The sequence below is a fragment of the Stenotrophomonas sp. TWI1183 genome (assembly GCF_039673115.1).
Classification (GTDB): Bacteria; Pseudomonadota; Gammaproteobacteria; order Xanthomonadales; family Xanthomonadaceae; genus Stenotrophomonas; species Stenotrophomonas maltophilia_AA.
In genome coordinates this window covers 1-54,068 of the sequence record NZ_JBDJKZ010000003.1, presented here as the reverse complement: position 1 = coordinate 54,068, position 54,068 = coordinate 1, and the positions used below count along the sequence as shown (strand labels likewise).

At 66.0% G+C, this 54,068-nt stretch carries 58 protein-coding genes, 1 other RNA gene and 1 pseudogene (1 of these 60 running past the window's edge); 22 read left to right on the top strand and 38 right to left on the bottom strand.

What is annotated here, in order from left to right:
* The 3 genes from ABE434_RS04275 to ABE434_RS04265 form a co-directional block, all read left to right on the top strand.
* Window positions 1–74, top strand: the 3' end of a protein-coding gene (locus ABE434_RS04275) for a hypothetical protein (RefSeq protein WP_121042052.1). It extends 280 nt beyond the left edge of the window; the window shows 74 of its 354 coding nt (coding positions 281–354); its start codon lies beyond the left edge, outside the window; its stop codon occupies window positions 72–74.
* Window positions 75–180: 106 nt separating this feature from the next.
* Window positions 181–583: a transfer-messenger RNA gene (ssrA, locus tag ABE434_RS04270) on the top strand.
* Between the two features lie 163 nt (window positions 584–746).
* Complete coding sequence (locus tag ABE434_RS04265) at window positions 747–1,904, top strand: integrase arm-type DNA-binding domain-containing protein (protein WP_346477946.1); 1,158 nt, start codon at window positions 747–749, stop codon at window positions 1,902–1,904.
* Window positions 1,905–2,935: 1,031 nt separating this feature from the next.
* Here ABE434_RS04265 and ABE434_RS04260 read toward each other — a convergent pair.
* A complete protein-coding gene (locus tag ABE434_RS04260; protein WP_346477945.1) occupies window positions 2,936–3,241 on the bottom strand; it encodes a hypothetical protein in 306 nt (101 codons plus the stop codon).
* Between the two features lie 1,119 nt (window positions 3,242–4,360).
* Here ABE434_RS04260 and ABE434_RS04255 point away from each other — a divergent pair.
* Window positions 4,361–5,026: pseudogene (locus ABE434_RS04255) on the top strand (SOS response-associated peptidase).
* A 410-nt stretch (window positions 5,027–5,436) separates the two neighbouring features.
* Here the strand turns inward: ABE434_RS04255 and ABE434_RS04250 are convergent.
* On the bottom strand, window positions 5,437–5,679 hold the full coding sequence (locus ABE434_RS04250; protein WP_346477944.1) for a hypothetical protein: 243 nt from the start codon (window positions 5,677–5,679) through the stop codon (window positions 5,437–5,439).
* Between the two features lie 269 nt (window positions 5,680–5,948).
* On the opposite strand from ABE434_RS04250, the gene ABE434_RS04245 reads away from it, so the two are divergent.
* Window positions 5,949–6,365: a hypothetical protein gene (locus ABE434_RS04245; RefSeq protein ID WP_346477943.1), complete on the top strand. Its 417-nt coding sequence runs from the start codon at window positions 5,949–5,951 to the stop codon at window positions 6,363–6,365.
* Here the strand turns inward: ABE434_RS04245 and ABE434_RS04240 are convergent.
* Window positions 6,335–7,072, bottom strand: coding sequence for a hypothetical protein (locus ABE434_RS04240; RefSeq protein WP_346477942.1), 738 nt, complete (start codon window positions 7,070–7,072; stop codon window positions 6,335–6,337). The genes ABE434_RS04245 and ABE434_RS04240 overlap by 31 nt on opposite strands.
* A gap of 114 nt (window positions 7,073–7,186) precedes the next feature.
* Between ABE434_RS04240 and ABE434_RS04235 the strand changes: the two genes are divergently transcribed.
* Window positions 7,187–7,396: a hypothetical protein gene (locus ABE434_RS04235; RefSeq protein WP_346477941.1), complete on the top strand. Its 210-nt coding sequence runs from the start codon at window positions 7,187–7,189 to the stop codon at window positions 7,394–7,396.
* Window positions 7,393–7,668, top strand: a complete 276-nt coding sequence (locus tag ABE434_RS04230) for an AlpA family phage regulatory protein (protein WP_346477940.1) — start codon at window positions 7,393–7,395, stop codon at window positions 7,666–7,668. The genes ABE434_RS04235 and ABE434_RS04230 overlap by 4 nt, the downstream gene beginning before the upstream one ends.
* A 129-nt stretch (window positions 7,669–7,797) precedes the next feature.
* On the opposite strand, the gene ABE434_RS04225 is transcribed toward ABE434_RS04230, so the two are convergent.
* From ABE434_RS04225 to ABE434_RS04210, 4 genes are all read right to left on the bottom strand, one after another.
* The gene (locus ABE434_RS04225) at window positions 7,798–8,640 is read right to left on the bottom strand and encodes an alpha/beta hydrolase-fold protein (RefSeq protein WP_346477939.1); all 843 of its coding nucleotides are present in this window, start codon (window positions 8,638–8,640) and stop codon (window positions 7,798–7,800) included.
* 97 nt (window positions 8,641–8,737) lie between these two features.
* Window positions 8,738–9,049: a hypothetical protein gene (locus tag ABE434_RS04220; RefSeq protein WP_179459177.1), complete on the bottom strand. Its 312-nt coding sequence runs from the start codon at window positions 9,047–9,049 to the stop codon at window positions 8,738–8,740.
* Between the two features lie 55 nt (window positions 9,050–9,104).
* The gene (locus ABE434_RS04215) at window positions 9,105–9,656 is read right to left on the bottom strand and encodes a TetR/AcrR family transcriptional regulator (RefSeq protein ID WP_346477938.1); all 552 of its coding nucleotides are present in this window, start codon (window positions 9,654–9,656) and stop codon (window positions 9,105–9,107) included.
* 4 nt (window positions 9,657–9,660) lie between these two features.
* A complete protein-coding gene (locus ABE434_RS04210; RefSeq protein ID WP_346477937.1) occupies window positions 9,661–11,166 on the bottom strand; it encodes an MFS transporter in 1,506 nt (501 codons plus the stop codon).
* 213 nt (window positions 11,167–11,379) lie between these two features.
* Here ABE434_RS04210 and ABE434_RS04205 point away from each other — a divergent pair, with 213 nt between their 5' ends.
* Entirely contained in the window at window positions 11,380–11,652 is a 273-nt protein-coding gene (locus ABE434_RS04205) for a hypothetical protein (RefSeq protein ID WP_346477936.1), read from the top strand.
* A 4-nt stretch (window positions 11,653–11,656) separates the two neighbouring features.
* Here the strand turns inward: ABE434_RS04205 and ABE434_RS04200 are convergent, their stop codons facing one another.
* Window positions 11,657–11,992: a hypothetical protein gene (locus ABE434_RS04200; RefSeq protein ID WP_194243709.1), complete on the bottom strand. Its 336-nt coding sequence runs from the start codon at window positions 11,990–11,992 to the stop codon at window positions 11,657–11,659.
* Window positions 11,993–12,119: 127 nt separating this feature from the next.
* Here ABE434_RS04200 and ABE434_RS04195 point away from each other — a divergent pair, with 127 nt between their 5' ends.
* Together ABE434_RS04195 and ABE434_RS04190 are read left to right on the top strand one after the other, a co-directional pair.
* Window positions 12,120–12,530: a g-type lysozyme inhibitor gene (locus tag ABE434_RS04195; RefSeq protein ID WP_346477935.1), complete on the top strand. Its 411-nt coding sequence runs from the start codon at window positions 12,120–12,122 to the stop codon at window positions 12,528–12,530.
* A 55-nt stretch (window positions 12,531–12,585) separates the two neighbouring features.
* Window positions 12,586–13,254, top strand: a complete 669-nt coding sequence (locus ABE434_RS04190; protein WP_346477934.1) for a hypothetical protein — start codon at window positions 12,586–12,588, stop codon at window positions 13,252–13,254.
* Here ABE434_RS04190 and ABE434_RS04185 read toward each other — a convergent pair.
* Complete coding sequence (locus ABE434_RS04185; RefSeq protein ID WP_346477933.1) at window positions 13,235–13,804, bottom strand: GNAT family protein; 570 nt, start codon at window positions 13,802–13,804, stop codon at window positions 13,235–13,237. The genes ABE434_RS04190 and ABE434_RS04185 overlap by 20 nt on opposite strands.
* A 121-nt stretch (window positions 13,805–13,925) precedes the next feature.
* Here ABE434_RS04185 and ABE434_RS04180 point away from each other — a divergent pair, with 121 nt between their 5' ends.
* Complete coding sequence (locus ABE434_RS04180; protein ID WP_346477932.1) at window positions 13,926–14,162, top strand: hypothetical protein; 237 nt, start codon at window positions 13,926–13,928, stop codon at window positions 14,160–14,162.
* A 133-nt stretch (window positions 14,163–14,295) separates the two neighbouring features.
* On the top strand, window positions 14,296–15,171 hold the full coding sequence (locus tag ABE434_RS04175; RefSeq protein ID WP_346477931.1) for an endonuclease/exonuclease/phosphatase family protein: 876 nt from the start codon (window positions 14,296–14,298) through the stop codon (window positions 15,169–15,171).
* A 90-nt stretch (window positions 15,172–15,261) separates the two neighbouring features.
* On the opposite strand, the gene ABE434_RS04170 is transcribed toward ABE434_RS04175, so the two are convergent.
* The 5 genes from ABE434_RS04170 to ABE434_RS04150 all read right to left on the bottom strand — a co-directional run bounded on the left by ABE434_RS04170 (window position 15,262) and on the right by ABE434_RS04150 (window position 22,806).
* Window positions 15,262–16,692 carry an efflux transporter outer membrane subunit gene (locus ABE434_RS04170; protein WP_346477930.1) on the bottom strand — a complete coding sequence of 477 codons (1,431 nt, stop codon included), beginning with the start codon at window positions 16,690–16,692 and terminating at the stop codon, window positions 15,262–15,264.
* Entirely contained in the window at window positions 16,686–17,423 is a 738-nt protein-coding gene (locus ABE434_RS04165) for an SDR family oxidoreductase (RefSeq protein ID WP_346477929.1), read from the bottom strand. Before ABE434_RS04165 ends, ABE434_RS04170 begins: the two co-directional genes overlap by 7 nt.
* A gap of 25 nt (window positions 17,424–17,448) precedes the next feature.
* Window positions 17,449–20,619, bottom strand: a complete 3,171-nt coding sequence (locus tag ABE434_RS04160; RefSeq protein ID WP_346477928.1) for a multidrug efflux RND transporter permease subunit — start codon at window positions 20,617–20,619, stop codon at window positions 17,449–17,451.
* A gap of 106 nt (window positions 20,620–20,725) precedes the next feature.
* Complete coding sequence (locus tag ABE434_RS04155; protein ID WP_346477927.1) at window positions 20,726–21,940, bottom strand: efflux RND transporter periplasmic adaptor subunit; 1,215 nt, start codon at window positions 21,938–21,940, stop codon at window positions 20,726–20,728.
* A 92-nt stretch (window positions 21,941–22,032) separates the two neighbouring features.
* On the bottom strand, window positions 22,033–22,806 hold the full coding sequence (locus tag ABE434_RS04150; protein WP_346477926.1) for an SDR family oxidoreductase: 774 nt from the start codon (window positions 22,804–22,806) through the stop codon (window positions 22,033–22,035).
* Window positions 22,807–23,173: 367 nt separating this feature from the next.
* Here ABE434_RS04150 and ABE434_RS04145 point away from each other — a divergent pair, with 367 nt between their 5' ends.
* The gene (locus tag ABE434_RS04145) at window positions 23,174–24,196 is read left to right on the top strand and encodes a LysR family transcriptional regulator (RefSeq protein WP_346477925.1); all 1,023 of its coding nucleotides are present in this window, start codon (window positions 23,174–23,176) and stop codon (window positions 24,194–24,196) included.
* 217 nt (window positions 24,197–24,413) lie between these two features.
* Here the strand turns inward: ABE434_RS04145 and ABE434_RS04140 are convergent, their stop codons facing one another.
* Together ABE434_RS04140 and ABE434_RS04135 are read right to left on the bottom strand one after the other, a co-directional pair.
* Window positions 24,414–25,109 (bottom strand): OmpA family protein, encoded by a 696-nt coding sequence (locus ABE434_RS04140; protein ID WP_176989714.1) that lies wholly within the window; start codon window positions 25,107–25,109, stop codon window positions 24,414–24,416.
* Between the two features lie 151 nt (window positions 25,110–25,260).
* Window positions 25,261–26,676, bottom strand: a complete 1,416-nt coding sequence (locus ABE434_RS04135) for a deoxyribodipyrimidine photo-lyase (RefSeq protein WP_346477924.1) — start codon at window positions 26,674–26,676, stop codon at window positions 25,261–25,263.
* A gap of 168 nt (window positions 26,677–26,844) precedes the next feature.
* Here ABE434_RS04135 and ABE434_RS04130 point away from each other — a divergent pair, with 168 nt between their 5' ends.
* The 3 genes from ABE434_RS04130 to ABE434_RS04120 are packed head-to-tail and all read left to right on the top strand — an operon-like array spanning window position 26,845 to window position 28,366.
* Window positions 26,845–27,474, top strand: coding sequence for a superoxide dismutase (locus ABE434_RS04130; protein WP_346477923.1), 630 nt, complete (start codon window positions 26,845–26,847; stop codon window positions 27,472–27,474).
* Window positions 27,474–28,028, top strand: a complete 555-nt coding sequence (locus tag ABE434_RS04125) for a flavin reductase family protein (protein WP_346477922.1) — start codon at window positions 27,474–27,476, stop codon at window positions 28,026–28,028. The genes ABE434_RS04130 and ABE434_RS04125 overlap by 1 nt, the downstream gene beginning before the upstream one ends.
* Before the next feature lie 11 nt (window positions 28,029–28,039).
* Window positions 28,040–28,366 (top strand): tetratricopeptide repeat protein, encoded by a 327-nt coding sequence (locus ABE434_RS04120; RefSeq protein WP_346477921.1) that lies wholly within the window; start codon window positions 28,040–28,042, stop codon window positions 28,364–28,366.
* 13 nt (window positions 28,367–28,379) lie between these two features.
* Here the strand turns inward: ABE434_RS04120 and ABE434_RS04115 are convergent, their stop codons facing one another.
* The 5 genes from ABE434_RS04115 to ABE434_RS04095 form a co-directional block, all read right to left on the bottom strand.
* Window positions 28,380–28,619, bottom strand: coding sequence for a hypothetical protein (locus tag ABE434_RS04115; RefSeq protein WP_346477920.1), 240 nt, complete (start codon window positions 28,617–28,619; stop codon window positions 28,380–28,382).
* A 127-nt stretch (window positions 28,620–28,746) separates the two neighbouring features.
* Entirely contained in the window at window positions 28,747–29,382 is a 636-nt protein-coding gene (locus ABE434_RS04110) for an inorganic diphosphatase (protein ID WP_346477919.1), read from the bottom strand.
* Window positions 29,383–29,431: 49 nt separating this feature from the next.
* Window positions 29,432–30,781 carry a metallophosphoesterase family protein gene (locus tag ABE434_RS04105; protein WP_346478078.1) on the bottom strand — a complete coding sequence of 450 codons (1,350 nt, stop codon included), beginning with the start codon at window positions 30,779–30,781 and terminating at the stop codon, window positions 29,432–29,434.
* A gap of 32 nt (window positions 30,782–30,813) precedes the next feature.
* Entirely contained in the window at window positions 30,814–31,932 is a 1,119-nt protein-coding gene (locus ABE434_RS04100) for a phytase (RefSeq protein ID WP_346477918.1), read from the bottom strand.
* A complete protein-coding gene (locus tag ABE434_RS04095) occupies window positions 31,932–34,502 on the bottom strand; it encodes a TonB-dependent receptor (RefSeq protein WP_346477917.1) in 2,571 nt (856 codons plus the stop codon). Before ABE434_RS04095 ends, ABE434_RS04100 begins: the two co-directional genes overlap by 1 nt.
* A 162-nt stretch (window positions 34,503–34,664) precedes the next feature.
* Here ABE434_RS04095 and upp point away from each other — a divergent pair, with 162 nt between their 5' ends.
* On the top strand, window positions 34,665–35,300 hold the full coding sequence (gene upp / locus ABE434_RS04090) for a uracil phosphoribosyltransferase (protein ID WP_346477916.1): 636 nt from the start codon (window positions 34,665–34,667) through the stop codon (window positions 35,298–35,300).
* Between the two features lie 126 nt (window positions 35,301–35,426).
* On the opposite strand, the gene ABE434_RS04085 is transcribed toward upp, so the two are convergent.
* From ABE434_RS04085 to rsmD, 6 genes are all read right to left on the bottom strand, one after another.
* Entirely contained in the window at window positions 35,427–36,314 is an 888-nt protein-coding gene (locus tag ABE434_RS04085; RefSeq protein ID WP_346477915.1) for an MBL fold metallo-hydrolase, read from the bottom strand.
* A 96-nt stretch (window positions 36,315–36,410) separates the two neighbouring features.
* On the bottom strand, window positions 36,411–38,147 hold the full coding sequence (gene ggt, locus ABE434_RS04080) for a gamma-glutamyltransferase (protein ID WP_346477914.1): 1,737 nt from the start codon (window positions 38,145–38,147) through the stop codon (window positions 36,411–36,413).
* Window positions 38,144–38,428: a YfhL family 4Fe-4S dicluster ferredoxin gene (locus tag ABE434_RS04075; RefSeq protein WP_019183239.1), complete on the bottom strand. Its 285-nt coding sequence runs from the start codon at window positions 38,426–38,428 to the stop codon at window positions 38,144–38,146. Before ABE434_RS04075 ends, ggt begins: the two co-directional genes overlap by 4 nt.
* A gap of 125 nt (window positions 38,429–38,553) precedes the next feature.
* Window positions 38,554–39,045, bottom strand: coding sequence for a hypothetical protein (locus ABE434_RS04070; RefSeq protein WP_070427135.1), 492 nt, complete (start codon window positions 39,043–39,045; stop codon window positions 38,554–38,556).
* A gap of 47 nt (window positions 39,046–39,092) precedes the next feature.
* Window positions 39,093–39,602, bottom strand: coding sequence for a pantetheine-phosphate adenylyltransferase (gene coaD / locus ABE434_RS04065; protein WP_019183241.1), 510 nt, complete (start codon window positions 39,600–39,602; stop codon window positions 39,093–39,095).
* A 7-nt stretch (window positions 39,603–39,609) separates the two neighbouring features.
* Complete coding sequence (gene rsmD / locus ABE434_RS04060; RefSeq protein WP_346477913.1) at window positions 39,610–40,212, bottom strand: 16S rRNA (guanine(966)-N(2))-methyltransferase RsmD; 603 nt, start codon at window positions 40,210–40,212, stop codon at window positions 39,610–39,612.
* A gap of 286 nt (window positions 40,213–40,498) precedes the next feature.
* On the opposite strand from rsmD, the gene htpG reads away from it, so the two are divergent.
* The gene (gene htpG, locus ABE434_RS04055) at window positions 40,499–42,397 is read left to right on the top strand and encodes a molecular chaperone HtpG (protein ID WP_179459204.1); all 1,899 of its coding nucleotides are present in this window, start codon (window positions 40,499–40,501) and stop codon (window positions 42,395–42,397) included.
* A 49-nt stretch (window positions 42,398–42,446) separates the two neighbouring features.
* Here htpG and ABE434_RS04050 read toward each other — a convergent pair whose 3' ends face one another.
* Window positions 42,447–42,743 carry a hypothetical protein gene (locus ABE434_RS04050; protein ID WP_346477912.1) on the bottom strand — a complete coding sequence of 99 codons (297 nt, stop codon included), beginning with the start codon at window positions 42,741–42,743 and terminating at the stop codon, window positions 42,447–42,449.
* 165 nt (window positions 42,744–42,908) lie between these two features.
* Between ABE434_RS04050 and ftsY the strand changes: the two genes are divergently transcribed.
* The 3 genes from ftsY to ABE434_RS04035 are packed head-to-tail and all read left to right on the top strand — an operon-like array spanning window position 42,909 to window position 45,827.
* Entirely contained in the window at window positions 42,909–44,363 is a 1,455-nt protein-coding gene (gene ftsY, locus ABE434_RS04045; protein WP_346477911.1) for a signal recognition particle-docking protein FtsY, read from the top strand.
* A gap of 50 nt (window positions 44,364–44,413) precedes the next feature.
* Window positions 44,414–45,553, top strand: a complete 1,140-nt coding sequence (gene mutY / locus ABE434_RS04040) for an A/G-specific adenine glycosylase (RefSeq protein WP_346477910.1) — start codon at window positions 44,414–44,416, stop codon at window positions 45,551–45,553.
* A gap of 4 nt (window positions 45,554–45,557) precedes the next feature.
* On the top strand, window positions 45,558–45,827 hold the full coding sequence (locus ABE434_RS04035) for an oxidative damage protection protein (RefSeq protein WP_019183247.1): 270 nt from the start codon (window positions 45,558–45,560) through the stop codon (window positions 45,825–45,827).
* 23 nt (window positions 45,828–45,850) lie between these two features.
* On the opposite strand, the gene ABE434_RS04030 is transcribed toward ABE434_RS04035, so the two are convergent.
* The 10 genes from ABE434_RS04030 to ABE434_RS03985 all read right to left on the bottom strand — a co-directional run bounded on the left by ABE434_RS04030 (window position 45,851) and on the right by ABE434_RS03985 (window position 52,922).
* Entirely contained in the window at window positions 45,851–46,315 is a 465-nt protein-coding gene (locus tag ABE434_RS04030; RefSeq protein WP_346477909.1) for a DUF6491 family protein, read from the bottom strand.
* 105 nt (window positions 46,316–46,420) lie between these two features.
* Window positions 46,421–47,134 carry a lipoprotein-releasing ABC transporter ATP-binding protein LolD gene (gene lolD, locus ABE434_RS04025; protein WP_179459209.1) on the bottom strand — a complete coding sequence of 238 codons (714 nt, stop codon included), beginning with the start codon at window positions 47,132–47,134 and terminating at the stop codon, window positions 46,421–46,423.
* Entirely contained in the window at window positions 47,127–48,368 is a 1,242-nt protein-coding gene (locus ABE434_RS04020) for a lipoprotein-releasing ABC transporter permease subunit (RefSeq protein ID WP_346477908.1), read from the bottom strand. Before ABE434_RS04020 ends, lolD begins: the two co-directional genes overlap by 8 nt.
* A gap of 23 nt (window positions 48,369–48,391) precedes the next feature.
* The gene (locus ABE434_RS04015; protein WP_346477907.1) at window positions 48,392–48,739 is read right to left on the bottom strand and encodes a hypothetical protein; all 348 of its coding nucleotides are present in this window, start codon (window positions 48,737–48,739) and stop codon (window positions 48,392–48,394) included.
* 52 nt (window positions 48,740–48,791) lie between these two features.
* A complete protein-coding gene (locus ABE434_RS04010; protein WP_019183252.1) occupies window positions 48,792–49,040 on the bottom strand; it encodes a succinate dehydrogenase assembly factor 2 in 249 nt (82 codons plus the stop codon).
* A gap of 105 nt (window positions 49,041–49,145) precedes the next feature.
* The gene (locus ABE434_RS04005; protein ID WP_088432210.1) at window positions 49,146–49,931 is read right to left on the bottom strand and encodes a succinate dehydrogenase iron-sulfur subunit; all 786 of its coding nucleotides are present in this window, start codon (window positions 49,929–49,931) and stop codon (window positions 49,146–49,148) included.
* Between the two features lie 163 nt (window positions 49,932–50,094).
* Window positions 50,095–51,885, bottom strand: coding sequence for a succinate dehydrogenase flavoprotein subunit (gene sdhA / locus ABE434_RS04000; protein ID WP_228887519.1), 1,791 nt, complete (start codon window positions 51,883–51,885; stop codon window positions 50,095–50,097).
* A 31-nt stretch (window positions 51,886–51,916) separates the two neighbouring features.
* Window positions 51,917–52,303 carry a succinate dehydrogenase, hydrophobic membrane anchor protein gene (gene sdhD / locus ABE434_RS03995; protein ID WP_346477906.1) on the bottom strand — a complete coding sequence of 129 codons (387 nt, stop codon included), beginning with the start codon at window positions 52,301–52,303 and terminating at the stop codon, window positions 51,917–51,919.
* Window positions 52,300–52,692, bottom strand: coding sequence for a succinate dehydrogenase, cytochrome b556 subunit (sdhC, locus tag ABE434_RS03990; RefSeq protein ID WP_346477905.1), 393 nt, complete (start codon window positions 52,690–52,692; stop codon window positions 52,300–52,302). The genes sdhD and sdhC overlap by 4 nt, the downstream gene beginning before the upstream one ends.
* Window positions 52,693–52,748: 56 nt before the next feature.
* Window positions 52,749–52,922 carry a DUF1674 domain-containing protein gene (locus tag ABE434_RS03985; RefSeq protein WP_176989688.1) on the bottom strand — a complete coding sequence of 58 codons (174 nt, stop codon included), beginning with the start codon at window positions 52,920–52,922 and terminating at the stop codon, window positions 52,749–52,751.
* 39 nt (window positions 52,923–52,961) lie between these two features.
* Here ABE434_RS03985 and ABE434_RS03980 point away from each other — a divergent pair, with 39 nt between their 5' ends.
* Window positions 52,962–53,831, top strand: coding sequence for a folate-binding protein (locus tag ABE434_RS03980; protein ID WP_346477904.1), 870 nt, complete (start codon window positions 52,962–52,964; stop codon window positions 53,829–53,831).
* The last annotated feature ends 237 nt before the right edge of the window (window positions 53,832–54,068 follow it).

Here is a 54,068-nt window from a genome sequence, read left to right as displayed (position 1 = left end):
GCAACGAGCACAACCGCCTGAAGAAGGAAAAGGCCCGCCACAAGGCCGACAGCCGCCGCCAGCTGCAGAAGTAAGTACCCGGCGGGCAAGGTGACTGTTCAGCTGGATTGGAGTAGCATCGGACCCGTCAAGTAGACGTCCGGTGCTGTTTCCGGATGAAGTGCGGTTCTTGAAGAAACCGGGGGTGCATTGGTTTCGACGGGGGTTGTGAAGTTACTTGGTGCATGCCGAGGGGGCAGCTTTCCTCGTTAATCCAGCAGCAAACTTTTAGTTGCCAACGACGACAACTACGGTTCGAACGACTTCGCAATCGCTGCCTAAAAACAGCTTTAGCGTTTAGTTCTACAGCCGCCTTAGGCGAACCCCCGAACCTACTTGTGCCCGTGCTCGTAGATGTAGGGTCATTATCACGGAACCGGTTGTGATGGCTGCCTGTCAGTCACGACTTAACTAAAGCAGGCTGGTCCTGGGGTGCGCTTTGCACACCGTGCTGCCACAGGATGAGATCTAACGGTGAGCTAAGCATGTAGTACCGGGGATGGAGTGCCTTCGGACGGCGGTTCAATTCCGCCCACCTCCACCATTAGACGGTCCCACAAGGGCCACAGAAAGCCGGAACCTCCCGTCAAACAAGGGGTTCCGGCTTTTTTGTTGCCCGGGGTTGTCCAGGCTGTTCCGTTGCAGCCTATGAGACGCTGGGAGGTATATCTAGGGGTATCCGCCCTGCTCGAAAACGCGATACCCCCGTGCCTCTGACCGACGCTGCCATTCGTCGCGCCAAGCCTGTCGACAAGCCCCAGAAGCTTGCTGACGGCGGCGGCCTATTCCTCTTCATCCCCATTGCCGGCAACAAGAGCTGGCGCTGGAAGCATCGCGTCATCGGCAAAGAGAAGCTTCTGACCCTCGGCCTGTATCCCAAGGTGAGCCTGGCCAAGGCGCGGGAGGCCCGGGAAGATGCTCACCGCCTGCTGGCCAGCGGCGTAGATTCCAGCGAGCAGCGCAAGGCCGCAGCTGCCACGAAGGCCGCCGACCTCGTCGAGAGCTTCGAGGTCATCGCACGCGAGTGGCTGGCCGGTCGGCCATGGGTGCCCGGCTACCAGAAGAAGGTCGCCGCCTGGTTCGAGAAAGACGTTTTCCCCTTCCTGGGCTCACGGCGCGCCGCAGATCTCAAGGCATCGGACTTCCTGCATGTCGCCCGCCGGATGGAGGCCCGCGAAGCCTTTGAGTCGGCCCACCGGCTCATGCAGAACTGCGGCCAAGTGATGCCTTATGCCGTGGCCACCGACCGAGCAGCGCGCAACCCGGTAGCCGATCTGCGCGTTGCGCTGATCCCGCCGCCGGAGAAGAACCACGCTGAGGTTGCGGACCCGGTGCAGCTCGGCGGCCTGCTGCGCGCCCTTCACGCCTACCACGGCACACCCGTTGTCCAAGCCGCGCTGAAGCTGGCGCCGATGCTGTTCGTTCGTCCAGGCGAGCTGCTGCAGGCGGAGTGGGCAGAGGTGGATCTGGATGCAGCCCTCTGGAGCATCCCTGCTGCGCGCATGAAGATTCGGCAGGCCCACATCGTGCCGCTGGCACGACAGGCAGTCGAAGTTCTCAAGGAGCTGCAACCTGTGACCTGCCACGGCCAGTACGTGTTCGCAGGCGGGCGTAGCGAAAAGCGACCTATTATGTCAGAGGTGGCCGTGCTAGCGGCCCTGCGTGTGATGGGGTTCGATAAGGACACCGTCACCGGCCACGGCTTCCGCGCCACCGCGCGCACCCTGCTGGATGAGGTGCTGGGCTTCCGCCCGGACATCATCGAGCACCAGCTGGCGCAAGGATCCCAACGGCCGGGCCTACAACCGCACCACTCACTTGGTGGAGCGCACCCGGATGATGCAGGAATGGGCCGACTACCTTGATCAACTCCGGCACGCAAACTGTCGCGGCGACGGGATCACACCTAAACTTATCGCGAAAATTGAGCGAGCCTACGATGAAACTTGACTACGACGCCGTTGAGCTACCGCCATTAAAGGACGCGGAACCAGAAACTTGGCAGCTTGCCTGGCGACTTAAGGCCCAGCGTACTCCGGCATGGAAGATCAGGCGGGAGATGCCTATGCCGCGCCACTTTTACAAATTTATGAATTTCGCGGGCTCCGGAGACTGCGTTCGCAACCTGCGATGCATAGCTGTTGACTCAAACTTTTGGCTGAGCTCTCCCGAAAATTTCAACGACCCATTTGACTTTCAGTGCAGAATTGAGCTGTCGAGCGACAGAGTAGAGCTTAGAAGGCACGTGGAACGCTTGGCAAGAGGATTGCGAAAAACGCATGGATTGACTGCCGCTGAAGCAAAGCGGACGGTCTCCAACGTGATGCAAAATTCCCACGCGCTCGTGAGCAACCAGTCCGTTCTGCAGCGGGACAGAGTTAACCATGGCGCCACTTGCTTAACTCCAGATCCGAGGAACCTACTAATGTGGGCTCATTACGCTTCGTCTCACCGCGGCATCTGTCTGCAGTTCCGTACCGACGCAGATCCCGGCATCTTTGCATCTGCTGTCGAGGTTGAGTACCGCGATGAATATCCCATTGTTCGCTGGCCAAGCTCAGACAAGAAGGCTGCCGTGGCTTACATGCTGCGCAAGGGAACCCAGTGGGCCTACGAAAAAGAGCGTCGCATAGTGATGCTCGGTTTACGGTCTCGCACTCTTTCGTTTGTCCCTCGAGCCCTTAGAGGGATAATTCTAGGCTGTAAATTTCCAGCGACACATCGCGCCAGTCTCCATTCATTACTTGACGAAAGGAGTGCTCGAGGTCACCCCCCTGTGAGCATTTACCAAGCGGAAATGCACCCGTCGAGGTTCGAGCTGACGTATCGCAAGGAGCGCCTATAACGCTCGACACGTCGTCGCAATCGAAAGTAGGGGTCCCACGGCTGCGATTAATCAGCGCATGAGGAACGGTTTCCCAGTGCGCAGCTGCTTGATCCGCTGATCGACCTCTGCGCGGAGCCGCACTTGGTGGCGTTCGGCCCACAGCTCTGCGCCCTTCTTGCCCTGCTCATAGCTACTGCAGTCGCGGTGCGACCGGAGGGTCCAGTCGTCGCGCTGATTGTTCAGGCTGACCCACCAAGTTCCGTCATTTATGCGCCGGTGCAAGCGCAGCACCTCGGTGCTGTCCAGCAGCAGGGAGTTGGGCTGGTCAAAGGTTGCGGTGCCGACGGAGTGCCAGCGGAAATCGGGCGGGAGCATGGCGCGAAATCCTACGGGTCCAGCCCTCAAATTCTGCGACGGTGGCTTGCGAATGATCGCCGAGCTGATCTACCAATGGCCAGGAAGGACCAGTCACCGACCTGCCCTTTGCAGCTCTACTCGGGTGCATCTGAAGCCATCAGAGGGGCCGCGCTTCAACTGTTCAGGTCACCCTTGGCGCGACCTTTTCCTCTCCATCGGCTAGGCCTGGAAGCGTTAGCGACTGAGTGACAGTCGCTGACCGGAGGCGCTCGCAACGCCGACCCACAGATCACGTGCCCGGGGCCGGAAAGACGCAAAAACATCGCCCGACGAATCCGTGAGCACGATGCTAGACCCTTCGAAATCCCACCTCGAGACCTTCCATAGCTCAGGGCACCCAGTCGAAGTGACCGCCCAGTACCCATCGAAGTACGGACTGGCCTTCAGTTCCACCGTGCAAAGGAATTCGCCGTTGCTGGCGGTGACTTTATAGGTGCCGTCCACCTGTTCAGGTGTAGGTCGCGAAGAATGTCGCTTTGACGACGTAGAGCGATCACCGTCAAGATCATCATTGTCGTGTCCCGCGCCGATGTGGGAGTCATTTCGCTTGTTGGGCGACATACTGGCTTCGTTGCTCTTCTCCCATGCCCGCATCTCCGGCGAGCTTGCGTCGTCAAACAAATTGCTCGTGGCAGTCGAGCTTGACGAGTCACTCTGCGTGCTCTGGGTCAGGGAGCCGGTATTGTCTTGGGCCAGCGCTGTGAAGCTGAGCGGAAGCGCTGTGGCTAGCAATAGTGTTTTGATCATGCCGGCAGTCCCCAAGCAGTGTTGTTATGGGAGGGAGGATCTACATCGCAGCCGCACCACGAGGGCCAGTGAATGTCGGGAGCGAAAGCATTCCGCGGAATCTTACGGGTCAGGCTCTCAAATCCTGCGACGGTGACCAAAGCTTGGTCCGCCTCGCGGATCCGCAGGAAATCAGGCCGAATGTGGTGACGCCCTGCCCTGCGGATCCGCGCCGCGTCCAGCTGGAGTCCACCCTGTGGGTGGTGTCTCACCCGTTGATGGCCGAAGGATCGCTCTGGGCTGGTGAAGGCCACGCCAAGTAACACGCGGCCGGCTGGCGTAGGTGACGCTATGTGCGGCCGCTTCGTCCAGACCCCGATCCGAGATGCCGCCAGCCTGGGCTTTCCCCAGCTGGTGGGCGACCTGCTGTCCATGCCGGCCAGCTACAACCTTGCGCCGACGCAGCGCGCCTCGGTGGTGCTTGATCGCGGCGATGGCCTGCAGGTGCAGCGGCTGGCCTGGAGCCTACTGCCCTTCTGGGCCAAGGCCAAGGGTCTGCAGGGCTCGACTATCAACACGCGCATCGAGACGGTGGTCACCAAGCCGGCATTCCGCAGCGCGTTCAATGCGCGCCGCTGCCTAATTCCGATGGCGGGCTACTACGAGTGGTCCGTGAACCCAAACGACAACGGTTAGGACCCGTGGTTCGTTCAGGCAGCGACGCCGCTCTGGGCGGCCGCCCTTTGGGAGGACGCAAGCAAGCTGCTCGGCCCCGACAACTTGGGCACCTTCACCGTGATCACGGGCGACAGCAGCGGCGTGTCCGCTGATATTCACGACCGCATGTCGGTATGGCTGGCGCCCGGCCAGGCCGAAGAGTGGATGAAGGCGGACGGCGACGGCGCCATGGCGATGCTGCTTGCCAGCGAGCCGCCGGCGATGGAGTCCTACCGTGTCAGCCGCGCGGTCAACACGCCACGTAGCAATAGTCCCGAGCTTCTTACTGAGGTCAGTTAATTCCTGTATGTACCGGTGTATCCGAATACGCGAGCCAGCAATACATGAGCCCAGAAGAGCTCCATTATTTGTACATGGACTGCATCAAAACAATGCCCGAGTTTGCGTATTCAAAGGCATACATTCCACTGACTCGAGAACAAGTTGCTTGGCAGGCTCGCGCGCTTGCTTTGATTGAGCTGCAGGGGAGCGTCCTGGAAGCCGCATCATTCAAAAGTGCTATGGGTCGAAGTGCCCACCCTAACGCTCGCCACGAGGCTGGCCTAGAGTTCTATCAACTTTTGACTACTGCGGCCATTCGGCAAGAGCTCAAGATGGCGCCAGGAGCACGCGGAGCTTTTATTCCCCTCGGAAGCCCGCTCGATGCCCTACGTGCAATCCGCTCAATCGTGTCAGGCGCTACAAGGGACCTATTCATTGTTGATCCATACGCCGACGACGCAATCGTTCACAACTTCCTCGGCAATGCCGCCGCAGGAATCACTATACGGATTCTGAGGGATGGGAGGTTTCGCGACTGTGGCAATAGGCTCAGCGTTGCCACTGATGCGTGGCGTCGCCAGTACGATGACGCTCGGCCGATCCAGGTAAAGACAGCCCCGGAGAAAAGTCTGCATGATCGGTTTATAGCTCAAGACGGTGCGAACGTTCACTTGATCTCTCAGTCCCTGAAGGATCTCGGAGCGCGCTCCCCCGCGACGATACAACGGGCGGACTCAGACATCGCTTCGGAAAAGCTCTTGGCCTACGAGGATCTCTGGGAGCGCTCGCAAGCAATGAGCTGAAGCGCTGGCGGTGTTCTCGACTCAGCCATTCGCCAGCACGAAATGCGAATGCTTCTCCAACAGGCGGTGCCCATTTTCCGACGGTAGTCTGGTGTTGTTCGCAACAGGACACATGGAGAGCCGCCTACCGCGAGGGCTTGGAAGAAGGCACGAAGATCGCCGCCCGCCAGTCGGAAGCGCATCTGCCGGTGTGCAGCGGCGGATTCGTGATGGGCAACGGCAGCGGCGACAAGTACATGGCGTGGGGTCAGGTAGGACCCGAGTGGGTTGCAGACCGATCGGCCGCTCTATGGCTGGTCCGTCGCGCCGATGCAGAAGCGCTGGCGGTCAAGAACGAGGACGCCTGGCTCATCCTGCCGGTGGAGCGTTGCGCGCTCCCGCCAAACGGCTGGGCCTGCACGCTGGCCTCAGGTCACGAGGGGCCGTGCCCGACCATCGCCGCCCCGCCCGCGCAGGGCATCGACCTGACCGACAGCCAGGCAGTGGGCAATGGGCAATGGTCACTAAGGCTATGGCTCAGACGTCAGGAAGCGAGTCCCTCCCTCAGTTCCTGAAGGCGCGCTGCGGTCCGCGAAGGCAGCGCCTCAGACACGACGCCGGTGATGGACTTGTGGGCCTCGTAGTAACGCGCCAATTTATTGATGGTGCTATCGATGAGATCCAACAGCTCCAAGCCAAACTTCACTCGCATGGTGACTGCCCTGGTGCAATCAGCGGCGGGCATACCCTTTATATCGTCAATCGACAGTCCGGGATTTTGATTGTAGAACTGCCATGCAGTCAGGACCGACAGCAGTGCGATGACATCTTCATCCTCAAACCCCTGCAGCTGATCCGCGCAACTCCGCAGAAAGACCAGATCTGGAAATGGCTGACTGGCGACAAACGATTCAAGGATGACGGCGGAGGTACCCGGGTTAAAAGTTGCCGGATCCCAATCGATCAGGGATGGCACAAGCTTTCTGCGTGCGAAAACCAGTTCCTTCGCAAACGCATGTGCTAATTGCACAGCTCTGCGCTTGTTTTCATCTTCAATTCGCTTCCATTCCCGCCTCTGCAGCTCCTCAGATTTCTCGCGCTCTGCACGTACAGCTCGCTCGGCAGCCTGCTTCTGGTCGTTTGCGCTACGCAACGCAACCAACACAGCGATCAGCGTAACGATGGCCGCAGCCCAGCCGCCCAATGCGGAGAGAGCGGCCCAGTCGAGATTGCATGTCGCGCTCCGTTCAATGCACGGAGTCAAGTAGTGAAATTTGGCCAACTGCAGTTCCCCCTGTGGACTTGGCGGCATTCTGCCACGGGCGTGATCCCGGAGGCTTTCCCCCATGGCTGAGCTGCTGCACACCGACTCGCCCGAATTCCGGGAGGTGGCCACGTGCTCGCCAGCCTGTCGGGGATAAACCTGAGCAAGGCCAGCAAGGCCGCCGTTCGTGCTTGGGAAGCTAGATGCCTAGCCCTGCACCACCTGGCCGCCGGCAACATGGCCGAGGCGCTGAAGATCATGGAGGCCGCCCGACCTGCCGGCCGCCGCTCCCCTACCCCTGCAACAAATCAGCCGCGCACCGCGACGAAGGAGACAAGATGACCAGCAACGTGCAACCACTCACCCCGCGCCGCCTGCTCCGCAGGAGCGAGGTGCGGGACCGGGTCCGGCTCTCGAAATCGATCCTCTATTCGCGCATTTCGGTCGGATCCTTCCCGAAACCGGTCACCTTGGGGAGCTCGGTTCGGGGGGTGGAATCCGAGGTTGAGGCGTGGATTTCGGAGCGTGTTTCGGAGCGGGATCATGGCAACGAAACTGGGGGTACGGCTGGGGGTACAGGCCCAACTTCCGGCGCGCCGCCCCTTGCGGCGTAAGGCTCGGTCGGACGAGTAAGGTAGAGCCCACCTCCACCATTAGACGGTCCCACAAGGACCACAGAAAGCCGGAACCTCCCGTCAAACAAGGGGTTCCGGCTTTTTTGTTGTCCAGCGCCAGGCCACCGCTCAGGGCGAGACAGGCGCTGGCGCCGGAAACATCGTACGCAATGCCTGCAGGGCCGCCGGATGATAGATCGTGGTATGTGTCTCGTCCGGCATCGGCTGGTACTTCACCAGCAGCGAGGGGGAAGCCTGCTGCAACAGTGCCGAGAACTTCAGCGTGCTTGCCGCCAGTTGCGGTTGACCGCTGCTGGCCAGGAACACCCGCGGCTGCGCTTGGCGGGCGGCCGCCAGTTGCTTCGGTGCATCAGCCAGCAACTGCCCCCGGTTCCACCACAGGCTGGGGTCGAGCGCGATGTAGCTGCTGAACAGCGTGGGTTCCTGCAGCAGCGTCTCGACCACGAACAGGCCCGCCAGCGATTCTCCGATCAGTGCCCGCTCGTCGGTGGTCGCATAAAGATGGCGCACTTCCGGCATCAGCTCATCGCGCAGGAACGCCCGGTACGCAGCCGACCCACCGATGCGCGGGGCGATTTTCCTGTCTTCGGGATCGCTACTGGGGGCGGTCATGTCACGGCGACGCTCGGTGTTCTCGATGCCGACCAGCAGGAAGGGACGGATGCTGCCATTGCCGGACAACACCTGCACCAGACCCGCCACGTGCAGGAAATCCTCGTCGATACCGCCGTCGGGCATGTAGATCACCGGCAGTGGCGCCTTCGGATCCAGTCCCCATGGGCGTGGACGGTATACGTTGATGCGCCGCGTCTCACCCAGCACCTTCGACTGCACCGTGAACGTTTCACCGATCGCCAGCGGCGCGCTGGGCGCGGACGGTGTCGGCGCGGCGGCCAGCGATGGCGCCGCGGAGACGGCAAGCAGCAACAGGGGCAGCACGAACAGGCGCATGGAGCGATCCAGTGATGGAAACCAGCGAGCATGATCGCCAGAGAACCGGAATCGAATCAACCGGATTGACGCGAATGCCAAGAGCGACAGAAGCCCCTCACGGCAACGTAAACTTCCGCGCCATCCGAAGCGGCCACACCGAGGTGAACTGCGCGCCGCCCACCAGCCGGTACGCCGCAGACACACTGTGCAGCACCCCCATCCTCTCCAGCACATCCTTGGTCTTCCGGAACGTCGGGCGCGGATCCGCAGTGAACATGAAAAGGTTGATCTCTTTCGCGCTGACGTCATAGCCATCCAGCGTCGCGGTCTTGCCGAGCGCGGTGGTCAGCTCGGCCTCCAGCGTCGCCAGGAACGCCTCATCGTCCAGCGACTTGCGCCAGAACTTGATCACAAGTTGGTAATCCATCAGGCGGCCTCGTCATTCAAGAAGTGAACCGCCAAGGTTACCCGCATGGCGGGCATCACGCTGTCGTCGAGGCCGCCGCGATCGTCTGCGCCAGCCGGTCGGCGATGGCCTGCCGCACCTCCGGCGCCAGCCGCGAGCGCGACAGCGCTTCGAACACCCACATGCCGTCGGCGGCGAGCTTGGCGATGAACAGGTCCAGCGCGGCCGGGTCGCTCAGGTCCTGCGGCGTCGGCGGCGACCAGCGCTCCACCACCGTGGTCCAGGGCTGCATGTTCTCGTCGGTGGCGGCCGCATCGAACATCAGCTGCAGCTCGGCCCGGCTGGCAGTCTGCGCACAGGTGAGTGCGTACGCCTGGTAGCGTTCGGTCCTCCCCGCGGCCTCGGCCGGCTTGCCGGCCGCATCGATCATGCTTGCCTCCCACACGCTGGCCAGGTGCTGGTGGATGCCCTGCAGCAGCGCATCACGCGAGGGAAAGTGGTACAGCAACCCGCCCCGGGCGATGCCGGATTCGGTGGCGACCGCTTCAAAGGTGAGCGCGGTGATGCCGTCGCGTTCGATCACGCGAACGGCGGCATCAAGGATGTTGGTTCGGTTGCTCGGGCGCATGGGCTTAGTGGGCGTGGGAGACGGTGGTGGCCGTGCCGGGGCCATGGCGGCGCAGCAGCACGCCGGTGATGACCGTGCCGACCAGCAGCACGGCGGCAATCACATACAGTACCCAAACATAGCTGGCGTCGTAGGCGCTGGCGGCGGCAGCAAGCCACCCCGCGTCAGCGCCCGGCCGGGCCGCCAGCGCGAACGCCTGCTGGATGCTCTCACCGGCACCGGCATCCACGCCGTCCGGCAGCGACACGGTGGCCGAGTACAGCGCGGCGATCAGGCTGCCCAGCAGCGAAACCGCGAACAGGCTGCCGAACTCATAGGAGACCTCCTCCACCGACGACGCCATGCCGGCGCGGTGCGGCGGGACGTTGCCGATGATCGCGGTGGAGGCGACGGAAATGGTCGCGCCCATGCCCAACCCGGTCAGCAGCAGCCCGGCAACGGTCCAGCCCACGTCGCTGCCGAAGGTCGTCGCCACCAGCAGCACGCCTGCCGTGCCTACGCCGAGGCCGCCGGTGATCAAGGGCAGCAGCCCGACGCGGTGCAGGAACGCACCGCCGAACATCGCGCTGGGCAGGCAGCCGAGCGCGATCACCGACACCAGCAAACCGGCCTGCAGCGGCGTGTAATCGGCCACCAGCTGGAAACGCTGGGTGGTCAGCAGCTGCAGGCCCGCGATGGCGAACATCGCGAACGCGGCCGAGAGCACGCCGGCCAGGAACGGCGCGTTGCGGAAGATGGCCACGTCGAGCATCGGGTACGGCAGGCGACGCTGGCGACGCAGGAACAGCCCCAGGCCGACGACGAAGATCAGCGCAGCCCCACCGGCCAGCGGCCAGTTCGGCGGTGCATGCGCGATTTCCTTGATCGCCACCACCAGGCCGGACAAGGCCACCAGGCTGAGCAGCGAAGAGAACATATCCCACGGCCTGCTCGCATCGGGCGTGCCGTGCGGCGCGAACAGCACCGCACCGACCAGGGCCAGCAGCACGATCGGCACGTTGATCAGGAACACCGCGCCCCACCAGAAGTGCGCCAGCAGCACGCCGCCGACGATCGGGCCGAGTGCCGCGCCGATGATGGAGATGCAGCCCCAGACCGCGATCGCCAGGTTGCGCTCGCGCTCGTCTTCAAAGGTCAGGCTGATCAGCGCCAGGGTGGCCGGCATCATCGCCGCGGCGCCCACCGCGAGGAGCGCGCGGGCCCCGATCAGCAGGTTGGCATCCGGGGCGAACGCGGCCAGCAGCGAGGCGATGCCGAAGATCACCAGGCCGATCAGGAACATCCGGCGATGACCCAGGCGGTCCCCCAGGGTGCCCGCTCCCAGCAGCAGGCCCGCCATCACCAGCGGGTAGGCGTTGATGATCCACAGGCCCTGCAGCGGCGTGGCGCCGAGCTCGGCGGTCAGGGTCGGCAAGGCGGTGTACAGCACCGAATTGTCGAGCGTGATCAGCAGCAGGCCGGCGGCGACGGTGAGGAGCAGGCTCCAGCGCTGGGTCTTGGTCGGGGTCATGGGGGAGGCAAACGGATCGGGCGGGGTCGTAACTATACAGGACGTCCTGTTATGTTAAGAACCCTCTGCAGCTCGGGTGTTCAGGCTGCGGAGGGCGCGTTGGTGCGCCGCCCGGACGTGGCCGCCCGGCCCGTCCATTCGCGTTTGTTGGATGGCAGGGGGGCTAACCCGGGCAGGCACGCCTGTCCGGTCCGCACGGTGTCGGGGATGGCTATGGACGGACAGAAAGAAGCGTTTCGGCAGGCACACGCCGAGCTGGAACAGTGCTGGACAGGCGGCCGGTCGGCCGCCCAGCGTTGGGCGGTATACGACCAGATCCACGATCGGCTGGTCACGCAGTGGCCGGCCGATGCCAACCGTATCGTCGGGATGATGGTGATGTGGGTGACCGAAATCCGCGGGAGCTGCCCGTCCCCCTACCAGGCCACCGGGTCAGCTGGGAGGAGCACTACGCTGCGGCTGCGCCCCTGCCGCATCGATTCCTGACCGCCTACGGCGCGGGCGGCTGGAAGGGCTCGTTGTGCCCGGCCACTTCCATGTTGATGGCATTGATCAGTGCCGATACGGCGGACGCCAGGCGGCGGCTGTCGGCGATGGAGCCGAAGAACAGGATCGAGGTGCCGTCCAGTTCGACGCCGGCCAGGCCGAGCTCGCCCTTGAGCGCGGCGACGCGCTCGTCGAACAGTTTCAACCAGTGCGCATCGGGAATGACATCGAGCATCGCCACGATGGCTTCGTCCGCACCATGATCGACACGGGTCTGCAGTGTCGGGACGTCGAAACCCAGCAGCCTTGGCACGCTGCTGTCCGGTACGGGGATGCTCATGCGCGCATGGTAGCCGGTAACCCTGGGCGGTGCTGGGGAATCCAGCCACGAAGCATCCACAGTCCCTTGATCGGCGCGCGATCATGCTCGGCACGACACGCCCCTGCCGGGCCACCGAGGACCTGCCATGACACCGCTCCGTTCACTGCTGTTGACCACCCTGCTCGCCGTGACACCGATGCTGGCCACCGCGGCGGACAAGGTCACCACCACGCCCGTGCACTTCACTAAAGGTGCCAGCAGCGCCACCCTGCGCGGCACGCTGTCCGGCTATGAGACCGTCCGTTACACGATCGCGGCGCGCGCCGGCCAGACCATGGCGGTGACGATCGACGGAAGTCCGAATGCCAGCTTCAACGTGTTCGCCCCCGGCGTGGTGCCCGGCCAGGGTGAGGCGCTGGGCAGCAACGATGAGAAGCGGCGCTGGAGCGGCACCTTGCCGACCACCGGCACCTATGTCGTGCAGGTCTACCAGATGCGCGCGCAGGCGCGCCGTGGCGAAAAAGCGCCCCACAGCCTGACGGTCGCCATCCGCTGAGCCCTTCCCCGGGTATCCTCGGCGTTGTCGGCTGCCTCCTCGCAAGGACCCCGGGATGGACTTCCTCAAACTGCTGCGGTCGCTGGAAGAGTTTCTCTACGAGCTGTGTACCTGGTTCCTGTTCTTCCCGCGCACGCTGTATCGGGTGATCGTGCATCCGCGGCGGATGGCGCAGTACGTGGATACCGAGCTGAAGGAAAAACTGGAGCATCAGTTCGACGATGCGATCAGTCCGCCGATGTTCCTGATGCTGGCGGTGCTGGTCGCACACGGCGTCGAGCTGATGCTGCACCAGCAGATCGTCGGCACCGGGGCGCTGTCGCGCTCGATCTTCGGCAATGAGGAAAGCCTGCTGCTGTACCGCTCGATCACGTTCGCGATCTGGCCCCTGGTGACCACCACGCACCTGCTGCGGCGCAAACACGTAGCGCTGACCCGCGAGTCGCTGCGCCGGCCGTTTTTCATGCAGTGCTACCTGACCGCGCCCTTCGCGGTGACACTGTCCACCAGCATGGTGTTCGTGCGGCTGCCAGGCGAGCTGTCGACCGTGCTCGGCATCATCGTCGGCGTGATCGCCGCGCTCTGGTACGCCGCGGTGCAGGCCCGCTGGTTGAAGGTCGCACTGCAGCGTTCCTGGCTCAATACGATCCTCTCCACGGCGTGGGTGCTGCTGCTGGGCGCGCTGATCAACCTCACGCTCGGGATCATCCTGCTGTCGAACTGAGCACCTCGCCGGAGGGCTCCGCGAGGCGGGAGTAGACGTCGAAATCACGCGACACGCCGGCCACCCGGCGATAACGACGCAGGCGGCCTTCCAGGTTGAAGCCACACCGGCGCAGCACGCCTGCCGAGGCGGCATTGGTATCCAGCACCGACGCCTGGATCCGCTGCCAGCCGAAGCGCTGCCAGGCCCACGCGACCACTTCGTCGCACACGGCACTGGCGATGCCCCGTCGCCAGTAGTGCGGTGCAAGTTCGTAGGCGATCTCGGCCGTGCCATGCTGACAGTTGATGCTGTGGAAACCGATGCTGCCCGCCAACGCACCCTCGGTGTCGACGATGGCCAGCCGCACCTGGGAGGCTGACGCATCCTGGCCGCAGGCAGCGAGGATGGGCTTCAGATCCTCGGCGGAGGCCAGCGACCAGCTGGTCTGGGCGGTCACCTCCGGCAGCCGCAGCACCGCGTACCACGCGTGCGCGTCTTTGGGCTGCAACCAGCGCAGCGACACATCAGGGTGGCCGGCGGGCGGCACGGCAACAGGCGAACGGGTCACATCGATCTCCAGCAAGGCGTAGCGCCATTCAAGCGGAGTGCCGCAACGTGTACAAGCCTGGTGCCCCGTGATAGATATCCAGCGCGCATGTGCGCGACTGCAGAGAGCAAGGATCATGCTGATGAAACTGCATTTGGCCACGACGGCCGCACTGGTCATGGCGTTGGGTGGCATCGGGGCGGCCGTGACGGCCGACGCGGCGGGACCTGGGACGTCCACCACCGATTGCGTTCGCCTGTCCAATGGCCCCTACGCCCATCAACGCTGCACCGTCACGCATATCGAGGACGACGGCAGCGTGTGGACGTCGGTGTACTACATCGACCACAACGGCCAGTGGTATCTGCCGGCCGACTGAGTCTCGTCTTCCGGCAGGGGGACGGGCCGTGGAACCGGCCCGCTCCCCGTTCAACCGCCATGTCGCGCATAGCCTTGCCCCGCCCTTCCATGCGACCCTCCGGGAACGTTTTCACGGAATGGAGGGATTCCACATGCTGTCTCGTTTCCATCGGCCCGCGCTGCTGGCCCTGATGATGTTCGCGGCCCCGCTGGGTGCCGCCTGGGCGCAGGCACCGGCTGCATTGAAGGTGATGTCCTTCAACGTCCGCACGCCGGCCGATACCGACCCCGGCAAGCGCTGGGAAGACCGCCGCGATGCGATGGTCACGCTGATCCGTGAGCAGAAGCCCGAGGTGATCGGCACGCAGGAACTGGTGCAGAAACAGGGCGCGTACCTGGTTGAGCACCTGCCCGGGTATGCGCTGTTCGGCAAGGACCGCCGCGGCGGCCACGGCGACGAACACATGGGCGTGCTGTACGACACGGCGCGTCTGAAAGTGCTGGAATCGGGGGACTTCTGGTTGTCCGATACGCCGGACGTACCGGGCAGCATCACCTGGGGCAACCTGTTCCCGCGCATGGTGACCTGGGCGCTGTTCCAGCGGCAGGCCGACGGCCAGCGCTTCTATCTGTTCAACACCCACCTGCCCTACCGCGATGAGGATGAGCCGCGTCGCGTGCTCGGTGCGAAATTGATCGTCTCGCGCCTGGCGGCGCTGCCCAAGGACATTCCGGTGGTGGTCACCGGCGATTTCAACAGTGAGCCCGGCAGCGACACCTACAAGGCGTTCACCGCCGCGTTGGGCGATGCACGCACGCTGGCCAGCAGGGTCGACGGCCCGCGCCTGACCTTCCACGATTTCACCGGTAGGCCCACGGTGGAACTGGACTGGATCCTGGTGCGCGGCTTCAGCGTGGACCGCTTCAGCACGCTGGACCAGAAACCCGGTGGCGTGTTGCCGTCGGACCATTATCCGGTCCAGGCCGAGCTGCGTTTCGCTGCACCGGCTGCTGCCGCAGGCAGGTAAGCGCCTGTCCGCTGGACGGCCGGGGGCCGTCCAGCGGCATCACACCGCCGCGAGGGCGGTGCGATAGCGGGGTCGTCACCGGCGCTGCGGTCAGCGCTGGGTGACCGCCACCGGCGTATTGGCCGCGTCCTGCTGCTGGCCCCAGCCACCCAAGGCCTTGTACACACCGACCACGCTGACGTTGACCGTGGATTCGGCCTCGGCCAGCGCGTCATCCGCGGCAAGCTGCGTGCGCTGTGCATCCAGCAGGGTCAGGAAGTCTTCCGAGCCCTCGCGGAAGCGGATCTGCGCCAACTCCTCGGCACGCCCTGCGGCCTGGGCCTGCTCGGCGACGATCGCCAGGCGGGCCTGCTGCTTGGCGTAACGCGTCAGTGCGTTCTCGGTGTCTTCCAGTGCCAGCAGCACGGCCTTTTCGTACTCGGCCGCGGCTCCGTCGGCCTGCGCCTTGCTCGCGCGCAGACGGGCTTTCACCGTGCCGAAATCGAACGCGGCCCAGCTGATCGACGGGGTCACCGACCATGCCTTGTTGTTGCCGTTGACCAGCCCACTGGCATCGCCGGACAGGAAGCCGACGAAGCCGCTCAGGCTGATCCGCGGGAACAGATCGGCCGTGGCCACGCCAACGCGTGCGGTCGCCGCCGCCAGGCGGCGCTCGGCCACGCGCACGTCGGCACGCTGACGCAGCAGATCGGTGGTGTCACCCAGTGGCAACGCCTTGGCGTACGGCCGCATCTCGCGCGGCTGCAGCAGGCTGTCCAGCGCGTCCGGTCGCTGGCCCAGCAATACCGCCAGGCGATGACGTGACTGCACTTCGGCCACTTCCAGCAGCGGGATGTCGGCCTCGATCGCCTTCAGTCGGGCACGGCTGCTCTGCACGTCCAGCTCGCTGCCGGCGCCCAGTTCCCACCGCGTTTCGGTGAGCTTCTGGGTGTCGCGCAGATTGACCAGGGTGCGCTTTGCCACCGCGATGCGCTTCTGGGTACCGCGCAGCTCGAAGTAGTTGCGGGCCACTTCGGCAGCGACGGTGACCTGCGCATCGGCGAGGTTGTCCTGCTCGGCACCCAGGTCCGCGCGCGCCGCTTCGGCGGCACGGCGCTGACGGCCGAACAGATCCAGCTCCCAGCCGGCATCGAAGCCGAGCTGGTAGGTCTCGCTGAAGACGCGCTCGCCACCGACGGTCGCATCCGGCTGCTTGCGACGGTCGTAGCTGCCACCGCTGGTGACGTGCGGCAACTGGTCCAGGCGCTGCTCGACGAACACCGCGCGGGCCTCACGCACGCGCGACATCGCGATGCGCAGGTCCAGGTTGGTGCCCAGTGCGTCATGCACCAGCTGCTCCAGCACCGGGTCATCGAACTGGGCCCACCAGCTCGCCACCGGCGAGGTGGTGGTGAACACCGGCGCGGCGGCGCCCTGCAGGGTCACCGGCTGGGCCGGTGGCGCCTGGTAGTTGGGGCCGACGCTGACGCAGCCGGCCAGCAGCGCGCTGGTCACGGCCACGGTCAACAGGCGGATCACCATGGCAGCACCTCGCCGAGGTAGGTGAAGCTGCCGTTCGGGCCGTCGGCATCGATCAGCGCCATGCCGACGCTGGAACGCGCGCCTTCGCTGATTTCGATTTCGCCCTCGCCACCGTTCATATCGGTTTTGACGTAGCCCGGATGCACGGTGTTGACCTTGGTGGTGCTCTCGCGCAGCTCGTAGGCCAGCTGCACGGTCCAGGCATTCACCGCGCTCTTGGAGGCGTTGTAGGCCGGCACCGCGAAACCGTAGATCGGCGAACCCGGCTGGCTGTGCAGGGTCAGCGAGCCCAGGATGCTGGACACGTTGACGATGCGGCCGGCCGGCGACGCGTTGAGCAGCGGCAGGAAGGCCTGGGTGACGGCGATCACCGCGAACACATTGGTGTCGAAGGTATCGCGCCAGGTCTGCAGGGTCTGCGCCGAGGGGGCCAGTTTGATGTCGTCCAGCAGGATGCCGGCGTTGTTGACCAGGATGTCCAGGCGGCCGTGACGCTCGGTCACGGTCTGCACCGCCGCGGCGATGCTGTCGGCATCGCCCACGTCGAGCTGGATCGCTTCGACCGGCAGGCCCTCGGCCTGCAGCTTGAGCGCCTCGGCCACGGCGACGTCGCGCTTGCGCCCGGCCAGCAGAGTATGCACGCCGGCCTGGGCCAGCTGACGGACGGTTTCCAGGCCGATGCCGCGGGTGGCACCGGTGACCAGAGCGATCTTTTGGGTAGCGGTATTCATGTGAAAAACCTCGCGGGGGAAGGAATCAATAGTGGATGGTCGGTTCGCCGTGGGTCACCAGCTGCCCGCCGCCGTTACGGCTGACGAACTTGCGCAGGGCCACGTAGAACACCGGGGTCAGGAACAGACCGAACAGGGTGACGCCCAGCATGCCGGCGAACACCGTGATACCGGTCACCGAGCGGACTTCCGCGCCGGCGCCATGCGAGATCACCAGCGGGATGGTGCCGGCAATGAACGCGATGGAGGTCATCACGATCGGGCGCAGACGCAGGCGGCACGCTTCCAGCGCAGCCTCCACGATGCCCTTGCCGCCCATTTCCAGTTCGCGGGCGAACTCGACGATCAGGATCGCGTTCTTGCATGCCAGGCCCATCAGCACCACCAGGCCGACCTGCACGAATACGTTGTTGTCGCCACCGGTCATCCATACGCCGAACAACGCGGACAGCAGGGTCATGGGGACAATCAGGATCACCGCCAGCGGCAGCGACCAGCTTTCATACAGCGCGGCCAGCACCAGGAACGCCAGCAGGATCGCTACCGGGAACACGATGAAGGCGGCCTTGCCCTGGGTGGCCTGCTGGTAGCTCAGGTCGGTCCACTCGGTCTGCATGCCCACCGGCAGGACCTGCCCGGCGATCTCGGTCAGCTTGGCCATGGCCTCGGCCGAGGACAGCATGCGCGGGTCGGCTTCGCCGGCCAGATCAGCCGCCGGGTAACCGTTGAAGCGCAGCACCGGGTCGGGACCGTAGGTCTCCTTCACGGTGACCATCGAGCCGATCGGCACCATCTCGCCCCGGTTGTTGCGGGTACGCAGGCGACCGATGTCTTCCACGCTGTCACGGAACTGGCCGTCGGCCTGCGCGATCACCTGCCAGGTACGACCGAACTGGTTGAAATCGTTCACGTAGGCCGAGCCCAGGTAGGTCTGCAGCGTGTCGAACAATTCGGTCAGCTCCACGCCCTGGGCCTTGGCCTTGACGCGGTCCACTTCGGCATCCAGCTGCGGCACGTTGGCCTGGTAGCTGGTGATCGGGAACGCCATGCCCGGGGTCTGCGCGACGGCACCCTGCATCGTGCTCACGGCGGTCTGCAGTGCGCCGTAGCCGAGATTGCCGCGGTCCTGGATGAACATCTGGTAGCCGTTGCCGTTGCCCAGGCCGAGGATCGGCGGCGGCATCATGGAGAACGCGAAGCCCTCCTGCAGCCCGGCGATCTTGGCGTTGATCTCGGCATTGATCTGCGCGGCGGTACGGCCCTTGCGCTCACTGAACGGCTTGAGCGGAACGAACGCCACACCGGTGTTGGGCGTGTTGGTGAACTGCAGCGCGTTCAGACCCGGGAACTGGATCGTGTGCGCCACGCCATCGGTGTTGCGCGCGATCTCGGCGACCTTGGCCAGCATGGCATCGGTGCGCGCGATCGAGGAGCCTTCCGGCAGCTTCACGCCGGCGATCAGGTACAGCTTGTCCTGGGTCGGGATGAAGCCGGCCGGGACCGCCTTGAACATCAGGCCGGTGGCCAGCAGCAGGCCGGCGTAGACCACGAACACCAGGCCACGACGGCCCAGCAGGCGGCCGACCGAACCGTGGTACTTCTCCGAGCTGGTCTTGAAGAAGCGGTTGAACGGACGGAAGATCCAGCCGAACAGACGGTCGATCAGACGGGTCAGGCCATCCTTCGGTGCACCGTGCGGCTTGAGCAGGCGCGCGGCCAGGGCCGGCGACAGGGTCAGCGAGTTGATCGCCGAGATCACGGTCGAGATCGCGATGGTGACGGCGAACTGCTTGTAGAACGCACCGGTCACGCCCGACAGGAACGCCATCGGCACGAACACGGCACACAGCACCAGCGCGATCGCCACGATCGGGCCGGAGACTTCACGCATCGCCTGGTGGGCCGCGGCCAGCGGGGTCAGGCCTTCTTCGATGTTGCGCTCGACGTTCTCCACCACCACGATCGCGTCATCGACCACGATGCCGATCGCCAGCACCAGCCCGAACAGGGTCAAGGTGTTGATCGAGAAGCCCAGCACGTACAGCGCCGCAAACGTACCCACGATGGACACCGGCACGGCGATCAACGGAATGATCGAGGCGCGCCAGGTCTGCAGGAACAGGATCACCACCAGCACCACCAGCGCGATCGCCTCCAGCAGCGTGGAGACCACGGCCTTGACCGAGTCGCGCACGAAGATGGTGGTGTCGTACACCGCTTCGTACTTCACGCCGGCCGGGAACTGCTTGGTCAGCTCATCCATGGTGTGGATGACCGAGTCGCGGATTTCCAGCGCGTTGGCGCCCGGGGCCTGGAAGATACCGATACCGACCGCGTTCTTGCCGTCCAGCTGCGAGCGCAGCGTGTAGTCACCGGCGCCCAGTTCCAGGCGGGCGACATCGGACAGGCGCACCACTTCACCGTCGTCACCGGCCTTGAGCACGATGTCGCGGAATTCCTGCTCGCTGCGCAGGCGACCCTGGGCGTTGATCAGGGTCAGGAAGTCGCTGCTCGGCATCGGCTCGGCGCCGAGCTGGCCGGCCGAGACCTGCACGTTCTGCTCGCGCATCGCACGCACCACGTCGCTGGCGGTCAGGCCGCGCGCGGCGATCTTGTCCGGGTCCAGCCACGCACGCATGGCGTAGTCGCCGCCGCCGAACATCTGCGCATCACCGACGCCCTGCAGGCGTGCCAGGGCATCCTTGACGTGCAGGCGGGCGTAGTTGCGCAGGTACAGCGAGTCGTACTTGCCGTCCGGCGAGGTCAGGTGGACCACCATCAGGAAGGTCGGCGACTGCTTCTGGGTGGAGACACCCTGGCGGCGCACGTCTTCAGGCAGGCGCGCCTGCGCCTGGGCGACACGGTTCTGCACCTTGACCGCAGCTTCGTCCGGGTCGGTGCCCGGGCGGAAGGTCACGGTCATCTGCAGTACGCCGTCGGAGCCGGCGACGGACTTGATGTACATCATGTCCTCGACGCCGTTGATCGCTTCTTCCAGTGGCGTGGCCACGGTTTCAGCGATCACCTTGGGGTTGGCGCCCGGGTACACCGTGCGCACCACCACCGACGGCGGCACCACTTCGGGGTACTCGCTGATCGGCAGCATGGGGATCGCGATCAGGCCTGCGGCGAAGATCACGATCGACAGCACCGCCGCGAAGATCGGCCTGTCAATGAAAAAACGGGAAAAGTCCATGGGTGGATTCCTGGGTGTTCGCCGACACCGGCGTGCAGGACCCCTGCCGCTGTCGCGGACGACAGCGGAGACGGGCAGCCCCGCACGGGGCATCAGCGAGGGAAGATCAGTTCAGAGCGGCGGTGGCTTTCGGTGCAACGGTGCCGCCGGCCGGCTGCATCGCGACGGCCTTGGCCTGGACCGGCATGCCCGGCATGAAGACTTTCTGCACGCCGTCGATGATCACGCGGTCACCGGCCTTCACGCCCTGCTCGACGATGCGCAGGCCGTCGGCGGTGCGGCCAAGTTCGATATCGCGGCGCTGTGCCTTGTTGTCCTTGTCGACCACGTAGACGAACTTGCGGTCCTGGTCGGTCAGCACGGCCTTGTCATCGATCAGCATGGCCTGGAACTGGCCGCTGCCGAGCAGCTGCACGCGCGCGAACAGGCCCGGGGTGAAGGCGCGGTCGGCGTTGTCCAGCAGCGCGCGGACCCGGATGGTGCCGGTGCTGCGGGTGACCTGGTTGTCCAGGAAGTCGACCTTGCCTTCATGCGGGTAGCCGGTCTCGCCGGACAGGCCGACCTTCACCGGCAGTTCGCTGTCACGCTCGCTCGGGCGTTCACCCTTGCGGGCCATCTGGGCGTAGCGCAGGAAGGTCCCTTCATCGGCATCGAAGTACACATGCACCTTGTCCAGCGAGACCAGCGTGGTCAGCACGCTGGCACTGTCGCCGGCGGTCACCAGGTTGCCGGCGGTCACCATCGCGCGGCCGGCACGGCCGTTGATCGGGGCGCGCACCTGGGTGAACTCCATGTTCAACCGCGCCGCATCCACCGCCGCCTGCGCGGCCTGGACCTGCGCCAGTGCCTGTTCGGACACCGCGCGGCGCTGTTCCCAGGTCTCGGTGGAGATCGCCTGCTGGTCGGACAGGCGGCGGGCACGGTCGGCTTCGCTGCGGCTCACCTGGGCCTGGGTGCGCGCGCGGTTGAGCTCGGCGGTGGCGCGGTCCAGCTCGGCGCGGTAGCTGCGTGCGTCGATGGTGAACAGCACATCACCCTTCTTGACCTCCTGGCCTTCGACATAGTTGACCTTGTCGATGTAGCCGGAGACGCGCGGGCGCAGTTCAACGCTTTCGACCGCTTCGACGCGGCCACTGAAGTCGTCCCACTGGCTGACCTGCTTGACCAGCACCGGGGCGGCGCTGACCGACGGCGGCGGCGGCATGCCGGCTTCTTCAGCGTGGCTGCCACTGCAGGCGGTCAGCACCGCGGCGGCGAGGATCGAGACGCCGGCCATGGCCAGCCGTCGGGTGAAACGATGCGGGGAGGAGTTGGAAGTCATGTCATGCATCCGTACGTAGGGGTGGTGATACAGAATCGAAAACGTGGGGCGACGTGGGGGGGCGTAGCCTGGGACCTGAACCTTGGTAGAGGTCAAGCGGTGCCGGCCGTGTTGCGCGACATCGGAGGGGGGCGGTCCAGATGCAGCAGCCCGCGCGGCAACTCGGCATCGCGCGCGTCGCAGCGCACGATCGCGCGGTTGTCGGTGCAGTTGTCCAGCAGCGAGACCACGCGACGGCCGACCAGCAGCGCGCTCGGCCATTCGATGCAGGCCTTGGCCGCATTGGCCGGGGTACACACCGGATCGCACACTTCCAGCATCTGCGCGCGCACACCGAGGGCCTGGGCCTCCTGGTGCAGCACCTGCGCGTACATGCGCGTGGCGGACATGGTGATGGAGGATTCCCCATGCCCGGCCCACGGCTTGAAACCGGCCGGGCCGCCGACCAGCACGTAGCGCCGCGCCTGCGCGCCACCGCGCAGCAGCGGCAGCAGATGCCGCCCCGCATGCACGTGCGGCATCACATCGGCCTGCAGCGCCTGCAACAGTGCATCGCCACTGCGATCGGTCACCCGTCCGCGGTTGTACGGGCCGCCCATTGCATCGACCACCGCCGCCAGCGCGCGGCGACGCCCGCCGATCCGCTCGGCCACGGTGCGCGCAGAGCCGTCATCGCCCAACGAGCCGAGTAGCACTTCCAGCCCGGGCTCATCGGCGAACTGCTCCTGCAGCGCGGCCAGCCGCGTGGGATCGCGGCCGACCACCAGGACCGGGCTGCCGGCCTCCAGCAAAGCGGCCACGATGCCCTGGCCCACGCTGCCGGTGCCACCGAGCACCAGCACCTCGGGGGCCAATGTCCCATTCATGGGACTTTCACTCCCGTCGCCGGGATAATCCCAATTCGACCCAGTCGGTCGTTGCCACGGGCACCCAGGCGAAGGATGCCACCGCGCTGCATGTTGGCAGGCGGGGTGAATTCCCGGAAAGCCTTGCGGGACAAGGAACCCAGGCGGGGTTCCACGGTCAACGCGAGGTCCAGCGGGGCGTTGGGGCCGCTACGCAGGCGGCCAAGAATGTTCCGCAACCACATGGTTGTCGTCCTTCATATCTGGAATGGCGCCAGATTAGTCCTCAAACTCCCCCTTGATTAGTCCGGATTTAGGGGAATAATCATCCCGTGCCCGGCACAATCATTTGCGGCACTCTTCCCCTCCCCCGACTTTGGATCCTGTCATGGCCCACGATCTCAACGACACGCTGATCTTCGTCAAAGTGGTCGAACAAGGCAGTTTCATCGCCGCCGCCACTGCACTGGGGCTCCCCAAGACGACGGTGAGCCGCAAAGTGCAGGAACTGGAAACGCGTCTCGGCGCACGCCTGCTGCACCGGACCACCCGCCGCCTCGGCCTCACCGAGGCTGGCTCGGTCTATCACGAGCACTGCCAGCGCATCGCACGCGAACTGGAAGAAGCCGAAGGTGCGGTCAACCAGCTGCAGTCCGGCCCGCGCGGCTGGTTGCGCTTCACCGTGCCCTACTCGATCGGCATCACCTGGATCGCGCCGCTGCTCGGCCAGTTCCATGCGCAATACCCGGAAATCCAGCTGGACATGCACCTGGGTAACGAAAAGCTCGACCTGATCGCCGGTGAAGCGGATCTGGCGCTGCGCGTGGGCACCCTGCCCGACTCCAACCTGGTGGCGCGCAAACTCGGCAGCCTGCGCACGCAGGTGTTCGCCAGCCCGGCCTACATCGAGCGCTACGGCGAGCCGCTGCATCCGGATGAGCTGCAGTTCCACCGCATCCTGGCGATGCGCAAGGCGCGCAACCTCAACAACAACCGCTTCTTCTGGCAGCTGGGCGAGAACGGCGGCGAGCTGCTCGATTTCCCGGTCAATCCGCTGCTGGTCGCCAATGATCCCTCCGCGTTGAACGGCGCACTGGTGTGCGGCGAAGGCCTGCTGCTGACCGGTGACGTGATGGCCAAGCCCTTCGTCGAATCGGGCATGGTGCGGCGCGTGCTGGCCGGCTGGACCGGCCCGGAAGTGGACTTCAACGCGGTGTTCGCCGGCGGCCGGCTGGTCTCGCCGAAGGTGCGCGCGTTCGTGGATTTCCTGGTCGAGAAGATGAACTTCGACGCCAACTACATGCTCGCCCAGTGCCCGGCGGCGAAGCTGGCCAAGCAGCAGCAGACCCAGGTGGAAACGGAGATGCAGGCGGCCGGGAAGCGGATTCTGGAGACGGTGACCGCGGGGTGATGCTGACGATGCTTCATCAGCGTAGTGACGTATGAACAACAACGCCGCCCTTGGGCGGCGTTGTTGTTTGGGCGGTGCGGGTGTGCGAGCGGACGGCGTTGTTCCGGGTGTACCGGCCAACGGCCGGTACCTACAAAAAATGCCGCCTGTAAGGGCGGCATTTTTGTGTTGCGAACCTGCGGCTCGCAACACGCAATAACAGCGCGCTGGCGCGCTGTTATTGCTGCAACGGAATCACACGGATCTCGACGCGGCGGTTCTGCGCGCGGCCGGCATCGGTGTTGTTGTCGGCGATCGGGTAGGCCTTGCCGGCACCCAGGGTTTCGATGCGGGCGCGCTGCACGCCCTGGCCGGCCAGGTAAGCGGCGACCGAGTCGGCGCGTTCCTTGGACAGGCGGTTGTTCACCGCATCGCTGCCGATGCTGTCGGTGTGGCCGACCACTTCGATCATGGTCTGGTTGTACTCGGCCAGCGTGCTCGCCACGCCGTTGAGCGACCCGTAGAACTGCGGCTTCAGCGTGGACTTGCCGAAGTCGAAGGTGATGCCGTCCGGCAGGTTCAGCACGAGGTTGTCGCCATTGCGGGAGACGTCGATACCGGTGTTGGCGGTGCGCTCGCGCAGGGCGCGTTCCTGGCGGTCCTGGTACTGGCCGACGGCCGCGCCGCTCAGTGCGCCGATACCGGCACCGATCATGGCGTGCTGGCGGCGTTCGGTGGCGCTGTTGCCGCTGAGCAGGCCCGCGGCGACGCCGACGGCGGTACCGATCAGGGCGTTGCGGCCGGTGCGGTTCTGCTGCTCGACGGGATTGCCGTACTGGTCACTCTGCACGTAGGAGCCACCGGTGGCGCAGGCCGTCAGGGCGGCAGCAGTCATCAGGGCCAGGGCCACGTTGCGGGTTGCGGGTCGAATCATGAGGTTTCTCCTTGGTTACCGGTCGGCGCCGGCGTGCGGGCCGTGAAGAGCATAAACAGCCCAACGCGATGCCGGCATGATGAATAGCACGCTCGGCAGCTCCCTGTTCAGGTAATCGTTTACGGCGGCGGCGCTCGATCCGGGGTGCGGGTCACGCTCCGCCGGTGTGGCGATACGCGGCCAAGGCGGCATCCCGACCCTCGGACAGATCCACCAGCGGCAAGGCCGGATAGCCTGGCGCGCACTCGGCCAGCAGCTGCGGGGACTGCCACGGAGCAAAGCGCGCCTTGACCGGCAATGCGGCCAGTTCCGGCACCCATCGCGAGATGTAACGCGCCTGCGGGTCGAACTTCTGCGACTGCGTCACCGGATTGAAAATCCGGAAGTACGGCGCCGCGTCCGCCCCGGTGCCGGCAACCCACTGCCAACCCATCGTGTTGTTGGCCAGGTCCGCATCGACCAGCGTGTCCCAGAACCAGCGCGCGCCTTCGCGCCAGTGCTGGCGCATGTGCTTGCACAGGTAGCTCGCGACGATCATGCGCACGCGGTTGTGCATGTAACCGGTGGCCCACAGCTCACGCAGGCCCGCATCGACGATCGGAATGCCGGTGCGGCCCTGCTGCCATGCACGCAGCGCGTCCGCATCGGGCTTGGCCCATTGGAACTGATCGAAGCGCGGGTTGAGGTTGTGATCCGGCGTCTGCGGGAAGTGATGCAGCAGGTGATACGAAAACTCGCGCCAGCCCAGTTCGCGGATGTAGCCGTCGATGTCGGCATCCCGGCTGGCACTGCGCTCGCCCTGCAGGCGGCGGACGATCTGCCACGGGGCGATCTCGCCGAAATGCAGGTGCGGCGACAGCAGCGAGGTGCCGACCCGGTCCGGCAGATCACGTTGCTCGCGATAGCCGTTGAGGGCACCGTCGATGAAGACCGTCAGTGCCTCGTGGGCGCCGGCTTCGCCGGGCTGCCAATGCGTCCAGAACTGCCGGTCCCATGGGATCGCCGGCGCCAGGCCCAGTGACTCCAGCGTCCCGCCGCTCGCGCTGTGCCCGGGGAACCGGTCCGGGACACCGCTCGGCGCCGGCAGCTGGAGGCGGGTCTGCGCATTCCGCCAGAACGGGGTGAACACTTTGTACGGTCCGCCCTGCTGGGTTGCCACGTCCCACGGCTCGAACATCAGGCTGCCGTTGTGGCTTTCGGCCTCGATGCCCTGCTCGCGCAGCTCCCGCTTGATCTTCGCATCGCGTGGCTGGGTGGCCGGTTCGTACTTGCGGTTCCAGTAGACCGCCACCGCACCGGTCTGCTCGATCAGCGCCTGGAGCTCCGACTGACTGTCTCCCTCGCGCAGCACCAGCGAAGAACCGCGCGCACGGAGGTCAGCGTCCAGCGCTGCCAGGGAGCGATGCAACCACGTATTGGACGCGCCACCGGGCGCCCAATCGCCTTCTTCGTGGGGCGCATGGATGTAGACCGGCACCGGCACGTGCCCGGCATCCAGGGCGGCCTGCAGGGCCGGGTTGTCCTGCAACCGCAGGTCACGGCGAAACCACACCAACGCTACCGACACGAGACTACCCCGGAAGATTCGAGAGGCAATGATAGCCAGTGCAGGTGAAGGACAGGCAGCGATCACGCGTGGGTGGCCCGCACTGTTCCACATCGCCGCGCTTGACCTCAATCATGCTTGAGGTTCTATCGTGGCGTCCTCCCCCCTGCCTCCCCTCTGGAGATGAACATGGCTTACACCCTCCCCGCCCTGCCCTACGCCTACGACGCACTCGAACCGCACTTCGATGCACGCACGATGGAAATCCATCATGCCAAGCACCACCAGGCCTACGTCACCAATCTCAATGCCGCCCTCACCGATGCAGGGATCGAGAGCCCCGACATCGACGCGCTGATCGCCGATATCGGGGCTCTGCCGGAGGGTGTGCGCAACGTCGTCCGCAACAACGGCGGCGGGCATGCCAACCACAGCCTGTTCTGGACAGTGCTGACCGCCAGCGGCGGCACGCCGGAAGGCGCCGTGGCCCAGGCGATCGAGCGTGACCTCGGCGGCTACGCCGCGTTCAAGGAGGCCTTCACCAAGGCCGCGCAGACCCGCTTCGGCAGTGGCTGGGCGTGGTTGACGTTGAGCCGCGACGGCAAGCTTGTGGTGGAGAGTAGTCCGAACCAGGACAACCCGTTGATGGGCGACTTCGCGGGTCTCTCCGGTGGCACGCCGATCCTGGGGCTGGATGTGTGGGAGCACGCTTACTACCTGAACTACCAGAACCGCCGCCCGGACTACATCGCCGCGTTCTTCGAGCTGATCGACTGGGCCGAAGTCGCGCGCCGTTACCAGGCCGCCGGCGGCCGTTGATGGACACGGGTCCTGCACTGGGCCTCGGCACGCAGCCCTCCGCCACGCCGCCCGATGCTGCAGTGCTGGACCCGCCGCTTTCGGCGGCCGCGCTGCGCCATGCCTTTGGCCAGTACCCGACAGGGGTCGCCATCGTCGCCGCCCGCAGCGACGACGATGCTCTGTTCGCGATGACGATCAACTCCTTTGCTTCGTTGTCGCTGGACCCACCGCTGGTGCTGTGGAGCATGTCGAACCGCTCGCCCGATGTGGCCGTGTATCGCATCGGCAGGCCGTTCTCGATCAGTATCCTGGCCGCCCGGCAGCTCGCCTTGGCGCGGCATTTCGCCGATGGAAAACGGCGGCGCGTGCCGGTGCCCGGCACGATGATGGCGCACGCCAGTGGCGTGCAACTGGTCCGCGATGCGGTTGCACAGCTCGTCTGCACGGTCGAACAAACGCTGCCCGCCGGTGATCATGTGCTGGTCATCGGCCAGGTGGTGCAGCTGGATACCGCCCCCGGCGACACCCTTGCCTTCCACCGTGGGCGCTACGCCCGCGTCACCGCTGCCTGAGTCCGCATCGAATGGATATCCCCGCACTGCAACGTCTTCTCGACCGGGGTCGCGACAGCGCCCTGCTTCGCTTCGGGCTGGGCAAGACCCTGCTCGACGCGGGTGACACCGCGGAAGCGGTCATCCATCTGCAGCGCTGTGTCGCACAGGATCCGCAGTACTCGGCAGGCTGGAAATGGCTGGGTAAAGCCCATCTGGCGGCCGGCGATCCGGAGGCTGCGGCACAGGCATGGCACCAAGGCCGTTCTGTCGCCGAGACCAACGGCGACAAGCAGGCGGTCAAGGAAATAGCCGTGTTCCTTCGGCGGCTGCAGAAGGCCAGCGCCGGCCCGGCGTGATCGCCCGGGATGCCTACCAGAGCAGACCGTTGTTGTAGAGCGCGATCAGGGTCCACGCCAAGGCGATCACCCCGAAGCCAGTGAAATAGCTCCAGTTCTGATGCGCGGCCGTCCAATCGTCCTTCCCGAAGCGGCCCCCGCTAAAGGCGAACAACGTGAGGCGACCAATGCCGAATACCAGAATCTGCACGATGAAAACGACCACGATCCAGTGGATCACGGTCAGTACGCCGCGCTTGATCTCCTCTTCCATGTGCCGTCGCCCCGTCCCTTGAAAGGCCGGTCATCGGCGATGCGCAGACGACCGATACCGAGCATAGCGGACGTCACCGGCCTCACGGAAGCTGTTGGATCACCCCCTGGTCCGACAACCCGAACGATCAATCGCCCTTCCCACGCCGCTGCTGCGCGTCGAAGCGCTGCATCGAAGCCCGGATCAACGCCTTGGCCTCGGCGGCATTGCCCCAGCCGTTGAGCTGGACCGGATTGCGGCCGGCCGGCAGGTCTTTGTAGACGCGGAAGAAGGCTTCGATGCGCTGCCGTTCGATCAGCGGCAGATCGTCCAGATCGCGGATGTTGGCGTAGGTGGGGTCGATCTTGTCGGTCGGCACGCCGATGACCTTTTCATCCTGCTCGCCGTCATCGACCATCTTGAGGAAGCCGATCGGACGGAACCGCACGATCACGCCGGGATGCAGCGGCTCACGGGTCAACACCAGTGCGTCCAGCGGATCGTTGTCGCCGGCCAGGGTGCGCGGCATCGAGCCGTAGTTGGCCGGGTACGCCACCGGCATCGACTGGAAGCGGTCCACATGGACCAGGCCGTCTTCCTTGATCTCGTACTTGGTGAAACTGCCGGCCGGGATCTCCACGGCCAGATGCACTTCGTCAGGCGCGTTCTTCGGCTGGGCGGCGAGGAACGGGTGCAGGACTGCGTTGCCGGCCACGCTGGCGCCGGCGAGCAGCAGCAGCGAGGCGGCCAACACGGCCCGCGCGATGGAACGGCGATGCGTCATCTCGATCTCCACGGAAGGCCGGGCGCACCGCAGTGGCCCGGTCGGTCGGTCATTCCCAGCAACGGTCGGCGCGGCCCTTGAGGGTCTGGGCGCGCGTGCAGTCACGGGGGGCGATGCGTCCCTGCGTCAGTTCGGCCTTCTGTTTGCGGCCATCGGCAGCGCGTGTCAACTCGAAGCCGTCGTACAGGCGGCCGGTGACGGTGCGCGCCTCGTAGCGCAGGTGCGTCGGATCGATCTTCAACACCTGGAACAGCTGCGTGTCCTCGCCGACCGGCGCCATGGTGGTCCGGGCCTCGTCGGAGAGCCGGTACTGCTTCGGCCCGGCGACGGTGACGACGAACTGCGGCGTCGCGCCCTGCCCTTCGCCACGGCGGCCGTAGGTGTGGTCGTGTCCCTGCAGGACCAGATCGACCTGGTGGCGGCGCACCACCGGCAGCAGCACATCGCGCAGTTCGGTGTTCTCGCGGCCCTCGCGCGGGGAATAGAACGGCTGGTGCAGCAGCACGATGCTCCACGGGTGCGGATTATCGGCCAGCACCGTGTCAAGCCAGGCGGCCTGCGCCTTGGCCGTGCCCAGATCGAGCGCGGAGGTACCGTCGAGCACGGCGATGCGCACGCCCTGGTAATCGAACCAGTAGGTACTGGTGTTGGCGGCGTCCACGCCGTTGCGCGGCAATGCGAACGTCACCGGCCAGTGGCGGCCCAGCACGCGGCGCTCCTGCGGCGTGTCTTCGAACGCCTCGAAATACTCGTGGTTGCCGATCGCCGGGGCGACCGCGGTCTCCTGCGGCAGCCAGCCGGCGGCCGCGAACCACTCGCCCCACTCGCTGTCATCCTGCCCGTCGCCGCCACTGACCAGGTCACCGGCGAACAGGCTCAGGCGCGCGTCCGGGGCCGCCTTGATGCCGGCCCGCAGGACCCGGGAAACGTGGCTGAGGTTCTTGTTCTGGGTGTCACCGAAATACAGCAGCGTGAGCGGCTGATCGGCACGCCCGGCCGTGCGCAGCTGGTTCCAGGCACTCCAGGTGTTCTCGCCCTGCACGCGCCACAGGTACAGGGTGTCCGGCTGCAGGCCGGTCACGTCGGCCCGGTGATGATGGGACGCGCCGAGTTCAGTGGTCAGCGCCTGGGTGGTCGCGGTGATGCGGGTCGGCGTGCCGACATCCGGCGAGTCGCCGGCCACGACCCATTCCAGCACGGGCGCCTTCACCGAGGTGTCCGTACGCCAGGCGACCGAGAAGCCGCGCGCGGCGTCCTGCGCCGGCGAGGCGACCAGCCGGTCCGGGAAACCGGTCGCCGCGTAGTGGCGGTTTCCGGCCGGCACCTGGGTGTTCGGCTCGGCACCGTTCTCGGCATCTTTTTTCGCCACGGCACTGCCGCTGCACAGCAGCAGCGCCATCGCCAGTGCGGTCAGGGCGGCAGGAACGCGGCTCACGCGCCACACTCCAGCGGCAGCGACAACTGCTTGGCGATGCTCGCCCAGTCGAACGCCACCACGCCCTGGTCATCGTGCACCGCGTACAGCGCGCCATGCGGGAAACGCGCGGACGGCGCCTGCATCGACCAGATGCCGTCGGTGTTGGCCACCGTATTGCCCTGGAACGCGCCGACATGTTTCAGGCTGTGCCGGTCGAACAGGTGGAACACGCTGCGCTGCTTGCGCTGCTCGGTGGTGATCCACCAGCCATCCTTGCCGCAGGTCCGCAGCATCACGCCTTCGGCCTGGGCCTGGAACGCATCGCGTCCGAAGGTGGTGCCGCTGAAACGGCCTTCCAGCGTGTAGACCTTGAACTCGCTGGCGTAGGTTTCGTCTTCTTCGGCGATCAGCAGGCGGTCGTTGGCCGGGTCGCCCCAGATCGATTCGACCACCCGCAGCGCGCCCGCTTCGGTCGTGTCACCGATGCTGGCGGTGAGCGTGGCCTGCGCCTTGCCGTCCTGCACGGTGAGCGCGTAACGGCGCACGCGCTTGTCCAGTTCGGCCAGCGGCGGCAGCACGTCGTTGCCCTGCGCGTCTTCGCCGGCATCGTAGGAATCGGTCACGTACACGTCGTAGCCGCTGCCCTGCTTGTTCACCCACAGGCCGTAGGGCTTGCGCAGGTCGTCGGCGGCGAACACACCCAGGGGGCTGAAGTCCGGCAGCTGCAGCACCTGCACGCGGTGGTTGTCGCGCTCCACGATCAGCACCAGATCATCGACCACGGCGATGCCGTTGGGGCGGTCGAACTGGCCGGGGGCGGTGCCGAGGCTGCCGACGTCACGCAGCTTCACGCCGGTCTGCCCGTCGTAGACCACCAGCTTGTCGGTGGCCTTGGCGGTCGCGATCAACCAGACCTGGCCCTCGGGCGTGGTCCAGCTGGCCGGCGAGTCGATGTTGTCGTCCGGGGTCATCGGGGTCAGGAACGCCTCGCCGACCGTGGCGACATCGCGTGCGGCGGAGGCGTCGGCCGCAGCCGTCGGCGCGGCGGGTGCCGCAACGTCCGGCGTCGCTGCCGGCGTGCAGGCGGTCAACAGCGCCAGCGCAAGCAGGCCCAGGCAAGGGGCGGCGCGCATCACAGGGCCACCTTCAAGCCGAGGGCGTAGGTGCGGCCATACTCTTCGTTCTGCAGGGTGCGCGAGCGCACGCCCTGGTAGAGCTCCAGCGGCTTGTCGAGCAGGTTCTGGGCTTCGAAGTAGAGGCTCACGTTGGCGGTGAACTTGTAGTCCAGGCTGAAATCGAGCTGGGTATTGGGCGCCACGTAGATATCGTAGGCGCGGCTGTCGCCCAGCGAATCCAGGTACTCGCTGCGGTAGACCGCAGCCACGCGGGTGCTGAAACCGGCCTTTTCATAGCCCAGGTGCGCGCTGTACACATGTTTGGAGGCGCGCGGCAGCATGAAATCGTCGCGCTCGCGGCCGGCCACGCCGGGGTCGAAATCGGTGTCCAGCCAGGTGCCGCTGGCACCGACCAGCAGGCCATCCCAGCCCGCCGGCAGGAAGGCAAGCTGCTGCTGCCAGTTGAACTCGGCGCCCTTCACCGTGGCCTTGTTGCCGTTGATCACCCGGGTGACCTCGAAGTCCGGGTACGCGGGATCCGTGTTGCTCACCGTGTTGACGATATAGCCGTCGATCGACTTGTGGAACACGCCCAGCGAGACGATGCCGGTGCTGCCGAGGTACTTCTCGAGCGACAGGTCGATGTTCTTCGATTCGTACGGATCCAGCTGTGGATTGCCGATCCGGACTTCTTCGTCGCCCCGGCTCAGGCCGACGCGCGGCGCCACATCGCCGAACGACGGGCGCGAGACGGTCTTGTTGGCGGCCGCGCGCAGCACCCAGTCATCGCCGGCGTCGTAACGCAGGTGCAGGCCGGGCAGCACGTTGGTGTAGCTGCGGCTCACGCTCAACGGCGTGACCGTGAAGCTGCGGCCGTTGCTGGCCACCTCGACGCTGTTGCCGGTCGCGCTGAACTGGGTGTTCTCAACGCGCACGCCGCCGATGATGCGCAGCGCGCCGACATCCCAGGTGCCCATCGCATAGCTGGCGAAGATGTCTTCGCTGGCGGTGTAGTCCTCTTCCAGCGAGGTCAGCGCATTGCCGCCGGCGTCCTGCGGACGGGCGCTGTACTGGCCGCCATGCTGGGCCCAGTAGCGACGCATGGCGTCCGAGCTCATGCCCTGGCCGAGGCTGCCGCCGCGGTGATCGGGGGTGGCGGCGGTCCAGTCCGACAACGCCAGGTCCGGGCCGACGCGCAGTTCGCGCTCGTCGACATTGACGTCGCGGTCGCGCCAGCGGCCGAGCAGGCCGAACTTGACGCTGGAGGAATCCCCATCGAAGCGCACGTTGATCTGCGCACTGCGCTCGCTGTCGTTGACCTGCTTCGGGGAGAGCACGAAGCGGTCGAAATCGTAGTTGCCGTTGTCCATCCACTGCGCGCTGGTCAGCGTATAGCGCGGGATGCCGCTGTTCTGATCGACGCTCGCGCCGAGGTCGTCGCCGTTGTACTCGAAGCGCGCCTCCATCTCATCGTTGACGCGCTCTTCGGTGCGGGTGTAGCCGACCTTGTAGTCGATCACGGCATTGGTGAGGCGGTTTTCGCCACCGGCGCTGGTGGTGAAGGTATTTTCCTTCTTGGTGCGGTAACGCATCCGCTTCTGGATCGCATCGGCCGGCAGGTCCTCGACGCGGTACTGGTTGTTGCCCAGCGCGGTGACCTCGCCATCGCCGAAGTTGAAGATCGTGCGCTGGCGGGTTTCTGCATCGTCGAACTGGCTGTACAGCGTGCGCAGGTAATAGCGGTTGTCTTCATCCGGACGCCAGTCGAGATTGAGGTTGGCGCCGATGCGCTTGCGTTCGATCTCGTACTTGCGCTGCTGCAGGCTGTTGGCGAACAGGTCGTCTTCCGCACCGCCGTCGAATTCGCCGTACTCCACCTCGGTGTTGTCCGACTCGAACTTGCGGTTCTGGTAGTTCACGCCCAGCGCGACGCCGAACGTATCGGCGAACACTTCGCTGTAATTGATCGCCGCCTTCGGGCTGGTGTTGCCGGAGAGCTGCTGGTGGCTGGCTTCGATCTTGCCGCGCAGGTTGCGGCCTTCGCGGTCGAAGGCGGAGGCGGACTCGACCAGGATCGCACCGCCGATCGCGTCGCCGGGCATGTCCGGGGTCGGCGATTTGACCACGCGCAGGCGCTCGGTTGAATCGGAGGGAATCACATCCAGCGGCGCCGCACGGCTCGAATCTTCCGGGGTGCCGATGGCGATGCCGTCGACACTGACGCTGTTGAGGTTGGCATCCAGGCCGCGGATGACCACGAAGCGCCCCTCGCCCTGGTCACGGGTGACGCTGACGCCCGGCAGGCGCTGCAGCGATTCGGCCACGTTCTTGTCCGGATAGACGCCCATGGCATCGGAGGAGACCGCATCTTCGATCGCATCGCTGCTGCGCTTGAGGTCGACCGCACGGGTCTGCGACTCCAGCTGCGGGCGGACCTCGACGCGGTCCAGGTCGATGGCGGCGGCCCCGGCGGCGGCGCTGCCGGCCACCGTGCTGCCATCGGGGGTATCGGCGGCATGGACCGACGGGGTGATCACCGCCAGCAACGAAAGGCTGATCGCCAGGCCCAACGGACGCTTCTTCTGCACTGCATTCCCCAATCTGTGTAAAGAATGGGTCAGCACGGTATGTCCGGGAGGTTGCATGGGGATGACACCGGGGACATCGAGGCGATCAGTGGCGGCTTCGGCTTTTGGCTTCGGTGGGGTGTTGCGGCACACTATCGGCCTCTCCTTTGCCAGTCTCCCCCCATGAAAATCGTCGAAGTGCGCCATCCGCTGGTGCAGCACAAGATCGGCCTGATGCGCGATGCGTCCCTGAGCACCAAGGACTTCCGCGAGCTGGCCAATGAACTCGGTGGGCTGCTGGCCTATGAGGCCACCGCCGATCTGGAGACCGAGGCCCACACCATGGCCGGCTGGGCCGGGCCGGTGACGGTGCAGCGCATCGCCGGGGCCAAGATCACCGTGGTGCCGATCCTGCGCGCCGGCCTGGGCATGCTCAGCGGCGTGCTCTCGCTGATCCCGGCCGCGCGCGTGAGCGTGGTCGGCCTGCAGCGCGATGAGGAAACCCTGCAGCCGGTGCCCTACTTCGAGCGCCTGACCGGCCGCCTGGAAGAGCGCGATGCGCTGATCCTGGACCCGATGCTGGCCACCGGCGGCACCCTGATCGCCACCATCGACATGCTCAAGCGCGCAGGCGCCCGCCGCATCAAGGGCATCTTCCTGGTCGCCGCACCGGAAGGCATCGCCGCGGTGCAGGCCGTGCACCCGGACGTGGAGATCTTCACCGCCGCGATCGACGCCCAGCTCAACGACAAGGGCTACATCCTGCCGGGCCTGGGCGATGCCGGCGACCGCATTTTCGGGACCCGCGTGGTCGGTTGACCCCGGCGTCTGCAGCGGCGGCCCTCTCCGGCCACCGGTGCTTCACATGGTCTAGCGATGGCCGGGATGCGTCGAGGGTGCCGTGCCGACCAACGGTCGGCACCTACCGGTGTGGTTGCGCAGGCGTTACGCCAGCGCGCGGGCCTTCAGTTCGCCCTGTTCGTGCAGGGTGCCGAAGCGGCCCTTCTCATCGCGTGACACCTGCGCCAACGCGCAGTGCGGGTCATGGGTGAAGAACAGATGGACGTTGCGGGCGAACTTGTCTTCCAGGAAGCTGCGCTTCTCGTCGATCAGCAGCTCGGCGTTGCGGTCGTAGCCCATGGTGATCGGGACGTGCACCCATGAGCGGCCCGGGATCAGGTCCGCACAGAACACCACGCCGCCTCGCGGCTGACCCTCCACGGTCTCCGGCCCGATGATCTCCGCCAGCATCAGGCCCGGCGTATGCCCGTCGCTGAAGCTGAAACGCACGCTGTCGCCCAGGGTCTTGGAGTAAGGGCCATCGACGATTTCCAGCCGACCGCTCGCCTCCAGCAGGCCGGGCAGTTCCGGAATGAAACTGGCGCGGTCGCGCGGATGCGGATGCAGCGCGCGGGCCCAGTGCTCGGCCCCGACCAGGAAGGTCGCATTCGGGAACAGCAGTTCGGGCGAGCGGCCCTCGCTCCACGGCGCCAGCAGGCCGCCGGCGTGGTCGAAGTGCAGGTGGCTCAGTACCACCACGTCGATGTCTTCGTGCTCGAAACCCGCCTCGCGCAGCGATTCGATCAGCACGTGGCTGGGTTCCTGCACGCCGTAACGGTCCCGCAGTTTCGGCTCGAAGAAGGCGCCGATGCCGGTTTCAAACAGCACGGTCTTGCCGGCCAGCGGGCTGGCCAGCAGCGCGCGGCAGGCCAGTTCGATCCGGTTGAGATCGTCCGGCACTGCCCATTTTTCCCAGACCGCGCGCGGCGCATTGCCGAACATCGCGCCGCCGTCGAGTTTCTGCGAGTTACCGCGGATGGACCATAGTTTCATCCGCAAATTATCGTCGCGCGGCCGTTAAATATTCGCTAGCCGTCGCCCATGAAAAAACCCCGCCACTGGGACGGGGTTTTTCGTTTCCGCACGCAATCAGTGCGCTTGGCTGACCTTGGCGCTGCCCACCGGATTGCGCGGATCGCTGCCACCGCTGAGCACGTTGCTGCGGCGGTCCCATTCCACGGTCTGCAGGTTGCCCCAGACGTGGCTGGAACCCCGGCCGCCAGCGGCGCTGTCGCCAGGCAGATCGATCTTGTGGCCCATCGCCTGCAGCTGCTTGATGGTATCCGCATCGAAGGTGCCGTCCTCGGCCTCGATCAGGTCCGGCAGCCACTGGTGGTGGTAGCGCGGCAGCGCGGCGACCTGCTGGGCGGTCAGGCCGTCGTCGTAGCCGAGGATGCCGAGCAGCACCATGGTGATGATGCGGCTGCCACCGGGCGTACCGAGCACCACGACCTTGTCGGCGGATTCCATGAAGGTCGGCGTCATCGAACTGAGCATGCGCTTGCCCGGCTTGGGCGCATTGGCCGCATAGCCCATCACGCCGAAGGCATTGGGCGTGCCCGGCTTCAGCGCGAAATCGTCCATTTCATTGTTCAGCAGCACGCCGGTACCCGACGGAATCAGGCCCGAGCCGTACAGCAGGTTCACGGTCTGGGTCGCACCGACGCGGTTGCCCTCGCGGTCGATGATCGAGAAATGCGTGGTCTCGTCATCCTCCAACGGGGTCGGGTTGCCCGACAGCAGATCGCTCGGGGTGGCTTTCTCCGGGTGGATGGTGGCACGCAGGCCCTGGGCGTAGTCCTTGCTGGTCAGCACCTTCTGCGGGATATCGACGAAGTCCGGATCACCCAGGAAGAAGGTGCGGTCGCGGTAGGCGCGGCGCATCGCTTCCACCACCAGATGGGTGCGGTGGGCCTGGTCCATCGACTTCAGGTCCCAGCCTTCCAGGATCTGCAGCATGGCGGCCAGCGCAATGCCACCGGAGGACGGCGGCGAGGCGGTGGTGATGGTCCAGTCGCGGTACTTGAAGGCGATCGGCTCGCGCAGCTTGACCCGGTAGCCGGCCAGCTCCTCGGCGGTCCAGTGGCCGCCGGCCTGCTTGACGCCCTTGAGCAGCAGCGTGCCGGTCTCGCCGCGGTAGAACCCATCAAAGCCCTGGTCGGCCAGGCGCTCCATGGTCCGCGCCAGTTCCGGCTGGCGGAACAGGTCGCCCTCGGCGATCGGCTTGCCGTTGCGCTCATACACCTCGCGCGTGCCGGGATAGCGCTGCATCACCTCGCGCCGGGACTGATAGCCCTTGGACATGCGCGCATACACCGGGAAGCCCTCGCGTGCGATGCGCATCGCCGGTTCCAGCGAGGTCTTCAGCGGCAGCTTGCCGTGTTTGGAGGACAGCTCCACCAGCGCTGCCGGCAGGCCCGGGATGCCGGCCGACCACGCACCGTTGACCGAACGGTCGCGGTCCAGCTCGCCCTTCTTGTCCAGGAAGGCGGCCGGCGTCGCGGACTGCGGCGCGGTTTCGCGCGCATCCAGCATCACGTCCTTGCCGGTGGCGGCATCGTGCAGCAGGAAGAAGCCGCCGCCGCCAAGGCCCGAGCTGATCGGCTCGACCACCGCCAGGGTGGCGGAGACCGCCACGGCCGCATCAAATGCATTGCCGCCCTTGGCCAGGATTTCCATGCCGGCTTCCGTCGCCAGATGGTGACCACTGGCGACGGCCACGCCATCCGGATGTTTGGCCAGGACCGCCTGCGCGGATCCGGCAGCCCAGGCACCCGGGGCCACCAGCAGGACGAGCAGCAACCAACGACGCGACAGCGTTCTCATTTCGGCAGAAACTCCGTGACATACAATTCGGGATGATCGCGCTGCAGCCCGCGCAGTTTGGCGAGCAGGGCGTCCTGGGTTTCCGGAATGTCCGGATCGGGATCGATGCATTCGACCGGGCAGACGACCACGCACTGGGGTTCGTCGAAATGCCCCACGCACTCGGTGCAGCGGGCCGGATCGATCACGTAGATGGTTTCACCCATCGAGATGGCCTGATTGGGGCAGGCCGGCTCACAGACGTCGCAATTGACGCAGAGCTCATTGATTTTCAGCGACATGGCGTTACTCCACGCCCGCGCCGGCGGATGAGAACCGGCCCACGCGGGCGCGCGGGCCGGTCATCGGTGACGCCCCTGCGGGCGCCACCCGGGCCGCGCACAAGGCGCGGCCGCCACTGCACGGGTTACTTGGCTTCGACGAAGATGTACTCGGCGCCGGTCGGCTGGATGATCGACTGGACGCGGGCGTTGTCGGCGGCCTTGCCGATGAAGACCACGCGCACACCCTTCATCGAGTCCGGCGAGACGTCCTTGAACACGGCCTGGATCATGTCGGCCATCTTGGCCGAAGCCGAGGAACCGAAGGCCAGCATGTTGCCCGGCTGCACGCCACGGGCGACGGCCTGGGTGGCGCTTTCGACCTGACGCTCATACTTGGCGGCGAATTCCGGATCCGATTCCGGCGAGAGGTAGTACAGATACGGGCTGTTGCTGATGTTGCCCATGTTCTGCACGGCCACGGCCTGCAGGTACTTCTTCCAGCCGGCATCGTCATCGGCAGCCGGGGCGACCAGCGCCTGCTGGGCTTCGACGACCGGTGCGGCCTCTTCCTTCTTGCAGGCGGTGAAGGCCAGCGCGAACGACGCGATCAACATGGCACGCATGGTGTTGTTCATGGAATTCCTCCCTTGGTGATTCTTGGTATGTATGGGTCTGACAGGTACTACGCTTGGCCCGACTTCGCTTCACGGACCTTGCGCAGCGCCTCAAGCACGGCGGACGGCACAAAGCCGGACACGTCGCCGCCCAGGCGGGCGATCTCGCGGACCAGCGAAGACGAAATGAAGCTGTGCTGCTCGGCCGGGGTCAGGAACAGCGTCTCGACCTCCGGGATCAGATGACGGTTCATGCTCGCCATCTGGAATTCGTATTCGAAATCGGACACCGCGCGCAGGCCGCGCAGCAGCACCCCGCCCTGCACCGAGCGCACGAAATGCGCCAGCAGGGTATCGAAACCACGCACTTCCACGTTGCGGTTGTGGCCCAGCGCATCGCGGGCCAGCTGAACGCGCAGCTCCAGCGGCAGCGTCGGCCCCTTGGACGGACTCTGCGCCACGCCCACCACCACCTTCTCGAACAGGGGCGCAGCGCGGTTCACCAGATCGATGTGACCGTTGGTGATCGGATCGAAGGTGCCCGGGTACACGGCAATGCGGCGGTTGGCCACGGTCATACGTCAGCTACGCGTGTTGGTCTGGTGAAAGTGTAGCAGTGGCGCGCCGATACAGGGCAAAACGGACCTCCCGGGTGCCCCCCTCGCGGTGCAGCAGCCACGTCGCGGGCATCTTCGGCGCCTGATCGGCCGGCGACTCCACGTACAGCCAGGCATCGGCGGCCAGATGCGACGGCAGGCCGGCGATCACCGCCTCCCACAGCCCATCGGCAAACGGCGGATCGACGAACGCGATATCCGCCAGCGGCCCGGCCGGCTGCCGCAGCCACTGCAGCGCATCCGCCTGGACCACCGCGATCTGGTCCTGCGCCCCCAGCCTGGCGACCGACTCGCGCAACTGGCGGGACAACGCCGCATCGCGCTCGACCAGCGTCGCCTGCGCCGCCCCGCGCGACACCGCCTCCAGCCCCAGCGCCCCGCTCCCGGCGAACAGATCCAGCACCCGCGCCCCGCCCAGGCGCGGCATCAGCCAGTTGAACAGCGTCTCCCGCACCCGGTCGCTGCTGGGCCGCAGCCCCGGCGACAGCGGTACCGGCAGCTTCGTATTGCGCCACCGGCCCCCGATGATCCGCACCTGGCCCACGGCGGCCGCCGGCTGGCGCGGCTTCATGCGTGGCTCCTGGGGCGGAGGGCGATGGGAGGGGCGAACGGGCGGAAACGGGTCATGGGCACGGATGGCAGGCAGTTCAGGACGACATTCTAGGCGGTCCGGTGGTTGTCTCCACCCGGTGCCCCGATGCCCGAAGGAAATGCAGCCACGCATGGCGTGGCTCTACCGGCCGCACGTACGACCTACGAGCCGAGGGCGGCGGCCTTGAATTCGGGACAATCCACCCCTACCCCTTGAGCCAGCCGCCGCGCCGGGCGCGGCAATGTCCCAAGGAGCAACACGACCCATGACCGTGCAGACCCAAAAAGAAACCCTGGGCTTCCAGACCGAAGTCAAACAGCTGCTGCAGCTGATGATCCACTCGCTGTACTCCAACAAGGAAATCTTCCTTCGCGAGCTGATCTCCAACGCGGCCGACGCCTCGGACAAGCTGCGCTTCGAAGCGCTGACCCAGCCGGACCTGCTCGAGAACGACGGCGACCTGCGCATCCGCGTCAGCTTCGATGCCACGGCCAACACCCTGACCATCGACGACAACGGCATCGGCATGAGCCGTGACGAAGCGATCGCCCACCTGGGCACCATCGCCAAATCCGGCACCGGCGACTTCCTGCGCCAGCTCTCCGGCGACCAGAAGAAGGACTCCCAGCTGATCGGCCAGTTCGGCGTTGGTTTCTACAGCGCCTTCATCGTCGCCGACCAGGTCGACGTCTACTCCCGTCGCGCCGGCCTGCCCGCCAGCGAGGGCGTGCACTGGTCCTCGCGCGGCGAAGGCGAGTTCGACGTGGAAGGCATCGACAAGCCCGAGCGCGGCACCCGCATCGTCCTGCACCTCAAGGATGACCAGCGCGACTTCGCCGACGGCTGGCGCCTGCGCGGGATCATCAAGAAGTACTCCGACCACATCGGCCTGCCGATCCAGATGGTCAAGGAACATCACGGCGAAGACGCCCCGGCCGAGATCGAATGGGAAACCGTCAACCGTGCCAGCGCGCTGTGGACGCGGCCGCGTACGGAGATCACCGACGCCGAGTACCAGGAGTTCTACAAGCACGCCGCGCACGACCACCAGGATCCGCTGGCGTGGAGCCACAACAAGGTGGAAGGCAAGCTCGAGTACACCTCGCTGCTGTACGTCCCCGGCCACGCCCCGTTCGACCTGTACCACCGCGATGCGCCCAAGGGCCTGAAGCTCTACGTCCAGCGCGTCTTCGTCATGGACCAAGCCGAGCAGTTCCTGCCGCTGTACCTGCGCTTCATCAAGGGCGTGGTGGATTCCAACGATCTCTCCTTGAACGTCTCGCGCGAAATCCTGCAGTCCGGCCCGGTCATCGATTCGATGAAGTCGGCGCTGACCAAGCGCTCGCTGGACATGCTGGAGAAGCTGGCCAAGGACAAGCCGGAGGTCTATGCCGGCTTCTGGAAGCAGTTCGGCCAGGTGCTCAAGGAAGGTCCGGCGGAAGACTATGGCAACCGCGAGAAGATCGCCGGCCTGCTGCGCTTCGCCTCCACCCATGACGACAGCGGCGAGCCCAGCGTCTCGCTGGCCGACTACGTGGGCCGCATGATCGAGGGCCAGGACAAGATCTACTTCCTGACCGGCGACAGCCACACCCAGGTCAAGGACAGTCCGCACCTGGAAGTGTTCCGCAAGAAGGGCGTGGAAGTGCTGCTGCTCACCGACCGCATCGACGAGTGGCTGATGGGCTACCTCACCGAGTTCGACGGCAAGTCGTTCGTCGATGTCGCGCGTGGCGATCTGGACCTGGGTGCGCTGGAAAGCGCCGAAGACAAGCAGGCCCAGGAAGCCGTCGCCAAGGACAAGCAGGCGCTGGTGGACCGCATCAAGACCGCACTGGGTGACGACGTCGCCGACGTGCGCGTTTCGCACCGCCTGACCGATTCGCCGGCGATCCTGGCGATCGGCGAACAGGACCTGGGCCTGCAGATGCGCCAGATCCTGGAAGCCAGCGGCCAGAAAGTGCCTGACAGCAAGCCGGTGTTCGAGTTCAACCCGGGCCATCCGCTGATCGGCAAGCTGGATCAGGAAGGCGATGCCGCGCGCTTCGACGATCTGAGCCGCGTGCTGTTCGACCAGGCAGCGCTGGCCGCGGGCGACACGCTGAAGGACCCGGCGGCGTATGTGCGCCGGCTCAACAAGCTGCTGCTGGAGCTGTCGGCGTAACGGGCGCTACGGGAGGGTGCCGGCCACAGCGGCCGGCACACCGACCGGATCAGGCCCAGCGGTCCAGCAGGGTGCCCAGCATCTCGTCCTGACGGCGGACCACCGTCGCGTTGGCGGCAAACGCCAGCGCGGCTTCCCTGGCCGTCAACAGGTCCGCGATCGGCGCATTGGCGTCGTCCGGCGCGGCAACCACGGTGGCGGTGACGCCGCCTCCTGCCGCTGTCGTCTGGGCGACACCCAGCCGGGTGGTCTCCGTGACCGGCAGCCGTGCCACGTTGGAGGCCGCAGCCTGCACGCCCAGCGAGGCAGCGCGCATGCCTGAGCTGGCAATGGACATCACGCTCATCATTCACCGTTTCGTTGTTCTGGCCGCACCCACATGGCGCAGCCCTTCACAACCGGTAACGGCCGCATCGGCCATTACTTGAGTCCCGCCCCACCGCACCTGCACGCCCATGGGCATTCGGGGCGCAGTGGTAGCATACCCCTCTGATTTCAGCGTCTTTTGCCAATGCTCAGCTTCTTCCGTCGCAAAAAGCCCCAGGACGCCCCGCAAGAGGCGACCAAGACCCAGCATTACTCCACCGAGGAGCTGGCTGCCGCGTTCCCCCAGGCCACTCCCGAGCCTGCGCCACCGCCGGCGCCTGCGCCGCTGCCGCCCGTGGTGGAAACCCCTGTTCCCGCTGCCGAGCCGGCCGCTCCGGTAGCGCGCGTGATCGCGCCGACGCCGGTCGTGCCTGCGCCTGTGGTTCCTGCGCCGGTTGTGCCTGCCCCTGTGGTGCCTACCCCCGTGGTGGCTGCACCGCTGGCACCGGCCCCGGTTGCGCCCGCACCCGTGGTGACTGCTCCGGTTGCGCCGGAACCGATCGCCCCCGCGCCTGCGGTGACCGCACCGGTTCAAGCACCGATCGCCCCGGTAAGCGCACCCGCGCCCGCTGTGGTCGCACCGCCGGCTGTCACCCCGGTTGCTCCGGTTGCTCCAGCCCCGGTCGCCCCGACCATCGTGACCGAGCGCCCGACCTCCCACGACATGGCTCCCGCCGCCGCCGGCAAGAGCGGCTGGCGCGAGCGCCTGCGCAACAGCGTGATCGCACGCAGCTTCGGCGGCCTGTTCGCGCGCAATCCCAAGCTCGATGACGACCTGCTCGACGAGCTGGAAACCGCGCTGATCACCGCCGATGTCGGCGTCGGCGCGACCACCGCGCTGGTCGAAGGCCTGCGCAAGCGGATGAAGGCGCGCGAGTTCACCGATGCCAATGCGCTGCTGACCGCGCTGCGCGCCGAACTGATCGCGATCCTGCAGCCGGTCGCCAAGCCGCTGGTCATCGACCGCACCGCCAAGCCGTTCGTGGTGCTCACCGTCGGCGTCAATGGCGTCGGCAAGACCACCACCATCGGCAAGCTGGCCAAGCGTTTCAAGGACGACGGGCACAGCCTGATGCTGGCCGCCGGCGATACCTTCCGTGCCGCTGCCGTCGCGCAGTTGCAGGCCTGGGGCGAACGCAACGGCGTCGCCGTGGTCGCGCAGGGCCAGAACGCCGATGCGGCCTCGGTCGCCTTCGATGCGCTGCAGGCGGGCAAGGCCCGCGGCACCGAAGTGCTGATCGCCGATACCGCCGGCCGCCTGCACACCCAGGCCGGCCTGATGAACGAGCTGGGCAAGATCCGCCGGGTGCTCGGCAAGATCGATCCCGATGCCCCGCACGAAGTGCTGATGGTCATCGATGGCACCACCGGCCAGAACGCGCTGTCGCAGCTGCGTCAGTTCCATGCGGCGGTCAACGTGACCGGCCTGGTGGTGACCAAGCTGGACGGCACGGCCAAGGGTGGCGTGGTGTTCGCGCTGGCCCGCGAGTTCGGCATTCCGATCCGCTTCTGCGGCATCGGCGAGCGCCCGGAAGACCTGCGCGTGTTCGATCCGGAAGCCTTCGTCGACGCACTGCTGCCGGAAGCACTGGGCGCCTGAGCCGATGCAGCCACGCATGGCGTGGCTCTCCCCCTTCCTCCGGAACCTGCATGACCCGCCAGCCTCCCGCCAGCGCCCCGGTGCCGACCGACGATGTCTTTGTCGCGCGGCTGCTGCACTGGTTCGACGACCACGGCCGGCATGACCTGCCGTGGCAGCACCCACGCACCCCGTACCGGGTGTGGCTGTCGGAGATCATGCTGCAGCAGACCCAGGTCGGCACGGTCATCCCGTACTTCCTGAAATTCCTCGACGTGTTCCCGACCCTGCCCGACCTGGCCGCGGCCAGCAACGATGCGGTGATGGCACAGTGGGCCGGGCTCGGGTACTACGCCCGTGCACGCAACCTGCATGCCGCTGCACAACGCTGCGTCGAACTGCACGACGGCGAGTTGCCACGTGATTTCGATGCGCTGCACGCGCTGCCCGGCATCGGCCGCAGCACCGCGGGCGCGATCCTCAGCCAGGCCTGGAATGATCGGTTCGCGATTCTCGACGGCAACGTCAAACGCGTACTGACCCGCTATCACGGCATCGAGGGCTTCCCCGGCCTGCCGGTGATCGAAAAACAGCTCTGGGCGGTGGCCGAGGCGCATGCTGCGCAGGTACCGGCATCGCGCATGGTCGATTACACCCAGGCGCAGATGGACCTGGGCGCCAGCGTCTGCAGCCGCAGCCGACCGGCCTGCGTGATCTGCCCGCTGCAGGCCACCTGCGTGGCGCGTCGCGAGGGCCGCACCGATCAGCTGCCGACGCCCAAGCCGGGCAAGACCCTGCCCGAACGCGAGGCGGTGGCGCTGCTGCTGCGCGATGCGCGCGGCCGGGTGCTGCTGCAGAAGCGGCCGGACACGGGGATCTGGGCACAGTTGTGGACCCTGCCCCAGGCCGACAGCGGGGTCGCGCTGCAGGACTGGTTCGACGCGCACATTGAGGGTTCGCTGGACGATGCCGAGCCGCTACCGGTGCTGGAACACACCTTCAGCCACTACCGGCTGCACCTGCAGGTGCTGGTGGCAACGGTGCAGGGCCTGCGCAACGAGACCGAGGGGCTGCGCTGGGTCGCTGCCGAAGAACGGGTCACGCTGGGCCTGCCCGCGCCGATCCGCAAGCTGCTGGAGACCGGTGCACCGCCCGCTCAGCCCAAGCGCCGTACAATGCGCCGCGCAGCAACATCCCAAGACATCGAGTAACGCTATGCCCCGCACCGTTTTCTGCCAGTACGAACAACGCGACGCCGAAGGCCTGGACTTCGTGCCCTACCCCGGCGAACTGGGCCAGCGCATCTTCAACCACATCGGCAAGCCGGCGTGGGCCGCGTGGCTGGCGCACCAGACCATGCTGATCAACGAAAACCGTCTGTCGCCGCGTGATCCCAAGCACCGCGCGTTCCTGGAAGAGGAACTGGTGAAGTATCTGTTCAGCGGTGGCGCCGAAAAGCCGGCCGGATTCGTTCCGGAGGCGTGACCTTGGCCGGCCAGCGGCCGGCATTACCGGGTTGGCGCCTGCTGGCCTTCTTCGCGCTCCTGCAGCTGCGCCTGCCGCAGCTCCTGCTCGGAGGCGCGCAGCGCCTTGGTATCGAGCTTGCGGATGCTGCTGATGAAGCACGGCATGTTCATCGGTCCGGGCGTGGGGTCGCGCACCAGCACCTTGTCGAAGCGCGCCGACACACGGCCGACCCGGCTGGTCAGGCCGATCGCCGGGGCGTAGTCCAGCCCCTGGCACGGCCCGGTCAGTTCCAGCAGATAGCCTTCGCTCGGGCGTGTCCACACCGCCAGCGCGCTGTCGCCCAGTTCGGTCCAGCCTGACAGCGAACCATACAGTGGCATGTCCTGCTGCGGCGGCCCGGCGTGGGCGCGGTAGAGATCGAGCTTCTGCGCGGTGGATAGGCGGCCGGTACTGGCGCACGCGGCCAGCCCAAGGCACAGGGCCGCGATGGCGAGGGTCTGCTTCATGACGCCTCCTGCTGGAGAATGTGCGCCGATGATGCGCCGCCCGGCGTGGTCCCGGCGAGAGGAACCCGCCGGGTGTTCAGCGCCCAGGCAGGCACCGATGCCTGCTCAGACCTCGCTGTGGGCCAGGCTGTGCAGCCGCCCTTCGCGCAGCTCCAGCACGCGGTCCAGCTTGCGCGCCAGCGAGCGATCATGGGTCACCAGCACCAGGCTGGTGTGGTGCGCGCGGTTGAGCTCCAGCATCAGCTCGAACACGGTCGCCGCCGTCTTGTCATCCAGGTTGCCGGTCGGCTCGTCGCCGAGCACGCAGGCCGGTCGGTTGACCAGCGCACGGGCGACGGCAGCGCGCTGGCGCTCACCACCGGAGAGTTCACCGGGTTTGTGGTCCAGGCGATGGCCCAGGCCGACCGATTCCAGCAGCGCCTGCGCGCGGGTGCGCGCGTCCACCACTTCTTCGCCCCCGAGCAGCACCGGCATCATCACGTTTTCCAGCGCGGTGAATTCGGGCAGCAGGTGGTGGAACTGGTAGACGAAGCCGAGCGCGCGGTTGCGCAGCCGGCCGCGCTGGCTGTCGGACAGGCCGGACATGCGCTGGCCGGCCACATAGACCTCTCCCGCCGTCGGCGTATCCAGGCCGCCCAGCAGGTGCAGCAGGGTGCTCTTGCCGGCGCCGGAGGCACCGATGATGGCCACGGTTTCGCCCGCGGCCACGCGCAGGTCCAGCCCGTTGAACACGGGCGTCTGCATGCGGCCTTCGGCGTAGGTCTTGGCCAGGGCTTCGGCGCGGATGACTTCTTCGCCCAGGGTGAGTGCTTCATTCATAACGCAGGGCCTCCGCCGGCTGGGTGCGTGCCGCGCGCCAGGCGGGATACAGGGTGGCAAGGAAGCTCATGACCAGCGCCACGGCGGTGATCACGATGATGTCCGGGGTCTGCATGTCGGTCGGCAGGCCGGTGATGTAGTAGACGTCTTCCGGCAGCAGCTTGACGTTGAACAGGGTCTCGATCGCCCCGAGGATGCGCTCCAGGTTCAAGGTCAGGGTGATGCCGCCGATCACGCCGAGCACGGTGCCGAAGATGCCGATCAGCGAGCCCTGCACCATGAACACCTGCATGACCCCGCCCGGGGTGAGCCCGAGCGTGCGCAGGATGGCGATGTCGGCCTGTTTGTCGGTGACCAGCATCACCTGCGAGGAGACCAGGTTGAAGGCGCCCATGGCGATGATCAGCGAGAGCAGGATGCCCATCACCACCTTCTCCATGCGCAGCGAGTGGTAGAGGTTGGCGTTCTGCTGGGTCCAGTCGCTGACGCGGTAGGCGCCCGTCAGGTTGTGGGCCAGATCGACGCCGACGTCCAGCGCCTTGTCCATGTCATGCAGCTTGAGGCGCACGCCGGTGACACCGTCGATGCGCAGCACCTTTTCCAGATCGGCCATGTTGGCGTATGCCACGCCGCGGTCGACCTCGTTGTAGCCGGCTTCGAAGATGCCACTGACGGTGAAGCGCTTCATGCGCGGGATCGCACCGATCGGCGTGCCCTGCACTTCTGCGAGTGTCACCAGCACGGTATCGCCGACGCCGACGCCGAGGTAGATCGCCAGCTCCTTGCCGACCAGCAGGTTGTAGCTGCCCGCGGTCAGGCTGTCGAAACTGCCCTTCTTGACCTTCTGGTTGATCACCGAGACGTTCGGCTCCAGCGCCGGGTCGATGCCCTGCACGATGGCGCCCTGCACGCGGGGACCGCTGAGCATGGCCTGGATTTCGATATACGGCGCCGCGCCGGCGACACGCGGATCCTTTTTCGCCACCTCCACCGCATGCGCCCAGTCGGCCATCGGCGCGCCGTCGGTGGTGATGGTGGTGTGCGCGGTCATCTGCAGCAGTCGATCGCGGATTTCCTTCTGGAAACCGCTCATGACCGCCAGCGTGGTGATCAGCACGGTCACGCCCAGGGCAATGCCGAGGATCGAGGCCATGGAGATGAAGGAGATGAAGCCGTTGCGGCGTTTGGCGCGCAGGTAGCGCAGGCCAATCGAGACAGGTATGGGTTTGAACATGCAGGTACGCCGGACAATTCAGGCTATGGTGCCACTGCAGGGGGTGAACGGGAAATGCAGTGTGCCCGGACGGCTAGTCGCAGTTCACGTGCCTCCCCCTGCGGGAGGGTATCCGGCCAGAACAAACGCCAGTGGCGGCGCCCCTCGTGCCGCCAGGCCAGCTGCACCAGCGGGCCGCGGCGCCGCATCTGCAGCTCCTCGACCGGCTCGCCATCCACCTGTGCCGGGTCTTCGTCCGCCGGAATCACGAAGACGCAGCCCGGGCGGTGCGCATATCGCCACGCCTCCCACCAGGTGCCGGCCATCGCCGCCATGCCCAGCGCCAGACCCCAGGGCACGGGCAGATCGGTCGACCACAGCGCCCAGGGCATCAGCGCCCCCATGGCGATCAGCGCGCGGCACTGCCAGCGCGAGGGATGCCACTCACGCCGGAAGGGCGCGGATCCGGGCGATGAGGGCGGCGGGCGCGGCATGCGGGCACTCCTCGTAGCCCATGAACCAGCGCCACAACTTATCGTCCTCGCTCTCGAGCAGGAACAGGAAAACCTCGCGCTCGTCTGTCGGTGCCTGCAGCCAGCAACGGTCCAGGTAACGGCCGAACAGCTGGTCCAGCTCGCGCATGCCGCGGCGGCAACGCCAGCGCAGTTTTTTCAGTTCGGTTGCTTCATCCATTTTCTGCGTTTCCAGATAAGGCAAAGCCACGCATGGCGTGGCTCTACCGTTTCGATCTTTTTCTGCAAAGCCACGCATGGCGTGGCGCTGCAGGACACACCTGGATCAGGCGCGACGCGCCATCATCAGCTTCTTGATCTCGGCAATGGCCAGAGCCGGGTTCAGGCCCTTCGGGCAGGTACGCGAGCAGTTCATGATGGTGTGGCAACGGTACAGCTTGAACGGGTCTTCCAGCTCGTCCAGGCGCGCACCGGTGTCTTCATCGCGCGAGTCGATGATCCAGCGGTAGGCCTGCAGCAGGATGGCCGGGCCCAGGTAACGCTCGCCGTTCCACCAGTAGCTCGGGCAGCTGGTCGAGCAGCACGCGCACAGGATGCACTCGTACAGGCCGTCCAGCTTCTTGCGGTCTTCCGGCGACTGCAGGCGCTCGCGATCCGGCGGCGGCGGCGTCTGGGTACGGATCCACGGCTTGATCGAAGCGTACTGCGCGTAGAAGTGGGTCAGGTCCGGCACCAGATCCTTGACCACGCTCATGTGCGGCAGCGGGTAGATCGGCACTTCGGCCTTGCCGCAGTCGGCAATCGCGCGGGTGCAGGCCAGCGTGTTGGTGCCGTCGATGTTCATCGCGCACGAACCGCAGATGCCCTCGCGGCACGAACGACGGAAGGTCAGGGTCGGATCGATCTCGTTCTTGATCTTGATCAGCGCGTCCAGGACCATCGGGCCGCAGGCGTCCAGATCGATCTCATACGTATCGGTGCGCGGATTGCTGTCGTCGTCGGGACTCCAGCGGTAGATCTTGAAGGTGCGGGTGTTCTTCGCACCGGTCTGGGCGGGGAAGTGCTTGCCCTTTCCGATCTTGGAATTCTTGGGGAGGGAAAACTCGGCCATGGCTGTTCTCGTTGGCTCAGGCGGCTCGCGCTGCGGAGCAGGCGCGGGTAGCACGGAAGATGAGGAAGTCGACACCACCGGCCAGCGGCGCACGCGCCACCCCACCCGTGCGGGTGGCGGCGGTCGCGAGCGCTGCGTGGACGGAGGTCATGCCGCAGGTCTCTTAGTAAACGCGCGGCTTGGGCGGGACGACGTCCACGTCCTTGCTGAGCGTGTACATGTGGACCGGACGGTAGTCGAACTCGCACTTGCCGTTTTCGTCGACGTTGACCAGCGTGTGCTTCTGCCAGTTGACGTCGTCGCGGTCCGGGAAGTCCTCATGCGCATGCGCGCCGCGGCTTTCCTTGCGCTGTTCGGCCGAGTTGATCGTCGCCACCGCGTTGAGCAGCAGGTTGTTCAGCTCGTAGGTTTCGATCAGGTCCGAGTTCCACACCAGCGAACGGTCGGAGACCTTGACGTCCTGGAAGGAGTCGAAGATCTCGGCCATCTTGCTGCAGCCCTCTTCCAGCGTCTTGCTGGTACGGAACACCGCCGCGTCGTTCTGCATGGTGCGCTGCATGCGGTCGCGGATGACCGAGGTCGGGGTGTCGCCGTTGGCGTAACGCAGCTTGTCGAGCAGGCCCAGGGCCTTGTCGCAGGCATCGGACGGCAGGGTCTTGTGCGGTGCGCCGGACTTGATGGTGTCGGCGCAGCGGTTGGCCACCGCACGGCCGAACACGACCAGATCCAGCAGCGAGTTCGAGCCCAGGCGGTTGGCGCCGTGCACGGACACGCAGGCCGCTTCGCCGATGGCGTACAGGCCCGGCACGACCGCATCGGGGTTGTCGCCGACCTTGCGCACGACTTCGCCGTGGTAGTTGGTCGGGATGCCGCCCATGTTGTAGTGCACGGTCGGGATGACCGGGATCGGCTGCTTGTGCACGTCCACGCCGGCGAAGATGCGGGCGCTTTCAGCGATGCCCGGCAGCTTGTCGTCGATGACGCCCGGGCCGAGGTGGGTCAGGTCGAGCAGGATGTGATCCTTGTGCTCGCCGACGCCGCGGCCTTCGCGGATCTCGATGGTCATCGAACGCGACACCACGTCGCGCGAAGCCAGATCCTTGTAGTGCGGTGCATAGCGCTCCATGAAGCGCTCGCCGTTGCTGTTGCGCAGGATGCCGCCTTCGCCGCGCACGCCCTCGGTGATCAGGCAGCCCGCGCCGTAGATACCGGTCGGGTGGAATTGCACGAACTCCATGTCCTGCATCGGCAGGCCGGCACGCATGACCAGACCGCCGCCGTCGCCGGTGCAGGTGTGGGCCGAGGTGGCGCTGAAGTAGGCGCGGCCGTAGCCGCCGGTGGCCAGCACCACGCCATGGGCGCGGAACAGGTGCAGCGAGCCGTCGGCCATGTCCAGCGCGAGCACGCCACGGCAGACGCCTTCATCATCGAAGATCAGGTCGAGCGCGAAGTACTCGATCATGAAGCGCGCGTTGTGGGCCAGCGACTGCTGGTACAGCGTGTGCAGCATGGCGTGGCCGGTACGGTCGGCGGCGGCGCAGGTGCGCTGCGCGGACGGGCCTTCGCCGTACTTGGTGGTCATGCCGCCGAACGGGCGCTGGTAGATCTTGCCCTCTTCGGTACGGCTGAACGGCACACCGTAGTGTTCCAGCTCGATGATGGCCGGGATCGCTTCGCGGCACATGTACTCGATGGCGTCCTGGTCACCCAGCCAATCCGACCCCTTGATGGTGTCGAAGAAGTGGTAGCGCCAGTCGTCTTCGCCCATGTTGCCCAGCGCGGCGGAAATGCCACCCTGCGCGGCCACGGTGTGCGAACGGGTCGGGAAGACCTTGGTCAGACAGACCGTCTGCAGGCCCTTGGCGGCAAGGCCGAACGTGGCGCGCAGGCCAGCACCGCCGGCGCCGACCACGACCATGTCGTACTTGTGTTCCGTAATCTTGTAAGCGGACATCTAATCTGGATTCCTGTCTTGGTGCCTGGACTCAGGCGACGCCGAGCGCGATGCGGGCGACCGCAAAAACACTGACGATCCCGCCGAGCACGGCGATGAACTTCACCGTGGTCTGCAGCGCCAGGGCCAGCAGCGAATTGTGGATGTAGTCTTCCAGCACGACCTGCAGGCCGAGCTGGGCATGCCAGAACATCGCGACCAGGAAGCCGACCAGCAGCACCGCGTTCCACGGCTTGGACACCGCGTCGGTGGCGGCCACGTAATCGGCGCCGATCAGGCTCAGCACGAACACCAGGAACCAGATGGTCAGGCCGACCAGCGCGGTGGCGGTCAGGCGCTGCAGCACGAAATGCTCGGTGCCGGTCTTGGCGGCGCCCAGGCCACGCACGTTCTTCAGCGGGGTACGGTACTTGTTCATGCGGCCGCTCCCATGAAGACATAGGCCCAGATCAGGGCGGTGATCATCAGGCTGGCGAAGACCGAGACCCAGCTGCTGCGCACGAAGGCGGGAATGGAGAAGCCGATCGCGAAGTCCTGCACGATATGGCGGATGCCATTGCACAGGTGGTAGGCGAAGGACCAGCTCCAGGCGAACAGGAACAGCTTGCCGTACCAGCTGCCGGCATGGCCGGTGAAGCAGTTCCAGGATTCAGGGCCCATCATCAGGGCGAGCAGGCCGCCGGCGATGATCAGGGCTCCAACAGACAGAAAGATGCCGGTGGCTCGATGCAGGATCGAGGTGGCCATCTGAATCTGCCAGCGATACACCTGAAGGTGCGGGGAAAGGGGACGTTCTCTGGCGGCCATTCGCTGGGCTCGTTGTCTCGGCTGGGCGGCGCAATGCCGCGTTGGCTCAATGCTGATCAGAAATCGATGCAGCGTCCGTTTTTTTCCCAATCTCCGTACCGCACCGGATCAAGTCCGCCGCGGCCGCCGATTTCCAAAGGCAATGCGTCGGTCTCGGGAAGCGGCTGCTTCTCCGGTACCAGCGTGCCTTCAGCTTCAGAATCTGGAGTGGGGGTTGTTTGGCCTATCATGGGTGTTCTCGCAACGCACAAATTTTAGACCCCGTTCACGTGCCTGACAACCTGCCCTCCGATTTCGTCGGCTTTTCGCGCCTCCCCGGTCACCAGCTGCTCAGCCTCAGCGGTGCCGATGCGGCCGCGTTCGCCCATGCCCAATTCTCCAGCGATGTCACCGCCCTGCCCCTGCTGCATTGGCAGTGGAGCGCCTGGCTGACGGCCAAGGGCCGCACCATTGCTGTGTTCCAGCTGTTGCGGCTGGACGAGGAGCGCATCGTGCTGCTGCTCGCCGACGGCGACGCCGATGCGATTGCGTCGCAGTTGCAGCGTTTTGTATTCCGCCGCAAGGTCCGGATCGAGGTGCGCAACGACCTGGCCGTGGTGGCGAGCTTCACCGCCCCCGAAGCGGCCTCCGGCGCCGCGATTGCGCAACTTGGTGGCGAAACCGTGGAATTGGACCTGGGCAGCGACGCGCTTCCGCGCAGCCTGCGGATCGGTGCCGCCGATGCCGTGGCCGCCGCCGCGGACAGCGCGGATATCGCACTGGCCTGGCGCCAGTCCGACCTGCGCTATGGGCTGCCGCGACTGGACGCCGATCAGCGTGAACAGTGGACGCCACAGCAGCTGGGGCTGGACCGCCTGAACGGGTACAGCGTCAAGAAGGGCTGCTACCCGGGCCAGGAAATCGTGGCCCGCACCCATTTCCTGGGCAAGGCCAAGCGCGCCCTGCAGTTGCTGCGGGTCGTGGAGGGCACGACCAGCGGCACGCAGGTGCAGCAGAACGAGGCGGCGATCGGCACCGTCGCCTCGGTGGCCGGTGACCTGGCCCTGGCAGTGCTGCCGCTGGAAATCGCGCCCGAACCGTTGACGGTTGGCGGGGTTGACGCCGCCCACCTGCCGTTGCTGGACGGCCTGGCGCGGTAGAGCCGGTAGGCGCAGACCGTTGGTCGATGCGGCAAGCAATGAACGTTGATGGATGTGCGTGGAGCCGGCCAGCGGCCGGCACTACCTGATCTGGCGGCATTGCGGATTCGGGGGCACTGGTAGTGCCGGCCGCGGGCCGGGAACCCCCTAAACCCTACCCGCCATACTCGGAGGTAAAACGCACGCCCGGCAATGCATCGAAAAAAATAACGACCAGAGGGTGGGTAGCCAACCGGA

What these genes read in the sequence shown, in the direction of transcription:
- ABE434_RS04230 (WP_346477940.1), top strand. Translation starts at nt 7,393, where the DNA reads ATGACCAGCAACGTGCAACCACTCACCCCGCGCCGCCTGCTCCGCAGG.
- ABE434_RS04220 (WP_179459177.1), bottom strand. Translation starts at nt 9,049, where the DNA reads ATGGATTACCAACTTGTGATCAAGTTCTGGCGCAAGTCGCTGGACGAT.
- upp (WP_346477916.1), top strand. Translation starts at nt 34,665, where the DNA reads ATGAAAATCGTCGAAGTGCGCCATCCGCTGGTGCAGCACAAGATCGGC.
- ABE434_RS04100 (WP_346477918.1), bottom strand. Translation starts at nt 31,932, where the DNA reads ATGCGCGCCGCCCCTTGCCTGGGCCTGCTTGCGCTGGCGCTGTTGACC.
- ABE434_RS04105 (WP_346478078.1), bottom strand. Translation starts at nt 30,781, where the DNA reads ATGGCGCTGCTGCTGTGCAGCGGCAGTGCCGTGGCGAAAAAAGATGCC.
- ABE434_RS04210 (WP_346477937.1), bottom strand. Translation starts at nt 11,166, where the DNA reads ATGACCCCGACCAAGACCCAGCGCTGGAGCCTGCTCCTCACCGTCGCC.
- sdhC (WP_346477905.1), bottom strand. Translation starts at nt 52,692, where the DNA reads ATGGCCGCCAGAGAACGTCCCCTTTCCCCGCACCTTCAGGTGTATCGC.
- ABE434_RS04215 (WP_346477938.1), bottom strand. Translation starts at nt 9,656, where the DNA reads ATGCGCCCGAGCAACCGAACCAACATCCTTGATGCCGCCGTTCGCGTG.
- ABE434_RS04125 (WP_346477922.1), top strand. Translation starts at nt 27,474, where the DNA reads ATGGACACGGGTCCTGCACTGGGCCTCGGCACGCAGCCCTCCGCCACG.
- ABE434_RS04075 (WP_019183239.1), bottom strand. Translation starts at nt 38,428, where the DNA reads ATGTCGCTGAAAATCAATGAGCTCTGCGTCAATTGCGACGTCTGTGAG.
- coaD (WP_019183241.1), bottom strand. Translation starts at nt 39,602, where the DNA reads ATGACCGTGGCCAACCGCCGCATTGCCGTGTACCCGGGCACCTTCGAT.
- ABE434_RS04115 (WP_346477920.1), bottom strand. Translation starts at nt 28,619, where the DNA reads ATGGAAGAGGAGATCAAGCGCGGCGTACTGACCGTGATCCACTGGATC.
- sdhD (WP_346477906.1), bottom strand. Translation starts at nt 52,303, where the DNA reads ATGAACAAGTACCGTACCCCGCTGAAGAACGTGCGTGGCCTGGGCGCC.
- rsmD (WP_346477913.1), bottom strand. Translation starts at nt 40,212, where the DNA reads ATGAAGCCGCGCCAGCCGGCGGCCGCCGTGGGCCAGGTGCGGATCATC.
- ABE434_RS04225 (WP_346477939.1), bottom strand. Translation starts at nt 8,640, where the DNA reads ATGCGCCTGTTCGTGCTGCCCCTGTTGCTGCTTGCCGTCTCCGCGGCG.
- mutY (WP_346477910.1), top strand. Translation starts at nt 44,414, where the DNA reads ATGACCCGCCAGCCTCCCGCCAGCGCCCCGGTGCCGACCGACGATGTC.
- ABE434_RS04085 (WP_346477915.1), bottom strand. Translation starts at nt 36,314, where the DNA reads ATGAAACTATGGTCCATCCGCGGTAACTCGCAGAAACTCGACGGCGGC.
- ABE434_RS04070 (WP_070427135.1), bottom strand. Translation starts at nt 39,045, where the DNA reads ATGAACAACACCATGCGTGCCATGTTGATCGCGTCGTTCGCGCTGGCC.
- ABE434_RS04175 (WP_346477931.1), top strand. Translation starts at nt 14,296, where the DNA reads ATGCTGTCTCGTTTCCATCGGCCCGCGCTGCTGGCCCTGATGATGTTC.
- ABE434_RS04030 (WP_346477909.1), bottom strand. Translation starts at nt 46,315, where the DNA reads ATGAAGCAGACCCTCGCCATCGCGGCCCTGTGCCTTGGGCTGGCCGCG.
- ABE434_RS04130 (WP_346477923.1), top strand. Translation starts at nt 26,845, where the DNA reads ATGGCTTACACCCTCCCCGCCCTGCCCTACGCCTACGACGCACTCGAA.
- ABE434_RS04145 (WP_346477925.1), top strand. Translation starts at nt 23,174, where the DNA reads ATGGCCCACGATCTCAACGACACGCTGATCTTCGTCAAAGTGGTCGAA.
- ABE434_RS04110 (WP_346477919.1), bottom strand. Translation starts at nt 29,382, where the DNA reads ATGACGCATCGCCGTTCCATCGCGCGGGCCGTGTTGGCCGCCTCGCTG.
- ftsY (WP_346477911.1), top strand. Translation starts at nt 42,909, where the DNA reads ATGCTCAGCTTCTTCCGTCGCAAAAAGCCCCAGGACGCCCCGCAAGAG.
- ABE434_RS03985 (WP_176989688.1), bottom strand. Translation starts at nt 52,922, where the DNA reads ATGATAGGCCAAACAACCCCCACTCCAGATTCTGAAGCTGAAGGCACG.
- ABE434_RS04260 (WP_346477945.1), bottom strand. Translation starts at nt 3,241, where the DNA reads ATGCTCCCGCCCGATTTCCGCTGGCACTCCGTCGGCACCGCAACCTTT.
- ABE434_RS04010 (WP_019183252.1), bottom strand. Translation starts at nt 49,040, where the DNA reads ATGGATGAAGCAACCGAACTGAAAAAACTGCGCTGGCGTTGCCGCCGC.
- ABE434_RS04190 (WP_346477934.1), top strand. Translation starts at nt 12,586, where the DNA reads ATGGACTTCCTCAAACTGCTGCGGTCGCTGGAAGAGTTTCTCTACGAG.
- ABE434_RS04200 (WP_194243709.1), bottom strand. Translation starts at nt 11,992, where the DNA reads ATGAGCATCCCCGTACCGGACAGCAGCGTGCCAAGGCTGCTGGGTTTC.
- ABE434_RS04205 (WP_346477936.1), top strand. Translation starts at nt 11,380, where the DNA reads ATGGACGGACAGAAAGAAGCGTTTCGGCAGGCACACGCCGAGCTGGAA.
- ABE434_RS04140 (WP_176989714.1), bottom strand. Translation starts at nt 25,109, where the DNA reads ATGATTCGACCCGCAACCCGCAACGTGGCCCTGGCCCTGATGACTGCT.
- ABE434_RS04005 (WP_088432210.1), bottom strand. Translation starts at nt 49,931, where the DNA reads ATGGCCGAGTTTTCCCTCCCCAAGAATTCCAAGATCGGAAAGGGCAAG.
- htpG (WP_179459204.1), top strand. Translation starts at nt 40,499, where the DNA reads ATGACCGTGCAGACCCAAAAAGAAACCCTGGGCTTCCAGACCGAAGTC.
- ABE434_RS04195 (WP_346477935.1), top strand. Translation starts at nt 12,120, where the DNA reads ATGACACCGCTCCGTTCACTGCTGTTGACCACCCTGCTCGCCGTGACA.
- ABE434_RS04015 (WP_346477907.1), bottom strand. Translation starts at nt 48,739, where the DNA reads ATGCCCTGGGCGCTGTGGTCGACCGATCTGCCCGTGCCCTGGGGTCTG.
- ggt (WP_346477914.1), bottom strand. Translation starts at nt 38,147, where the DNA reads ATGAGAACGCTGTCGCGTCGTTGGTTGCTGCTCGTCCTGCTGGTGGCC.
- sdhA (WP_228887519.1), bottom strand. Translation starts at nt 51,885, where the DNA reads ATGTCCGCTTACAAGATTACGGAACACAAGTACGACATGGTCGTGGTC.
- ABE434_RS04120 (WP_346477921.1), top strand. Translation starts at nt 28,040, where the DNA reads ATGGATATCCCCGCACTGCAACGTCTTCTCGACCGGGGTCGCGACAGC.
- ABE434_RS04020 (WP_346477908.1), bottom strand. Translation starts at nt 48,368, where the DNA reads ATGTTCAAACCCATACCTGTCTCGATTGGCCTGCGCTACCTGCGCGCC.
- ABE434_RS04165 (WP_346477929.1), bottom strand. Translation starts at nt 17,423, where the DNA reads ATGAATACCGCTACCCAAAAGATCGCTCTGGTCACCGGTGCCACCCGC.
- ABE434_RS04170 (WP_346477930.1), bottom strand. Translation starts at nt 16,692, where the DNA reads ATGGTGATCCGCCTGTTGACCGTGGCCGTGACCAGCGCGCTGCTGGCC.
- ABE434_RS04050 (WP_346477912.1), bottom strand. Translation starts at nt 42,743, where the DNA reads ATGAGCGTGATGTCCATTGCCAGCTCAGGCATGCGCGCTGCCTCGCTG.
- lolD (WP_179459209.1), bottom strand. Translation starts at nt 47,134, where the DNA reads ATGAATGAAGCACTCACCCTGGGCGAAGAAGTCATCCGCGCCGAAGCC.
- ABE434_RS04180 (WP_346477932.1), top strand. Translation starts at nt 13,926, where the DNA reads ATGAAACTGCATTTGGCCACGACGGCCGCACTGGTCATGGCGTTGGGT.
- ABE434_RS04155 (WP_346477927.1), bottom strand. Translation starts at nt 21,940, where the DNA reads ATGACTTCCAACTCCTCCCCGCATCGTTTCACCCGACGGCTGGCCATG.
- ABE434_RS04160 (WP_346477928.1), bottom strand. Translation starts at nt 20,619, where the DNA reads ATGGACTTTTCCCGTTTTTTCATTGACAGGCCGATCTTCGCGGCGGTG.
- ABE434_RS04035 (WP_019183247.1), top strand. Translation starts at nt 45,558, where the DNA reads ATGCCCCGCACCGTTTTCTGCCAGTACGAACAACGCGACGCCGAAGGC.
- ABE434_RS04150 (WP_346477926.1), bottom strand. Translation starts at nt 22,806, where the DNA reads ATGAATGGGACATTGGCCCCCGAGGTGCTGGTGCTCGGTGGCACCGGC.